We start from the raw sequence: 57,671 nt of genomic DNA, 5'->3' as shown, positions 1-57,671 counted from the left end.
GGCGGCGAGCTCAGGCATTGCGGGATCGGCAATCACGACATCGGGCGCTAGGCTCCGGATCGCTTCGATGCAGCTTGCGGCGTCACTACAAGATGCCACGATGTTGAAATCGGCTGCGGCACCGAGCACGTTACTCAGTCCCTGCAACACGACCGGATGCCGGTCTGCAATGACTACACTGGCACGTCGCATTGGGCGCTCCTCAGCGTATCGCCTCTCTAGACATAAACTCCGCACACCCTCCCGCTATTTCACCTACTCTTGGTAGAGTCATCCGAAATTTCCATTAACGCAAGCGATGTTGATGTCGCAGCGCAATACTAGAGTTAATCGGCACCCTGCTCCGCTCGCTTCCCGACTCTCACCGAGCAATTTGCAATTCGAATGCCCGTAAGAACCCGGTGACCAGACTGCGGCGAGCCACCTCCGTGGCTATCTAGTCCGGACAACGACGCGATTTTCAACGGCGCAGACTTTCGCTTTTTCCTCAACGTTCGATATCTGCTGCGCCGTTAACTCGCTCGCAGACTGCGTTCGCGCAGACATAGCATCGACGAAAAAACGCAATCGAAAAGTTCTTCAATGTTGAATTAACATCGTCATCTAATTCACGCAGAGGCTGCGTCAGAAAGCTTTTTTTCACACCGTAGACACACGGGTATACGCAGCCCCACATCTATAACCAACGATATATAGGGCGATCTTAAATTCACATCTAACATTCATAAAAGCTTAAGCAAGATGGATTGCTCGAAATCCACAACGCAGACCAGGCGAACCAAAAAGGAGGAGCACGATCGAGGTAACTCGATATTTCTGACAACCAGAAGCAGAGGAGGAACGACCAAATTAACGAGGCTTCGTTCGTCCGCCAAAAAAACGAAATTGGATTGAGTTCAACCGCCCATCGCTGTTGTGTCACTGCGTAGTAGGCTGGAGGGTAAAATGAGGAGGCGGCAGTCTTGCGAGACCGTTCTTATTGGAAAGAACGTTTTGATTAGAGAAGGCATTGCTAGAATCCTGCACGCGGCAAATTTTCACATCCCGGTCTCGGCATCGAGCCCCGAGGAATTGCCGAGTTCACTTCAAGCAGAGAAGCTGATGTTCCTGATCGTCCATACGGGCGACGGCTTCAATCTCGCGATAGCACAAATTGGATTTGTGAAGGATCGCTATCCAGACGCGCGCATCGCGATCGTGTCGGACAATTATCGGCCAGTCGACCTCGCCTCCGCATTTCGTGCAGGCGCCAACGGTTACTTTGTCAACGTCAATTCTTGCGACGCTTTCATCAAATCGGTCGAGCTCGTAACGATGGGCGAGACCGTTTTCCCGCCTGCATTCCTGTCATTCGCCCTCGATGCCAATCGCGAACGCGAAACGGCGGAGCCCGGCGAATGCGAACAAGCCATCCTCGCCGCTGCAGACGACGACATCCTGCCGCAGCTCTCCCCGCGCGAAAAGGCAATTCTATCCTGCCTTATCGAAGGCGATTCCAACAAGTGTGTTGCCAGAAAGATCAATATCGCCGAGGCCACCGTGAAGGTTCACGTCAAGGCGATCCTGCGCAAGATCCGGGTCCAGAACCGGACACAGGCGGCGATCTGGGGAATGAACCATGGGTCGCTGGTACGAGCGGCAAACGGTCGCTCCCCGTCAGCCGTCGATGCGGCCAGAGCGATCGCGAAGCCTATCGAGGTGATCTCCGACATGGAGCAGCTCAACGAGCCGGCTCCATTGGTTCCCCACGCTCACGTCGTGGTACCCTCTATCGACGGCCTACTCCGCAAGGGCGCGGCCACAGGGACTCGCGCCGCGGTACGACTCTACAAGTAGCTGCTCTTGGTAGCTGCTCTTGCACGAATAGCACTCGATATCGCGAGGACACACTCTCCTCGGTTCGACGACGCGGATGCAGCGGCTGCGGGAGCCGCTCTTTATCGCTCCCGCAGCGCCTCCTGCTTGTATCTCGCCAGCGGCGAGAGAAGGTAGCTGATGATTCTGCGCGCACCGGTCTTGACCTCGACCGTCACCGCCATGCCGGGGCCGAGCTTGACGAGCTTGTCCTCCACCTGCATGTGCGTGCGGTCAAGTGAAATGCGCGCCGCATATTCCAGCTCCTGGCCTTTCGGCTCGCTACTGCCTTGCGCCGCACCCGACGCGCGGTCGATCGATCCCGCCTGCCTGTCGCGCGTGATGGCGTCGGTCGACACGCTGAGCACGTCCCCATGCAGGAGCCCATAGCGGGTGAAGTTGAACGTATCGATCTTGATCTCCGCCTTCTGTCCGGGATGAACGAAGCCGATGTCGCGGTTGGAGAGCATGGCCTCGATCTCGAGCTGACTCTCGCTCGGAACCACGATGGCCAGCGCCTGCGCCGGCGTCACGACGCCTCCAACCGTGTGAACGGCGAGCTGTTGCACGACGCCGTCGACCGGCGCGGTCAGATGCTGAAGCTTCGTGCGCCGCTCCGCCTTAACCACTTCCTGCGCAGCGCTCGCCGCCTTCTGCTCGGCTTTCGCAAGCGCATCATAGGTCGTGCGCCGATACTCCGCGGCCGTTCTTTCTTTCGTCTCCTTCAGCAAAGCGATGGCGGCGTCCGCTTCGCGGAGCCGGCTCTGCTGGAGCACCAGATCCTGCTGAAGACTGACCAGCTCCTGATACTCCGAGAGATAGACAACCTTCGAAGCCAAGGCCTTGTCGACGAGATTCTTGCGAATGTCGACCCGCTCCTGGAGCACCGGTATCGTCGCCTGGAGCTTCGCCACGCTCGCCGAGGTGGTCGCCCGCTCCGCTTCCTTCTGACCTTGCTGACGTTCGATCTCGGCGAGCTTGGCGCTCTGCTCGGCCCGCTGGCTGATCAGAAACTGGCGATGCATCTCGATCTCCGCGGCAGTTGCACCCTGCGGTGATCGGAAGGCTGCAAGCGGATCGTCGGCGAGCGCCGCGCGCAACCGCGCGACGTCGAGTTCTGCCGCGACGAGGTCGCTTCTCTGGCGCTCCTGATCGGCCTCCGTCATCGTCGGATCGAGCTCGATCAGAACGTCGCCCGCCTTGACGGTCTGGCCGTCGCGTACGTGAATGGCGCGGACAACGCCCGTCTCGAACGGCTGGATCAGCTTGGTACGCCCGCCAGGCACGATCTTGCCCGTCGCGGTGGCGACGATATCGACGCTGCCGAATGATGCCCACAACAGCGCGACGCAAAAGACCGCGATGATGCTCGCTCCGATCGCGCGACCGATCGGCGACGGCGGCGATTCGGTGATCTCCAGCGCCGCGGGCAAGAACGCAATCTCGCTCTCACGCCGTCGGACCTCGGCTCTCGGAAACGTAACGATATTACGGCTAGCGGACGTCATGGATACCGGCCTGCAGGAAGTGGAGGTTTGCGTAGCGCCCATTCGAGCGGATCAGCTCATCATGGCTGCCGTCCTCGACTATGCGGCCATGCTCGAGAGTGATGATCCGGTTCGCATTGCGCACGGTCGACAGCCGATGAGCAATGACGAATACAGTCCGGCCGGCGGCAATTCGTTTCATGTTCTGCTGGATGGCGCGCTCGCTTTCGTAATCGAGCGCGCTGGTAGCCTCGTCGAGGATAAGGATACGGGGGTTGGTAATGAGTGCGCGAGCGATCGCGACACGCTGGCGCTGCCCGCCGGATAAGCTGCTGCCGCGTTCGCCCACGATGGTGTCATAGCCCTCTGGCAGCTCCAGGATGAAGTCGTGAGCACCGGCGAGTGACGCCGCCTCGATGACGCGCTCCATGGGCATGGCGGGGTCGGCGAGCGCAATGTTCTCGCGAATCGAGCGATTGAAGAGCACGTTCTCCTGCAAGACCACGCCGATCTGGCGCCGAAGCCAGGTCAGATCAACCGTCGCGAGGTCGACGCCGTCAACCATCACGCGCCCGCTCTCCGGTACGTAGAGACGCTGGATCAGCTTGCCGATGGTGCTCTTGCCCGAGCCCGATGATCCCACGATGCCGACGACCTGGCCGGGCTCGACGCCGAAGGACACGTCGTGCAGCACTTCGGGGCCGTCAGCACGGTAGCGGAAGGTTACGTGCTCGAATGCGACCTTGCCGCGGATCGGCGGCAGCGCAGCGCGAGCCGAACTGAAGCTTGGCTCGGGAATAGTGTTGAGAATGTCGCCGAGACGATCGACCGACAGACGGGCCTGATGGAAATCCTGCCATATCTGCGCGAGCCGGAGCACCGGCATGCTCACCCGGCCCGCCAGCATGTTGAACGCGACCAGCTCGCCGACGGTCAGGTCGCCGCCGATCACAAGCCTGGCGCCGAAGTAGAGCGTTGCGGCGGTGACCAGCTTGTTGATCATCTGGACCACTTGGCTCGCCGTATTGTTCAGGCTGAGCACACGGAAGCTCGCACCCACATAGCCGGCGAGTTGCTCCTCCCAGCGGCGTTGCATCTGCGGTTCGACCGCCATCGCCTTCAGCGTCTCGACCCCCGTGACGCTCTCGACCAGGAAGGCCTGATTCTCCGCGCCGCGATTGAACTTCTCATCGAGGCGCCGGCGAAACAGCGGTGCGGCGGCGACGGAAATTCCGATGTAGAACGGGAATGATGCCAGAACGATCAGCGTCAACGGCGTCGAATAGTAGAACATGACCGCAAGGAAGACGGCAGTGAACAAGAGATCGACGACGAGCGTTAGCGCCGAGCTCGTCAGGAACTGACGGACGTTCTCGAGCTCGCGTACGCGTGCGACCGAATCGCCGACGCGGCGTGTCTGGAAATATGCGATCGGTAGCGCCATCAGGTGGCGAAACAGCCGAGCACCGAGCTCGACGTCGATGCGGTTCGTCGTGTGCGCGAACAGATGAACGCGCAACGTGCTGAGAACGGTCTCGAACACGGTCAAGGCGACGAGGCCCGCGACCAGGACGTCGAGCGTGCTGATGCTTCGATGCACGAGCACCTTGTCGATGACGACCTGGAAGAACAGCGGGGCGACGAGGGCAAAGACCTGTAGGAAGAACGACGCGATCAGCACTTCGCCGAGAAGGCGGCGATACTTATGGACCGCACCGAGAAACCAGCTGATATCGAAGCGCCGAGAGAGATCCGTCAGGGCGGCACGCCGGGTCATCAGGATGATGTCGCCGTCCCAGATGGCCTCGAGTTCAGCCTGGGTCATGGACTCGGGCCGGGGAGACAGCGGATGCTGAACAAGAAGCTTGTCGTCGATGACCTTGCCCAGGATCAGGAAGCGGCCGTCGCGCAGCACGGCAATGGCCGGCAGCGGCGTAACGCCAAGCCTGTTCCAGCTCGATCGCTGTGCCCGGGCCTTGAGGCCGAACTCCCTGGTACAGCGCAGGATTTCGGTCACACCAACCCGCGCCGTCCCCATGCGATGCCGAATTTGCTCCGGATCGGCCGCAATGCCGTGGCAACGCAGCAATATCGCCATCGCGATGAGCCCCGACTCATCGCCACTCGCGGACTCAGGACCCACCTCCGGGACGGGCATATCGCGACGTTCGGCGGAACGTGCAGACGCCAGAGCATCGCCGGCGAGCGCAACCAGATCACGCCCGCGCGCAATCAGACCGGCAAAGGCATGATGCGCCCGACCGGCGAGGCTTTGAGATCCGGTCAGGATCAAACGGCCGTCCCAGATTTCTTCAAATTCCGCACGCGGCATCAACTTCGGATGTGAGGAGGTCGGATACAACACCAGCGCCGCATCGTCCTCGACCTTCCCGAGCAGCAGAAATCCGCCGTCACGCAGCGCTGCGATTCCGGGCAGGTGGGTGCCCGCGAGCTGTTTCCAATGTGTCGTGCGCGAACGGACCTTCAGTCCGAAATCGCGGGCGCAGCGAAGCATCACATGGATGCCGATTGCGCTCTCCCCGCAACGGTCGCGGAGCTGGTCGGGCTCGGCGTTCACGCCATGAAGGCGCAGGAACAGAGCCAGGGATCGCAACCCGAGATCTGCGGCATGGGCATTTCCATTCTGGATCGCCATTTTTTACTCAACCCTTCGCGGCTACCGACCGCGTACGAGGTTCCTTCTCATGCATTGACAAACATTGACGGTGCCGCACCCAGGCGTTGAGCCTGGGTGCGGCCGGGCACTAATGTTGCGGTCGGGCCAGCAAGGTGTCCTGCCCGAAGCCGATCGCATGCGACACAGCGGCCACGATCTGACCGGGATCCACCTGGCCGGTGTGAGCGGCCAGATACTGGTTCAGCAGGGCAAAGCTCTGGCTTGCGAGCGACGCCATCGTCGTGCCGGACGCGGCCGAATGATCCGCCACACCGACAGGCTGCGCCGCGGTCGTTGCCAGGGCGCTGGAGGCCGGATCAAAATGCTGCTGGAGCAGCGCAAAGCCCCGGCTTGCCAGCGACCCCGTGCTTGCAGCGGCCGCCTGCGGATGATCCGCCAGGTCGTTCGTCTGCGGTACCGTCGGGGTCACGGCCGTCGTGGTGGCTGCAGGCTGATGATCCGTCGCGGTGTGGTGGTGGTGATGCGACGACGTTGTGGTCGTGACGGTCGCAGGTCGAGGGTCCGTCACGGTGATGGTCTGCGGCGAAGCCGCCGAGACCGCACCGGTTGACGGATCCTTCGCACTTGCCGTCAGCGTAAGTGTCGCAACCGGATGACCCCCGCCACGATAGTACGAGGTCAGTTCCAGTCCGCTGTCGACCTGCGCAGCCGTCAGCGTGATGTTATTTCCGCGGAACGTCTGGCCGTCGAGCTTATCAGTGATCGATTCATATCTCGGCAACCCCGTGATGTTCACGGTCACGAGATCGTTGGAATCGGTCGTCGTCACCTTGGTCCCGAGATCGACGGTGCCCCCTCTCCCGGCCACCCAGAGCGAGTTATCCGCGATCGTGAGGACCGGCTTGGTCACGGATGGGGTGGGCGGCGTCGGTGTCGTCGGTGTCGCCGGCGTCGCGTCGACCTGCAGACCGGAGAACGACTTCACGGCACCAGCAAGATTGGCAGCGACACCGCTCGCGTCCTTGATGGCCGCACCGCTCGGGAGATTGACCCCGGTGATGCCGAGCGCCGAGGTGCTCGTGTTGGTCGAGGCGACCGTGGTCTTGAAGGTGAGCGTGCCCGTGCCCGAACCACCGGCATAAGTGGCCGTGCCGCCGTTATTGAGCGTCAGCGTGGGCGTGCCCGTCACCGTCACGGCTTCGTTGAAGCCGAGTGTCAGCGCGATCGTGTCCCCGACGTGCTCGGTGCCCGTTCCCGGAGCAGCCGTGGCCTGCATCACCGCCGGCGAGATTGGATCGATCTGGAGACCGGCGAACGTCTTCACCGCACCCGACAGGTTCGCCGCGACACCGGAGGCGTCCTTGATGGCCGCACCGCTCGGAAGATTGACGCCAGTGATGGCGAGCGCCGAGGTATTGGTGTCGGTCGCCGCAACCGTGGTGCGGAAGGTGAGCGTGCCCGTGCCCGAACCACCGACATAGGTGGCCGTGCCGCCGTCATTGAGCGACAGCGTGGGCGTGCCCGTCACCGTTACGGCCTCGTTGAAGGCGAGCGACAGGGTGACGATATCGCCGGCATGCTCGATGCCCGTTCCCGGAGAAGCCGTGGCCTGCGTCACCGCCGGTGTCACTGTGGGAGTTGTAGGCGTCGTCGGCGTCGATCCCGGAGTGACGTTCGCACCCGTGACGGTCTCGCCGCTGCCGGCCTTCTGATAGAGCTGGATCGAGTCGACCTGCATCTGCATCGACGAGGGAGTCGAGCTGTCGAGAGCCGTGTGCCAACCGGACGAGGCGGAATTGCCGACCTGGTTGGTCATCATCAATTCCATCGGTTCGTTCGGAATCGTGGTCTGCGCGCTGGTCACTTGCCCCACCTGTTTCCCGTCGAGATACCAGGTGATGGATTTACCGGGCTGCCAGTCGATTGCGTAGGTGTGATAGCCGGCCGTGAGGTCGACGCCGGTGTCCACGACGCCGCCGAACGTGCCTGAGGACGTGTGAAGGTGAAAAGCGAAGTTCTGGTTTGCCGGCCCCGGGCCGTACATTCCGCCTTCCTGGATGTCGATTTCGAAGTTATCGCCGCTGCTACCCGCGCCCTTCCCCGGCATCAGCCAAAGGGCTGGCCATGCACCGTCGCCGGTCGGGGCCTTCATGCTGATCTGAAGGTAACCGCCGTTGAATTCGAAGTTGCCATAGCTGGAGGCGCCGCCGGACGTGACGGGGAATGTATAGGGCGATCCCTGGGCCACGCCATTGACCGGCTGTTTGATCGCGGTGAGATTCAACGATCCATTGCTCACCGTAACCTGGCTCGGCATGTCATATTCGGCATTGAACTGATTGCCCATCCCGCTGCCACCGGACGAATTGGCGTTCCAGGGATAGCCGCCAGCGGCATTGCTCGTGATGTAGTTGTGCCAGTAACTGTCGAGCGTCGTTCCGGAGAAGTCTTCCTGGAAGATGAGATCGCTCGAGGCATAGCCCGCAGGTGCGGAAAGAGTCATTCCGATATCCTCTTGACGTTGACAACAGGGAATTCCACTGCCGCAGCGCGAATACGCACACGACATACCGCATGCTCACAAGCTCCGCTTGATGAGCAGATTTCAAAAGCAGTGGGTTTTTGGATGCGCCCCCCGACTGCTGGGAGGGTAGGTATTAATCAAACGTGGCGAAAAAAGTTTCGAAATGTGATTTCTACACACGGATACGGGCATACATTGGTATGTCGTGCAGGCCGCCTCATATTACCGGCGTCCGCTTTCTGCGCCGGTTCTCCAAGCGCAAGACGTTGTTTCCGGACCCGATGATGTAGCGGTCGACGCGCACACAAACTGTCAACGACGCGCGAGCCGCGCACGAGACGAAGCGAGTAACCGTCAATTGATCTCAGTGCATTGGTGCTCGGACACTCCGCCGCCGCTTGGATCGGTGCTGCGGGTCGTCAAATTTGAGCTCGGCAACCAGTCGCCAAAGCTGAACCTCGTGACCGTCCGCTAATCGCCCGGCCCGCTTGGTCGCGGACGCGTCGTCTGGGCATTGAAGGTTGACCACGCCCCCCAGTTGGCCGTGTTCGTCCAGGACGTATGCACGATAGTGTGGCATCGCAAATCCCCATGCGCGAAAGCATCTTACCTGCAGGCTTTCTCCGCGGCGTGGAGATTTCGGGTCATTACGAGCTACCTCTGAGGTATGCTTGCTGCCGAGGGTCGCTCCCGAACTCCGCTCATGCGGTCCTGCTCTCCGGCGCCCGTCCAACACCTCGAGCGCGTGCTCAGCCATGACGGCGGAGATGCCTGGACCGCTCCCGAACCGTCGGGAGCTTGCTACCATGATAGCCGTTGGGGTTCTGCAATTGCCAACGCCAGTGGTCTTCACACATTTGCTGCAACGACCGCGTCGACGTCCAGCCCAGCGCATCCTTCGCAAAGGTCGGATCGGCATAGCAGACGGCGACGTCACCGGCCCGGCGCTCTCCGATTTCATAGGGGATTGATCGCCCGCTCGCCGCTTCAAATGTGCGAACGACGTCCAAAACGCTGTAGCCGTTGCCCGTTCCGAGGTTGACCGTGAGCAGACCTGGCTGTCTGAGCTGGCGCAAGGCACTCAAATGCCCAGACGCGAGATCGATCACATGAATGAAGTCGCGGATACCGGTGCCATCAGGCGTGTCATAGTCGTTTCCCCAAATCCGCAGCTTCTCCCGCCGTCCAATCGCCACCTGCGCGACAAAGGGTAACAGGTTGCTGGGAACGCCCAGCGGGTCTTCTCCGACGAGCCCGCTTTCGTGCGCGCCAACCGGATTGAAGTAGCGCAGATTGCAGATCCTCCAACCATCGTTGGACCTGCAGAGGTCCTTCAGCATCTCTTCGATAACGAGCTTTGTGCGACCGTACGGATTGGTCGGGTCGAGGGGATGCTTTTCGTCGAGCGGCAAGTATCTAGGTATCCCGTAGACGGTCGCCGACGAGCTGAAGACGAGCGTCTTTACATTTGCCCTCTTCATGGCCGACACGAGCCGCATTGTTCCCAGGACGTTGTTCTCGTAGTACGTCATGGGCCTTACGTTGGAATCGCCCACCGCCTTCAGCCCTGCGAGATGAATGACCGCAGTCACTCCGAAGGCACGAAGTATTTCGCAGATCGTCTCTTCATCCCGGATATCGGCGAGCCGAAAGACAAGCGAACGCCCGCAGATGGATTGCACCCGATCGAGCGAAGCCTTGTTGCTGTTGGAAAGATTATCGACGGCGACGACGTCGAGCCCGGCGTCCAGCAACGCGATGCAGACGTGGGACCCAATGTAGCCGGCACCTCCGGTCACCAAGATCATCTCGGACGTCTTCCGCGTTCGCACAACCAGCCTCCGTGCAATGCGCCACCACACTACTTGCAAGTCGCGCCCATGAGGCGTGGAGATTTTGGGCTTTAAGAGCTACCTCTGATGGACTGCATCGCGGATGACGCGACCCGCCGGGGGCGGGCCATCAAGCGACGCTCACGATTCTCGCATCATCCATTTCCACGCGTCGCGGATCTGAACCTCCAGGCCAGATCGCTCCGGCTTCCAGCCGAGCAGCGTTCGTGCCTTTTCCAGAGCGCCGATCAGAACTGCGGGATCGCCAGGCCGTCTCGGCATAAGCTCGATGCGGATTGACTTGCCCGTAACGCGTTCAGCTGTCGCCACGACTTCCAGTACCGAGTAGCCTCGCTCATTGGCCAGGTTGACGGCACACGTGGTTCCGCCGTCGATGAGATACTTGAGCGCCCTCACATGCGCGTCGGCGATATCAAGCACATGGACGTAATCGCGGATGCAGGTTCCGTCAGCCGTGTCGTAGTCGTTTCCGAACACCTTGATCGCCGTGGCGTCACGGGCGGCGGCGAGGACCAACGGGATCAAATGGGTTTCCGGTTCATGGGCTTCACCGATCTCTGCCTCGGGGTCAGCGCCCGCCGCGTTGAAGTAACGGAGCGAGACCGAGCGAAGGCCGTGAGCCACATCGATATCTCGGAGCATCCGCTCGACAACAAGCTTCGAGTAGCCGTAAGGATTGATCGGTTGTTGTGGATGATCTTCCGAGATCGGAAGCTGACTGGGCACGCCATAGGTCGCGCAGCTTGACGAGAACACCACCGGCGTCGGTTCGGAATCGATCAAGGTCTGAAGCAGCGAGGCCGTTTCGCCGATGTTGTTGCGATAATAGAGCAGAGGGCTCGCAACAGACTCCCCGACATACGCATAAGCGGCGAAATGTATCAGCGCTGACGGACGGTATTTTTCGAGCACTGAACGCACGCGGGCTGCGTCACCGATGTCGCCCAATTCGAACATGCCGAATCTCGCGGCCCAACGGTTGCCACGCGACAAGTTGTCGTAGACAACCGGCTCAAACCCATGGCGCGCCAGTACTTTACAGGTGTGGCTTCCAATATAGCCAGCGCCACCCGTTACCAGGATCTTCACCACGCTCTACATCGCCTCGAGTTCAAGGCCGCGCGAGAAAGTCGGCCTTCGGTGAAATGGATCAGTTGTCTCCGACGGCAACAAGATACGGCTCGTCCTGCCTGCGCCGTCGAGGCGCCTGGTCGCCGCGAAAAAATGCAATGGTCGGCTTCAGTCCGTCCTGCAGTCGTATCCTCGGCTGCCAGCCCAGCTCGGCCTTCGCGAGCGAGATGTTGGGACGACGCTGCCTCGGATCGTCGCGGGGGAGCGGTAAATGCACGAGCTCGGACGACGAGCCGGTTTCAGCGAGCACGAGCTCGGCAAGCTCGCGGATGGTGAATTCTCCATCATTCCCCAAATTGACGGGGCCGGTGAATGAAGCTCGGCTCTCCATGAGGCGTACGAGACCATCGACCAGGTCGTCGACGTAGCAGAATGAGCGCGTCTGGCTGCCGTCGCCGTAGAGCGTAATCGGCTCGCCGCTGAGCGCCTGAATGATGAAATTGGAGACGACTCGACCGTCGGCCCGATGCATCCGGGGGCCGTATGTATTGAAGATACGAGCGACCTTGATTTCAAGGCCGCACTGTCGGTGATAGTCGAAGAACAGGGTTTCGGCGCAACGCTTTCCCTCATCATAGCAGGACCGGGGGCCGATGGGGTTCACGTTGCCCCAATACTGCTCGGTCTGGGGATGAATTGCGGGATCGCCATAAACCTCGCTTGTCGAAGCCTGCAGAATCCGACAGTTCAGCCGCTTGGCGAGGCCCAACATGTTTATCGCGCCGTGCACCGACGTTTTCGTGGTCTGCACCGGATCGTGCTGGTATTGAACGGGCGATGCGGGGCAAGCCAAGTTGTAGATTTCGTCGACTTCGACATACAAGGGAAAGGTGATGTCGTGACGCAGAAATTCGAAGCGTGGGTTTGCGTGCAAATGTTCGATGTTGCGCTTGGTCCCGGTAAAGAGATTGTCCGCGCAGACAACTTCGTGGCCGTCGGAGAGCAGTCGATCGATTAGATGGGAGCCCAGGAACCCGCCGCCCCCGGTGACCAAAACGCGTTTGCAACTGTCGTAACTGCGTCGCATGTCAATCTCCTTTTGAAATGAATAGACCGCCGCTGCATTGTGCCAGCAGCGTCGTCCGTCACGTTCCAGAAGTAGCGCGCTTCCGTTCCGAGGCGATTTCTAGGGCGGCGCGTGCCCGTGCTCGCGCATAGGCAATTAGCGTCGTAGCGAATCCAGCGCAGATGGCGAACGCCTGACCGATTTTGCCAGTCGCTGCATATTCCAGGACGGAGCGCGCCAGCGTAAGAACGTAGAGCCGCTCGGAAGCCAGCCCATCCCTGGCCCCCGCCAAGCCTGCAAGCACCGCTTTGGAGGTACCCTCCATACGGGAGCGATGCAGGAAATACTTCCAGGTTGTGCGTTCCGCCGTAACCACGTGACGAACGCTGGCTTCGGGTTTGTGTATCCAGACGCCTCCGAATTTTTTTGCAGCGCGGATACAAAATTCGGTGTCATCGCATGTATTGGCTGAGCCCTTACCGCCGCCGATGCGTCCCATTTGACCAGCAAAGCCGCCGCAACCATGCAGCACATCGGCACGCACCGACATGTTCGCGCCGATCATATTGCGCACCTGACCGCCTTCTCGCACTCGCATTCCGCGATAGGTACAGCCGACGATCCAGTTGAATTCAGGCGGGAACCACCAGGGCCGAGGTTTGCGCCATAGAGGCTCGATTCGTCCGCCGACACCAAGCACGCGCGGATCGGCGTAGGGCACCAGCAGTTCTTCCAGCCAACGCTCATCGGCCATCGCATCGTCATCGAGAAACGCCACAACCGGCGCAGTTGCCAATCCGGCCCCCGTCATACGACCACCGCACAGTCCGCGCACATTCGTATTGGCTGTGACGATGACACCCTCGATCCCGCGCCCGGCTCGCTCCAGGAGAGCGACGTTGTTGTCGACGACGAGGATGATCTCCCGGGCGGGGCGCGTCTGGTTACGTACCGACGCGATGGCCGCATTCAGATCGTCCCAACGATCGAGCGTGAAGGCGCAAATGACCACTGACGCATCGATCATGGCTGCCGCTGCCTTTCGGTCGCCTTTTGAGTTGCGGCTTTGACGACGTTCCAGAGCTCGCCTCCGTCATTGTGGACATCGAACTGGTCATAATCGTCGACGGGATACCGTCCGCTGTCCTGCCGCGACACCAGCCGCCACACGACCCAGCCGGCGCAATTGCGATCGCGCGTAAGCGTGTCGAGCCACATGGCGTAGGCCTCGACCGACTTCTTATTGGAGCGGGCGTAGCCGAACTCCTCCAGAAGCACCGGCTTCCCGTGGCGAACAGCCAGCCGGCAGAACTCCGGGATCAGGTCGTCGAATTGCCGAACGGTGAGCTTGTAGTAGAGGGGGTAGCCATGCCATGTGCCGAAATCGAGCGTCGGGATCGTCAGATCGGATAGCTTCTCGGAAACGTTGGCATGCCCTGAGCTGACGAGGTGATTGGGATCGAGCGACTTCACGTATGCCGACATTTCGGCAGTCCAAGCCAACCTTAATGCCTCTGGCTCAGCATTGCCCTCGTTCATCAGCTCCCAAGCCATGATCGTGGGATCATCTCGGTAGGCGATCCCGGTGAGCGGGTTGACCCGCTGCACGGCGTAGCTGATCCAGGTCTTGTAGTCCCGCTTCGTGCGCGGGTCGGAGAAGAAAAAGCCGGACTTGTCCTCGCTCCCATACCAGCTCCTCATCTGTTGGGCGCCGCCCGTGTAGGCCCAGAAGTCCAGGAAGGCGACGATGAGCCTGAGGTTCCGCTTGCCGGCTTCGGCGATAAGGAAGTCAATCTTCTGCACGCCGTTCGCGCCGTCATTGACCGCCATCTTGTTCTCGCGCGGATCCCAGTAGAGCACGTATGCGCCTTTGGTCCCGAGATCGCTCGCATCGGCCTCGAGCCGCCAGTTCCAGATTGTCGGAATGCTTCCGTCGAGCGACCCGATCACCGGCTGGAGGTAGGTGCGTATCACGTTGGCCCCGGCGGCCGTCGCGTCATCGAGAACGCCGAGAACCTCCTTCTTCGATGCGTAAGTGAGATAGTGATTGTTGACGCCGGTCACGAAGAACGGTCTGTCGTCCAACGTGAACTGCGTTCCGGAAGTCTTGACGAAAGACGTCGCCGATCGATTGTCCGCGGCGTTCACGGCGCCTGGAGCAGACAGCAACGCAACCACCAGCATTCGCAGTCCGGTGTTGCGTAGCGCATTTCTCGCCCATTGGTAGTCGACAATCATCCCTCCACGTGACCTTCGCCCGAGGCCGAACGCAACCGCCCCGAAGGATTACCTCCACTGGCGTCGCACGATCCGTCGCCGATCAGGCATAGTGGTGCTGTGCTGGTCCGGTCGTTTCGGTAGGGCCCTGTGTCGTCAGCAACCAACCAAGTGTCCGGCTCGTCGGAGCGGCGCGTCCCCGCGGTCGTGATCGGTGGCGAGCTGAACGGCCTCGGAGTGTGTCGCAGCCTCGCCATGGGCCGGATGCCCATCTGGGTGGTCGACTGCAAGCGCTCGAACCCGGCGTTGTGGTCGCGCTACGTCCATCGGGTCTTCACGGACGCCCTTCATGGTCCAGGCTTCATCGACTTTCTACGTGATTTGCAACGCCGGCTCGGCGAGCCGCCTTTCCTGGTCGTTACGGACGAGTTGGCACTGCTTACGATCTCGGAGCACCGTAAACAGCTCGAGAGACTCTATCGCTTCCGCTTGCCGGCTCATGAGACGGTTCTCATGCTGCACGACAAGGCCAGGTTTCACGAGCATGCCGGCTTGCACGGCTGGCCGGTGCCGAACGGCGCGGTCGTGCGGGCTCTCGCGGATACCCCGAGGATCGCATCGCTCCGCCCGCCGATGATCCTGAAACCCGCGGACAAACGCCACTTCCACGAGGGACACGCCCCCCGCCTGATCACGGCAGAGAACTGCGCCGACGCAATCGCGACCGCCGAGAGATTGCTGGCCCAGGCCGGCGAGGTTCTGGTGCAGGAAACCATCGAGGGATCGGACGACAACATTTACTTCTGCCTGTTCTACCGGGGCCGCGACCGCGAGACGCTCGCCCTATTCACCGGACAAAAGCTCGCCAGCACACCGCCGGGTATCGGCAGCACGGCCTTCTGTACGGCTGCGGCCAACGAGGAGCTGGAGCGCACGACGAAAGGCATTCTCGATCAGGTGAACTACGTCGGATTTGGCGGCATCGAATACAAGCGCGATGCCAGGAGCGGGCGCTTCCTGATCATCGAGCCGACGGTCGGGCGCACCGACTGGCAGGAGGAGGTGGCGACGCTCGCCGGGGTCAACATCCCGCTGATAGCTTATCGGCACGAGCTCGGCCTGCGGCCCCTTTCTGAAGGCCCGATCGACGGCCGAATGGTCTGGCAGAGTTCCTGGATCGAGCGGATCCGGCTGGGTGCGACACCGATCCCGCCTCGGTCCGTTGTGGTGGATGGCTACTGGCGCCGCGACGATCCGCTGCCGGCACTCGCGCACTATCCGCACCACGCGGCGCACGGCGTGGCCTTGCATCTGCAACCGTGGTTTGCGGAGTTGCAGCGGAAACTTGGCGCAGCCGTGTGCCGGCGTCCTTCGGAGGCGTGAGAGTAACAATGCGCATCTGCCTGTATCTCGATCCGTCTCGACTGCTTCGCTGGCATCAGTGGCTGGCGGAGGCGCTTGCTGAAACACCCGGCAACGAGGTCTCCTGCGCGTTCGCAGCTGCCCGACGCCCGCTCCCGTCGATGTGCCGTCTCCTGATCGACCTCGAACGGCTGGTCTATGGGTTTGGTGCGAACGGCGCCACCGATCCCGTCGAAACGGTGGTGCGGTCCCTGCCGGCGCGTCCGGCTGGGGATGTCGATGTGGTGATCAATTTCAGCGGAGAGGAGCCGCTCTCGGCGGGAGGACGCGTGCTGACGCCACTCTTCAACGGCGTACCCGGCGAGATCGGCGTCATGACCGCGCTCGTCAATCACCAGGACCTTCTCGTCGACCTGCACGACACGGCTTTCCCCACGGGCTCATGGATGGCCCGACCGGCCCGTTTGGACCGCGACGTGTTCGCAGCAGGCCTCGACAGCGCCCTCTCCTGCGCTGTGGCGCTGATCCTCAAGGCCTTGCGCAGGGAAGCCGGTGCGACAGCGTCCGACGCCCGCGCGGCCCAGACAACTGCCCCGTGCCTTGGCGCGCTTTCGGCCCTCGCATTTGCCACCAGCACCGTGGCATCGAAGGCAATCAGGTTCCTGGACGTCCTGGCGCGGGGCGGCAAGACGTGGGGCATCGGCTGGCGCTTCGACGAAAGCGCCAGCCTGCTCGACAAGGGTAATGCAGCCTTCCGTGTCCTAACTTCGCCCGCCAATGGTTATCTTGCCGACCCGTTCTCGTTTCGACATCAGGGGCGGGATTTCATTTTTGTCGAACAGTATCTCAACACTAAGGGCCGGGGATGCATTGCGGTCGTGACAGCGGACCGGAACGGAACCACCACCCCACCACAGATCGTCGTCGAGGAGCCGCATCACCTGTCCTACCCGTTCGTGTTCGAGCAGGACGGTCAGATCTGGATGATCCCGGAATCAGGAGCGGCCAGAAGTGTCAGCCTCTACAGGGCCGTGGAATTCCCGCATCGATGGACGCGCGAAGCCTGCCTCGTCGAAGGCATCGAATGTTACGACACCACGCCGCTGCAGCATGCGGGCGCCTTCTGGTTCTTCGTCAGCCCGCGGCCGTGGGGATCGACGTCCTGGGATGTCCTCAGCATCTACCGTGCCGAGAGCCTGACGGGGGAATGGGCGCCACATGCAGAAAACCCGGTGCTGCTCGATGCGAAACTCAGCCGTCCCGCAGGCGCCTTCATCCGGCAAGGCGGGCGCACGCTACGCCCGGTCCAGGATTGCTCGCGACGCTATGGCGGAGCGGTGACGTTTTGCCAGATCGAAGCGCTCGACCGATCGACGTTTGTGCAGACCCCGGTCGGCCGCATCAGGTCCGGGACACTGGGGTGCCACACGTACAACCGTCACTCCGGCCTGGAGGTTGTCGACCTGTTCGGTCACGTCAGCGGCTTGCGAGAAGTTGCGCTCACCTATGGTCCGCTCGCAACCCGCCCATCGGTTGCCTGCGACCAGGCTCCTGCCGCGGCCGATTCGGATTTTGCGACGGAAGCTGACAGTGGTACGGCCAAAACCGCCCTGAAGGCATAACCACAAAGAGCTAACCATCTATCGTGCTTCCATTGCGCGATCGCATCAGGGATGCTCCGGACAAATCAGGTCGGGAAAGGCCCCAGAACCTTCCTCCCAATCTTCCTTCATCTCATTTTCATTGCACCCTGTGCGGGAGTCTGCATATGGCTAGGTCAAGCACGTCCGTAGATGTGGCGGTCATTGGAGCTGGCCCCTACGGATTGTCGCTGGCTGCGCACCTGCGGGCGCGCGGCGTGGAGCACCGGATTTTCGGAGAGCCCATGGGGCCCTGGAAAACCAACATGCCCCTCGGCATGCTGCTCAAATCCTATCCCTGGGCGACGAGCCTCTCAGACCCCGAGTCGGAATTCGACCTGAAGAGCTTCTGCACCGAACGTGCCCTGCCCTATCATGACGAGCTGATGCCGCTGCCGCTCAGCCGGTTCATCGACTACGGCGAAACTTTCCAGGCGCGTTACGTACCCGCCGTGGAGCGCAAGACTCTGATTGCGCTGGAGCCCGGCTCGGGCGTTCTTCGTGCCACTTTCGACGATGGCGAAACGGTCCATGCACGCCGCGTCGTGGTGTCGATCGGCCTGCATCCCTTCAAGCGCCTGCCGCAGGAGGCTGCGCATCTGCCGACCGAGCTGTGCTCGCACAGCGGCGAGTACGGCTCGCTGGAGACCCTCGACGGCAGCGAGGTCATCGTGGTCGGATCCGGATCATCGGCGACTGATCTGGCGGCGCTGATCCATGAGAAAGGGATCGCGGTTTCGCTTATTGCGCGCCGGCCAAAGCTGCATTTCGCCGACGGCCCCCGGCACCGGTCCTTGTTCGCGCGCGCCGCGGCTCCAATGAGTGGTATCGGCCATGGCTGGACGTTGGCGACCTGCGCCAAATATCCGCAACTGATCCGACATTTTTCGAAGGACTTGCGAGTCCGGCTCGCCAATCACAAGGCGCTGGGCCCGCTGGGCGGCGCTTTCGTGAAGGACCGCGTTGTCGGACAAGTGCCGGTGCGGCTCAGTCAGGCCATTCGTGGCGTCGAGACGCGTAATGGCAAGGTCGTGCTCGATCTCGTCGACTCCGCCGGCGCGCGGCGCTCGATGCGAGCCGACCACGTCATCTTCGCAACCGGCTACAAGGTCGACGTGAGCCGGCTGGGCTTCCTGAGCCAAACGCTGTTGCACCGAATGCAGCTGGTCGATGGGGCGCCGCAACTTTCGGCGCATTACGAGACGACCGTCCCGGGCTTGCATTTCATCGGTCCGGCCGCGGCAAACAGTTTTGGTCCGGTGTGCCGCTTCGTCTACGGCACAGATCATCCAGCCCGGCATCTGGCCCGCCACTTGTCGACTGTCCTGGCGCGCGTCCGCCCCGCGCTCCAGCTTCGGCCGCTCGACCGCACGGTGTCACCATGAACGCCCCCGTCCTCAGTATCCTCGCCCACGTCGGGGTCACACCGGCGCCTGACCCGATCAATATCGCGCTGGCGCGATCGCTTACCCTGCCGCGCGTGAGCTTCGTCGTCCCGACACTGAACGAAGCCAAGAACCTCCCCTGGCTTCTGCCGCGCATCCCGAACTGGGCGCATGAGGTCATTATCGTGGACGGTCGTTCGACCGACGACACGGTCGCGGTGGCGCGCCGCCTGCGCGACGTGAAGGTTGTCATGGAACCCCGACGAGGCAAGGGCGCGGCTCTGCGCGCGGGATTCCGGGCCGCCACCGGCGACATCATCGTCATGATCGACGCCGACGGCTCCATGATCCCGGAGGAGTCCGTCGTCTTCGTGAGTGCGTTGATGGCCGGCGCGGATCTGGTCAAGGGCTCGCGTTTCCTCCAGGGAGCTGGCACCGACGACATGTCGCTGTTCCGCATGCTCGGCAACTGGGGGCTGACCCAGACCGTGCGGCTGCTCTATGGCGGCGTGTTCTCCGATCTCTGCTACGGATACATGGCGTTCTGGACCAAGCACGTCGCCACGCTCGACTGCGATTGCGACGGATTCGAGATCGAGACCCTCATCAACGTGCGGGCCTTGAAGAACCATCTCAACATCGTCGAGGTCGCGAGTTTCGAGGCTCCGCGCATCAGTGGTGAGAGCAATCTGCGCGCGATCCCGGACGGCTGGCGCGTCCTCAAGACGATCCTGCGCGAACGGGTGCTTTCGCCGGTTTCGCTGGTTTCCTATGGGTACCCATGAGAAGGGCTGGGACGATCGAGAAATCGTCCGGTGAAGGGATAGCCCGATGCACATCCTGATGGTTGCCGCTCGCTGCTACCCCTTCACAGGAGGCATCGAAACTCACATCCATGAGGTCGGCCCCCGCCTCGTGGAGCGTGGCCACGTGGTCGATGTGCTCACCACCGACCCCTCGGGAGAACTGCCTGTTGAGGAGTATCTGCGCGGCATACGCGTGCAGCGCGTGCCGGCCTGGCCAAGGGAACGGGACCTTTATGTGTCCCCTGGCATCTACACCGCGATCCGGCGCGGGGTCTGGGATCTGATCCATTTCCAAGGCTACAACACCTTCGTGGCGCCGATCGGACTGCTCGCGGCCATTCGCGGCGACCTGCCGTTCGTGCTGACCTTCCACAGTGGCGGACATTCCTCGCCGCTGCGCAATGCAGTGCGCGGGACCCAGCACGCGCTGCTCCGGCCGCTCGTGGCCCGAGCCGCACGGCTGATCGGCGTCTCCGAATTCGAAGCCAGCTTCTTCAGCGCTAGGATGGGCGTGCCGCGCGAACGCTTCGTCGTCATTCCAAACGGCGCGGCGATGCCGGCTGCGAGCGCCGGCGTCAGGGTCGATCCCCATCTGATTATCTCCAGCGGCAGGCTCGAGCGCTACAAGGGCCACCACCGGGCGATTGCAGCCATGCCCGAGTTGATTCACCGGGTACCGGACGCCCGATTGCATGTCGTCGGATCGGGCCCGTATGAGGGAGAATTGCGGCGGCTCGTCGCGACGCTTGGTCTTGAAGAGCGGGTTACCATCGCAACCATTCCCGGGTCCGAACGACAGAAAATGGCCGACCTCCTGGCGAGCGCCGGGCTGTTCGTATTGTTCAGCGAGTACGAAGCCCATCCCGTCGCCGTCATGGAAGCTTTGTCGCTGCGGCGCCCGGTCCTCGTGAACGACACGTCCGGGCTTGGAGAGTTGGCGTCCAAAGGTCTGTGCCGGGCGATTGCGCGCGACGCAAACCCGAGAGTGCTGGCCGCCGCTATGGCCGAGGAACTGGAGGCCCAGCGGGTGGTCCCGGATTGGGCGTTGCCGGACTGGGATGACTGCGCACAAGCGCTGAGCGAAGTTTACGACGATGTTTACAACGATATTCTAACTAGCCGATCGAGGGAGCGCGTTCCGCTCGGTGGCATCCTGTCGTGGCCTCCTGAGACGAAGGCACGACGCCGATGATGCCGGCTCATTTGACCGCAGCAACCGGGACAAACCCGCTCCAGACCGGAGTCCAATTCGCCTCGGCGGTCATCGGCCCCGATCTTCACGGCGGTAGCTCCGACGCCCCGGCACGGCCGGTGAGTTGCGAATGGATCGCGGCCTTGTGCCTGACGGCGGCCGTGGCATTGTTGCTGGTGGTGGCGGGGCACGTTGCCGGGCGGCGAGCCTACGACGTGGCGCCACTGCTTTTCTGGTCCGGCGTGGTCCTGCTGGTCGTTCCAATCAGCCTTCGCGTCGGCTGGCCCAGGGTTGTTCGAGGTGAACGTCTCTTCCTGCTACTCCTGCTTGCCGAAGCTCTGTTCTATTACAAATCTGTCTACTCCCCGACCAGCTTCATCGGTCACGACGAATTCCTGCACTGGGTCGCTGCCGACGATCTCTTGACGGCACGCCGGCTGTTCCTGTCGAACCCGCTTCTGCCGATCGGCCCGGCGTATCCCGCTCTGGAAATTCTGACGACTGCAATCGTCAATCTCACCGGACTGCCATTGTTTGCGGCGGGGACGCTGCTGTTGATCATCCTGAAGGGCACCTTCGTCGTCGGCCTGTTCCTGTTCTACGAAAATCTCTCCGGATCGCCGCGCACCTCGGCCATCGCCTGTCTCGTCTATATGGGCTGCACGACCTTCGCCGTGTTCGAGGCAATGTTCTCCTACGAGAGCCTCGGCGTGGTGCTGTGCGTGCTGACCATCGCGGTCGAAGCAGCGACGAGGAATCTCGACGGGCGACCGCGGCTGCGAGCGCTTGGTTTGATTGCCTTGCTGTTGGGGGCCCTTGCGGTCACGCATCACCTCTCGGCCGCCTTCGCTGCCATCTATTTTGGAGCACTGGCCGGCTTCGAGGCCTTGCGGAAAGGCCCCATGCGGATCGAGGCAAGATTCGCCATGGGCGCCACGGCGATCCTCGCCATCGCCCTGCCACTGCTATGGATGGAGGCCCGTGGTAACCTTCTCAGGGGCTATCTCGGCCCGGTGATCGAAAGCGGCTTCAGGACCTTGCTCGCAAAGATCATGGGCGCGCCCACCCTACGGTCGGAGCATCTCGGCCATCCGGCGCAGCCCTTCGGCATGCGGCTGACCACCATGGTGGCGATCCTGCTGTTGGCGCTGGGACTGGCGACAGGATTCTTCAGATCGTTGGCGCTGACAGCACCGAGCAGCGCGCGCACGGGCTGGCGTCGAATGCAGGACATTTTGGGACGTCGCTGGCGCGACGGCCGCATCGTGGTCCTCACCCTATTCGCCTTCGGATTCCCGATCTCGGTGGCGTTCCGGCTGACCAGCGCGGGATGGGAAATCGGCAACCGCATGGGGACGTTCGTGTTCATCGCGGTCGGGCTGGTGGTCGCGGTGAGCATCGTGCATTTCTGGCAGGGCCGCGAGCCTCGCGGATGGCGCCTCATTGGGCCGGCAATGGCTCTCTCCATTATCGTCATGGGGGGCGTCACGAGTTCTGCGCTCTACCCGATCCGCGGACCCTACAGGGTGGCAGCCGACCAGCAATCCGTCGAGCCCATGGGGATCGAAACGGCTCTCTGGACCAAGCGGTGGCTCGCGGCCGGCAATCGCTTCACCTCCGACCGCGTCAATCGCCTGCTGCTTGCGAGCTACGGGCGTCAGGACGTCCGGGTCAAGATCGACGAAGGCGTTAATACCGCGCGCTTGTACGAAACCGAGACATTAGGGCCCGATGACTTCTGGGCGCTGGCGAGGAGCGACATCGATTTCCTGCTGGTGGATCTGCGTTTGTGCACGGCCCCTCCGGTGCTCGGCTTCTATTTCGAGCCGTGGCAGGCGCAGCAGGGAAAGCCACTTTCAAGCGACGAGCTGCTCAAGTTCAACGACATCAAGGGCATCACGCGCATTTACGACAACGGCTGGATCGTGATCTACGACGTGAGAGGATTGCATGGGAATTCCTAGCAACCGGGACCTTCGGGTCGCCTTCCTTTGGGCAGTAGCCACACTGTTAGCGGTTGCCATCAGCGATAGTCTGCTCCTGCGTACCATCCTGGGCGCGCCCATGATGTTCCTCGTCTCCGGCCATGCTGTGCTGCGGGCGATCGGCATCAGGACCACCTCCGTATCCGAGCATCTCGCCTACGCGGTCGGCGCGAGCCTCGCCGTCGGCATTGCCGGCGGCTTTGCCCTGAACGCCGCAGGTTTCCTCAGGCCGCTCGGATGGGCGATCTGGTTCTGCGCCATAACCATCGGCGCGACGCTCGTGGCCGACAGCCGCAGCGATGCTCCCGATCTGCCATCCTGGCCAAGTCCGGTGCGGGTCCGCTTCTGGCAGGGCGCCACGATCGCGCTCGCGGTGCTCCTGGCGACCGGCGCTTATGCGCTGGCCGTCCGCGACGAAGCGACTTACCGACAATTCAGCTACACGGAGTTCTGGCTGTTGCCATCGACCGGCGACGGCCCGGGTCGGCTCACCGTCGGCGTCCGCAACGCCGAGACCCAAACTCAGCGTTTCGACGTGGAAATTACCGTCGACGGGCGACCCTTCGCCGTTTTCCGTTCGCTGACCATCGCGCCAGGCGAGACCTGGGCGCGACAGATCCCGGTCTCCATCTCGGCCACCTCGCAGAAGGCCGAAGCCCGGCTCTACAGGCCGGACGACAATCGACTCTATCGCAGCGTTTCGACGCTGGTGCCGCGCATCTGAAACGAGGCCGACTATGCGTATCCTGCTGCTGTCGCAATTCTATCCTCCGGTGATCGGGGGCGAGGAGCGGCACGTCCGTAACCTCGGCAGGGCATTGGCGCAGCGCGGCCACACCGTGAACGTCGGGACTTTCATGCATCCCGGATCGCCGGACACCGAGCTGGACGGTGCGGTCCGCGTGCATCGCCTGCGCGGCACGCTCCAGCGTCTTTCAAACCTTCACACCGATTCCGAGCGCCGCCACGCCCCACCCTTCCCGGATCCCGAGCTGCTGTTGGCGCTGAAGCGACTGATCGCGAAGGAGCGGCCGGACATTGTCCACGCCCATAACTGGATCTACGCTTCGTTCCTGCCTCTCAGGGTTCTCGGTGGCGCGCGCCTCGTGGTGACGCTCCATGATTACGGCCTCGTGTGCGCCAAGAAGAACTTCATGCATCTGGGTACGCATTTGTGCGATGGCCCGCGGCTCGCGAAGTGCCTGCCCTGCGCCGCCGCCCATTACGGAGCCGTGAAAGCCACCGCGACGACGCTTGGCAACTGGGCGTCAAGTTTCGTCGCGCGGCGCGTGGTGGACCGCTTCATTGCGGTGAGCCACGCGGTGGCGCGTCATACCGGCCTCACGCGAGGTCGCGCTCCCTACGATGTCATCCCAAACTTCGTGCCTGATGATGTCGGCGTACTTGGCTCGGAAGATTCCCGCCTGCAGGAGCTGCCGAAAAATGGATTTATCCTGTTCGTCGGTGACATGATGCGGCTCAAGGGCATTGACGTGCTCCTGAAGGCCTATGCCCAACTCGAGCAGGCACCGCCGCTGGTCCTGATCGGACGCCGGGTCGCCGATACGCCGACCGAGTTTCCGCCGAACGTTCACGTTTTCAGCAACTGGCCGCATTCCGCCATCATGCATGCATGGCACCGATCGCTGTTCGGCGTGCTGCCATCGGTCGGGCCGGAGGCCTGCGCGACCGTCATCATGGAAGCAATGGCGTCGGGCAAAGCCGTTGTCGCAACCGACGTCGGCGGCATGCCGGACCTCGTCGATCACGGTGAGACAGGGCTCCTCGTGCCGCCCAGCGACGCGGAAGCTTTGGCCCGCGCGATGCAAACACTGCTGGAGGATCACGCCATGCTGGCCCGCCTCGAGGCGACAAGTCTCGCCCGGGTGGAGCGTCTCAAGGCCGGGGCGGTCGTGACCCGGATCGAGCAAGTCTACCGCGATGTCTCGCGCCCATTCGCCAGCAGGGTCGCAATTCCGGCGCAGCAGCGTTCGGGAGAGCCGTCATGTTAGCGCTCGCCCGGACGGCCATCATGCGCGCGTCGAGGATTCTGCGAAAGAGCGCCGTCCTCATTACGAATTCGGGCGCTCTGGCGATCGGAACGGTGGCGACGGCGGGTCTTGGATTTGTCTATTGGTGGCTTGCCGCGCGAATGTTCCCGCCGGAGGTGATCGGCAACGCCTTCGCACTTCTGTCGGTGATCGGTTTGGTCGCTCTCCTGGGCGAGGCCGGAGTCGGGACCTTGCTGATAGGCGAAATCGTCCGGCATCCCGGCCAGGAGGCCGGCCTTGCGGGCGCGGCGGCGTGTATCGCAGCGACGCTGGCGGTCGGCTTGGCCTTGGTGTTTGTCTTCGCCGAAGCACAACTCAGCTCGGCCAGCCCAATCGACAGCTGGTTCGAGGCCGGCCTGTTCGTCCTTGGCTGCAGCCTGACCGCATTCAGCTTCGTGCTCGAGCAGGCGTTGGTTGGCAGCCTGCGCGGCAGCGCCAGGATGGTCCGGCAGATACTGTTCTCGACGCTCAAGTTGATGCTGATCGTCGCCGCCGCCACCGCCGGCTTTGTCTCCGATGCCGCGATTCTTTTCACCTGGGTGGCCGGCTTGCTCGCGTCCTGGATTGGTCTCGATCTCTTGACGGGGGGTGGTGCGCGTCGCCTCGTTGGCGCGCCTGATTTCAGCCTGCTCTATACGCTTCGGGACAAGGTGCTCGGCCATTACGCGCTTGATGTCTCCGTGCAGGCTCCCACCATCATCATGCCCTATCTTGTGCTGGTCCTCCTGTCCCCGACCATCAACGCGGCTTTTGCGTCGTTGTGGATGCTGGTCTCGATGGCCGCGCTGATTCCCGCAGCCTTGGCCACAGTCCTGTTCCCCGCGGTCAGAGCAAACTCCAAACAATTCGGGCACGACATGCTGGTGTCGCTGTCCGCGTCATTGCTCTTCTCATTGGTCTGCGCCGCCCTGGTCCTCGCCTTTTCGCGGCAACTACTAGCGCTCTTCAATCCGGCCTATCCGGAGATCGCCGGTTCGAGCCTGCGCTTGCTCGGCTTCAGCCTGCTCGGATTAACCTTTAAGTTTCATGCCTGCGCGCTGGCGCGGCTCGGTGACAAGATGCGCAAGGCATCGTACTGGTTCGCGTTGGGAGGATTGCTGGAGTTCGGCTTTGCGATTGCAGGGGCGAAGCTCAATGGACTAGAGGGGCTGGTGGTGGGCTGGACATTCGCCGTCAGCGTCGAAGGAGCGTGTTCGGCCCTCGTTTTGGCTTTCGTAAGGACCCTGGTATCTGACGCCGGCCCGGCGGGCGGAGGCTTGGCCCCGTTCCAGGAAACCTCCGATCATCGTACCGAGGCATCAGCCGCAAATTTGATCGCCGGCGCACCGTCGCAGTCGGCCCCAGCGGCGGGCTAGCACTACTTTGGCAGATTGTTGATTTTGCCGCGTTTTATAGGATTCCCGAATCAATTTTTCAATGATTCATGGGTGGTCGGCTCTTGGAGGGCTGACCATGCCGGGATGGGAAGACGAACTCGAACGTTGGCTGATGCCGTTCTTGGACCGGCTGGGTCATAAGACCCGGCAGCGGATGTGTCCTCTGTATGTTGCGGGATTGATCGGTCCTGGCGATCGCAAGAGCGTTCAGCCGATGGCGGAGCGCCTTGCCACGAGCAACTACGACCAGTTGCACCATTTCATTGCGGACGGTGTCTGGAACGCGACGCCGCTGGAGACAGAGCTGCTCAACCAGGCGGACCGACTTGTCGGCGGCAGGGATGCGGTGCTGGTTATTGATGACACCTCACTGCCGAAGAAGGGTGAGCGATCGGTCGGTGTTGCGGCTCAATACGCGTCGGCTCTCGGTAAAACTGCAAATTGCCAAACACTGGTGTCTTTAACGCTTGCGCGCGGCGAAGTGCCCGTGATGGTCGCGTTACGTCTCTTTCTGCCTGATAGCTGGACAAGCGACATGCCTCGTTTGAAGCGAGCTCGCGTGCCAATCGAACACCGAACGCCACGGTCCAAGCCGGAGATCGCTTTGGCCGAGATTGACCGCGCGATGGCAGCCAACATGCGCTTTGGATTTGTGCTGGCGGATGCAGGATACGGCCTCAGTGCACCGTTTCGACAAGGGCTAACAGAGCGCGGGCTGGCCTGGGCGGTCGGTATCCCTCGGCACCAGAAAGTGTATCCGGTCGATGTGAAGCTCATTTGGCCGATCACCAAAGTCCGTGGCAAACCACGAAAGCACCACGTGCCGGATATCTTATCGATTGCGGCAGAACAAATGCTGGCCAGCGCCAAATGGAAAACCGTGAGTTGGCGTAGCGGGACGAAAGGTCGGCTCAAAGCCCGATTTGCTGCTCTCCGTGTCCGCACCGCCGACGGCCCTCCGCAGCGGATATGGGATAAAGGTCAGCAGCATCTCCCAGGCGACGAAGCCTGGCTCATTGGCGAGCAACGTGCCTCCGGGGAGAGGAAATACTATCTCGCCAATCTTCCGGCGACGACGGATCTGCGCACGCTGGCTGCCACCATCAAGGCACGGTGGATTTGTGAGCAGGCGCATCAGCAGTTGAAGGAGGAGCTTGGACTTGATCACTTCGAAGGGCGATCATGGCAAGGTCTTCATCGCCACGCCCTTATGACAATGATTGCCTACGCCTTCCTGCAACATCGTCGCCTCGCATACGCGGGGCGGAAAAAAGAATCAACGGGCCTCCGCCTCAACCAACCATGCCCGCCGTACGCCACGCCATCGTCGATCTCATCCTTCGGCCGCCGCCTCGGCAGTGCCCATATTGCCGAAAGCAAATCCTTGAAAAACAGCGGCCAAAACACATTCTGCCAAAGTACTGCTAGTTCCGAGCCCGCGCGGCTATTTGGTTGCAATTGCCGTAATGCCCATCAGGACGCCGGCCATATCATTGCGCCGCAAACGAGCCGGGAGTAGTTGCAGAGCCCATTCGATGCCACGCATCAGCGGATAGGGTGGCGTGACCAGCCGATATCCGGCGATCACCAGGGGGAACTCGACTCGGCGGAAGCCTGCCCTCAGCATTAGCGCGCGCAGTGACCGGAAGTCGTATTCGCGCATGTGCATGCCCGTCGCCACGTCGTCGACGACCGCCGAGATGTCGTGCGGCCCAGTAACGATGCTCGGCGTCGTACACACATAGTGCCCGCCACTCCTGAGCACCCGGTGGATCTGCCGGAGCTGGTCCTTGGCGTCATCGACGTGCAGATGCTCCATGAGCTGATCTGAATTCGCCAGGTCGACGGAGTTGTCCGCGAGCGGAATATTGACCCCATCGGTCTTCACGAATCGGAAATTCGCCGGAGCGGCGGTGAGGTCCACAAGAGCATCCGTGACATCAAGGCCGAGCACCTCTCGGGCGATGCCGGACAGCGCGTAGGGCAGCATGGCGTCACCGGCGCCGATCTCCAAATACACGCCGCCGCGCTCCATCAGTGGCTGAAGGAGCCTGACTTGTCTCGCAACCCGGTCCGGCCGTGAGCTGCCGGCCATCTTTTGGGGATGGTCCGGCAGGCTGTTGAACAATTCCGAATAGACCTCGGCATAGAGCAGGGAGCGCTCCTGGCGGGAGGCCGCCCGCAGACGATCCGCGAGCCGGCGCTCGAGTTCGTAGTGCGCGATCAGGCGCTCGGGCGATCGTGTGTCCTTCCAGCGCAGCTGGATCGCCCGATAGTCAGGCTTCAGCTTCGTCGACACAGGCGCTCCCGATCTGATTTGGGTGCTTGCGGGCCAATCACCTTTGCGGATTAATCTTGCAAGCGCCATCACTTCGGACCGGTCCTCTTGTCCGCGACAGCGCGACCAGTCGTCTCCGAGCGATCGGCGGCGCGCCCCGCCGGTGGCCTGTCGCCCATCGGCGCGATCGGAAGCGATGCGCCGGCCTGCGCCTTCTCGTTTTCGCCCGTGATGACGTTGACGAGGTCGCCAGGCAGCAAAACGCTCATCCCGGTGGAGGCGATGGCGACCGGTCCGGCCGCAGTCTGCCGCACGACCTCGTACGTCACCCGGTTCGCCTCTTTCGCGAACTGGGCGCGGGTCGCCGGCAACGTGCTAAGGACACCTTCGCTGATGTTGAACTCGCGCTCATTGTCTGCGATCTGGCGCTCGATCATCTCGATCTCGACCTCCAGATCGTTCTTGACATCAGCCTGAACCTTCATCGCCTCTGCCTCCATGGAAGCAAGGCGCTGCTTGGCCATCCCGTACTGATTGAGGGCATCCCGCCGGCGTTGCTCGGCGTCGGTCAACTCACTCTGGACCTGATTCAGCACTGTCATGCTGAGGACGTTGCGGTCGACGAGGGACCGCATGCTGTTGACGCGATCCTGGCGCAGCTTGACGAGTTCGTCGAGCGCCTCCGTGCGCCCGTACACCGCAACATCCTGCTTGGCCGAATCCAATGCAGTCAGGATGGCATGCTCGCGGTTCTTGCGGGCCGTGGCGACCGCTTTGCGCCTGTCGCTCTGCTCGTTGACGAAATTGGCGGCCTCGGTCGAGCCGACCAGTTCCAGCAGCCGGGGTGGGATCTTAGGGTCGGCCCCGTCGCGCTCTGCCTTCAGCACCGCCGCACGCGCCAACAGCTTCAGCATGGCGTCGACGGCCCCGCTGCGCTTCTGGATTTCCCGCACGGCTTCGATCTTCTGCCACGGCTCATTGGTGCCCCGATCGAGCCCCCCGGCCAGCGCGATGGCATGCAGGACCGTCATGCCGGGCACGTATTTGAACGAGCCCGGGTTCTTGGCCGGTCCCATCACATAAATGGGTGAGCGCTCCACCGACAGAATGTTGACCGTTCCCTTGCGGCCGAGCAGTTGATTGAAGCTCTCCAGCAGACCGTGTTGCACCTGCTGCGCTGACCGGTTGACGACCGGAATGGAGCCCAGCAAGGGCACGGAAATCGTGCCATCCTCCTGGACGGCGTATTCCCCGCTCAGTTCCGGACGCTGGAGGATGCCGCGCAGAGCCGATGCGGACGATGAGCGCCCCCACTTGTCCTCCTCGACGTCCACGCGCTCGTAGAACGCAAGCTTGAGCCGATCGCCGACCACGAACAGACCTGGCACCGGCGCGTCCAGCGGCATTCCCACCGTTCTCGGCCGCTCGGTGACGGCAGGGGCGGCAAGGATGGCGCTCCGTTCGGTCAACGTTGCGACTGGCGCCTGGGGTTCGGGTACGCCGGTGGATTCAGCCGTGGCCCGAGCCAACTGTTGTTGCTGCGTACCGATCGCAGCAGATACCGTCTGCACGACGGCTCCGGAGGCAACCTCGACCGCCTCCCAATTGCTGGCCGCGCCAACCCCCAGCAGAGCGAGCCCGGAGGCCGCCCCCAGGAACAACAGCAACGGTTTCTTTCCTCCGCGGAAGGCTACGTTGGGCAGTCGCATGATGGGCTCGGGATTTCTTCTGACGTCCATGGCGAATGGCTCTCGATTTCGATGGCGGCCATCCCGTTCCTGCATGCGTCGTGGAGTGCAAGCGTGGACAACCAGAACGATAACGCAGCCCATCGTGGCCCCTGGAGATCACAGGCACAACGACCCTTTGTGGGCATCCCCGGAGGTACCTCTTCTGAGCAGGAAAAGGGGTAAGCGAGGGTCCTCCATGCGAGTTATAGGAATCGCGGATCGGCGGCGCGCATAATGATGCATCTGTAACGAACTGCGCCATTATATACGGCGGATCACTGCAATGGGTCGCACGCTTATTCTCGATTTGAACACCACCTGCGACGTCGTAGGCGCCTCGCGCCGCGCTTCCGACGAGACGCCGTACGCGCCGGACACGGCAAGACACCTGTCCAGGCTCGGATGGCCCACGCCTCCATGGCTGGCGGCGGCTGTGCTCGTGATCTCGTCCATGTCGGACGCGCAGGCGTCCACCGATTACACACGATACCTGTTGGATGCGCGACAAGCGAGTGTTCCCGACCATCGCGTTTCACATGGGATGGCTGGTCGCAACGAGCTCGCGATGTCGTCGCGCCGCGTGGGCGATGACAAGCCAATCCGGCTCGTGCAAGCGGTCACAACCGATAGAGGAGAGCCGCAGCAGTCTCCGGAACTGGAACCGCGCGGGCCCGAGGCACTGTCATGCGAACTCAGCAATGCAAAACACGATATCGCGCTCCTGCAAGGTCTCGCGCAGGAGCACGATCGGGCCGAACAGTTGGAGCAGGCATTGGCGGCGGCACGACGTGACGTCGACGCTCAGACAGCGCTTGCGGCAAAGGCGAGCGACGAGATCGCCGGGCTGAAGCAGGCAGCTGAACGTGGCCGCGTGGAATCACAGGACTCCCTGCAACAGCAGCGGGACCGCGCCGCCCGGCTGGAGCAGGCGCTTGCGGTCGCGCATCGGGACGTCGAGATTCAGACGACACTCGCGGCAAGGGCGAGCGATGAGGTCGCCCAGCTCAAGCAGGCCGCGGAAAGCGGCCTCGTGGAGTTGCAGAAATCCCTGCAAGAGGAGCGGGATCGAACCAGTCAGCTCGAGCAGGCGCTTGCGGCCGCGCGACGAGATATCGATGCGCAGACGGCGCTAGCCGCGACGGCGAGCGACGACGTCGCCAGGCTGACGCAAGCAGAAAAAGCTGGCGCCACGGAGCAGAGACAATCGGTGCAGAAGGAGCGCGAGAGAGCCGATGCACTGGCGCAGGACCTCTCGATGGCGCGAAGCAAAATCTACGCATACGAAGCTCAAGCGGCCAAAGCCAGCGAGGAAGCGGCACAACTCAAGCAGGCAGAGGCGAGCAATACCGCCTCGTTGGGGCAATCGCAGCAACGGGAACGCGAGCGGGCTGAGCAGCTTGCTCGGGACCTTGCGAAAGCAAGCCGCGAGCTCGACGCGCAAACCGAGCGGGCGTCCAAGGCGAGCGAGGAAGTCGTATGGGTCAAGCAGGCCAGAGAGCGTGACGCGGCCGAGTTGCGTGGCCTGGTGCAGCGCGAGCGCGAACGGGCCGAGGGCCTGGAAAGAAATCTCGCATTGGCCCTTCACGACAACGGCGCGCTGGCGGGGAAGAACAATCCCGCCGCGGCGTCTCAGCTCGCGACCACCGGCCGGGCCGTGCGCGAGGAGCCGCTCGCAGCGCCACGGACAATCCAGGACCAGCCTGTCCACGACAGGTCGGTCCAAGATAAATCGGTTCAAGATAACGACCCGGCCATAGCGGCGCGCAGCCCGGGCGATGTGCAGGTCAATCCTGACGAAGGGGTGCAAGTCGCGAGGCTGATGGCACGCGCGAGCCTGCTGCTTGAACAGGGAGACATCGGTGCGGCGCGGATCGTGCTGGAGCACGTCGCCGGGACAGGAAATGCGCGGGCAATCTTCGCGCTAGCGGAAACCTACGATCCGCTGACCCTTCCCAACTTTGGAACATATGGAACTCGCGGCGATGCGACCAAAGCGCGTGATCTTTATGCGCGGGCCCAAGCTGGAGGAATCAAGGAAGCGAAGGCGCGATTCGACGCTTTGGGTCGATAGCACGGTCTCGCGCCGCAATTTCGAACCAATCAATCATCGAAAACGTCACCACGGGTGCAGCATGCGTAGAGGAGTTGGTCGATGAAAGGGCTTATAGGATTGCGTCGACTGCTCTTGCTCGCGGCGCTCGCACCATTGCTCCTGATCATTCAACCCTGGGCAGATGCGCGGTCGCAAGATATTCGACCTCACAAGGTTCGCCTGGCACGGCCCGAGCCGCCGCAGCCTAGGCCTCAGGTGATCTCCATGAACGCCTGGACGATCGGCCTGGCCGGAGGTCTCCTCGAGGGCGCGCCGATCCGCCTGGCAGCGGAGATCGCCCGTGTGGTCGACGATGGGGATAACCTGCATGTTCTGCCTGTCGTCACTCGCGGCGCCGCGGAGAACCTCAATTCCCTGCTCTACTTGCGCGGCATCGATGCGGCAATCATCAATTCCGACGCGCTCGAGGAATACAAGAGCCAGGTGCCGGACATCCAGCGACGAATTGCGTATGTTCTGAATCTGTTCCCGTCCGAGCTGCACATCTTCGTTCGACCAGAGATCCGGAGCTTGAGCGATCTCGCCGGCAAGAAAGTCAATTTCAATACGCAAGGCACCGCTGCGGCCTATTCGGGACCACTGATCTTCAGCCGCCTCAATCTCGAGGTCGAGAAGACGTTCATCCCGCACCAGGTCGCGCTCGAGCAGATGCGCAAAGGCGAGATGTCAGCCGTCGTCTTCATTACATCGAAGCCGGTGGATGCTTTCGTGCGGGGCCGCTGGGAGCCGGGCTTCAAGTTCCTGCCCCTCCCGTACGAGAGCAAGTTCGAGGACTACTATCTTCCCGCCGCGCTCGAAGGGACCGACTATCCCAATCTGATCAAGCCGGGCGAACGGGTTTCGACGATCGCCGTGCCGACCGCACTGGTCGCTTTCAATTGGCCGGCCAAGTCGAATCGCTCCGAGCGCGTCGCACGCTTCATCGACCACCTATTCTCCCGGATCGACAGATTGCAGGCGCCCGGCTTCGACCCGAAATGGAAATCCATCAACCTAGCTGCGACGATCCCGGGTCTCACGCGCGTCCCCGCGGCGCAGGCGTGGCTGGATCGTCAGCCCCGCGCAACACAAGCATCGCAATGAAACGCGCCGCGATCCTTGTTCTTGTTGCACTCGGGGGTGCAGGCGGCATTGCGTTGGCTCAGGATCCCATGACGCAGCTCCGTTCCTGCCTTCAGAAGGAACACGCGGAGCGCCTGGGGTGTCTGAATAAATTGACACGTACCATCGCGCCTCAGCATCGCCCGACGTCCGAAGACGACTGGATCGTCAGCCAGACGACCTCCCCCATAGACTACTCACCGATTGCGACCGCTACGACGTCGTCACGCAGCGGGACCGGCGAGTCCGTGATGCAATTATCGATCCGCTGTCGCAACGGCCGGACGGAGCTGTCGCTCGTGGGACCGGGCATCTCCCGCGGAGGCGGTGATGATGCAATTTCCTATCGCGTCAATGATAATCCGGCGGTGCAGGTCGCCGCAGCCGTGCCGGCATTCGGTCCTGGCGTCGCGTTTGCCGGGGATGTTGTTCGCTTGGTGCAGTCGCTTCCGGACAGCGGGGACCTTATCGTCGTCCTCTCACCCCGGGGCGGGGCTGCTCATGACGGAACGTTCTCCCTCGCCGGGCTGGACGCGGCGCGCGCAAAGATGGCTGCGGCGTGCAAATGGCCGCGCGCGATCGCGACACCGAATCACTGACGGCACGCAAATGATCTTCATCGACGGAGGCGCATAATGACCAAGTTTCATCACCTTGCCAAAGCAGTCGCGATGGGAGCGATCGCCGTTCTGGTTTCCACATCATTTGCGGCAGCGGAACAGGGCGGAAAGTACTGGACGCCGGCAGACGGGCAGCCGGTCCCGCATAAGGCGAGCCATGCGAGGCAACACATGGCGAAGCAAACGACGGCGACGCGAAAACAGTCGGCGTTTGCCCGTATGGACGATCCGGCCGCCACGAAGAAGAGAGAACATCACCTGATCCTGCAGGTGAACACCAACGACCCCGCGGCGATGAATCTCGCGCTCAACAACGCAACCAACGTGGTGCAATACTACAAGGACGCTGGCGAAAAAGTGAAAATCGAGGTCGTCACGTTTGGGCCCGGCCTGAACATGCTGCGTGAAGACACATCACCGGTGAAGCCGCGCATCGAAGAGATGGCCCTGAGCACGCCCGAGGTTTCGTTCAAGGCCTGCGGCAACACCCAGGAGAAAATGCAGAAGGCCGAGAACAAGGACATACCGATTGTTCGGCAAGCGCAGGTCGTGAAGTCGGGTGTCGTGCGCGTGATGGAATTGCAGGAGATGGGCTGGACCTACGTCAAGCCGTAAGCCGGACGGACCGGCCATCCACCGACGATCTGACGGCCGACCGCGTCCATGACGACAGATCGAGCGAGCGCTCGACACCACCAGTTCAACCACTTGGCGCTTCTATGCTTGGATTGTTAGCTGATCTCCCCCCGAACCTTGGCCGCCGCATCACTCATCGCCTTCAGCTTTCCGAACGCGGTCGCACGCGGCATATATTTCATGCCGCAATCGGGCGCCGGGATCAGACGATCCGGCGAGACATATTTAAGGCCGTTGCGGATTCGATCCGCGACGGTGTCGACGCTCTCGATCGCGGGATCCGCAAGATCGAGCACGCCGAGCATGATCTTCTTCGAGGAGAGGTCCTTGAGCACGCCGAGGTCGAGCTTCGGCTGCGCCGCCTCGATCGAGATCTGGTCGGCAACGGTGTCGTCGAGCTCGGCGAGAAAGGAATAGCCGGCCGGCTTGTTCGAGCCTGGTACGACCGCGGCATAACCGAAGCAGAGATGCACGACGGTCGGCACGGTGATGCCCTTCAGCGCGCGGTTGATCGCCTTGACGGCATAGCGCTTGGCGAGATCCGGATTGTTGCGCACCCATGGCTCGTCGAGCTGAATCACGTCGGCACCCGCCTTTTGCAGATCGAGTGCCTCGGCATTGACGGCCTCGGCCAAGGCCATCGCGAGCTCTTCCTCGTCTTTATAAAACTCGTTCTTGGCCTGCTGGCTCATGGTGAACGGGCCCGGCAGGGTGATCTTGGCGGCACGGTCGGTGTTCTTGCGTAGGAACTGCATGTCGTGCAGCTCCACCGGGCCCTTGCGCTTCACGGGGCCGATGACGCGCGGCACGGGGGTCTGGGTGTTGCCGGTGCGCGCAACGATCATCGCGGGATTGTCGCCGTCGATGCCGTCGAGCGCGGTGGCGAAGCGATTGGAATAGCTCTCGCGGCGGATCTCGCCATCGGTCACGATGTCGATTCCGGCGCGTTCCATGTCGCGGATCGCGACGATGGTGGCATCGTCCTGCGCCTCCTCCAGATGCTCCGCGGGCAGCCGCCACATGTCGTGCAGGCGGGTGCGCGGCACCACCTTCGATAGCATGGCGCGATTCACCAGCCACTCAGGCTGCGGATAGCTGCCGACCACCGTGGTCGGGAGAATGTGCGTTGGCATGGGCATGGGGCTCTCCTTCTTGTTATTGAGCACGGTTGTCAGGCCGCGCGCGTCGCCGCGGCCGATCCTTCGTCCTTGACAGGATTGCTGAGGATGCCGATGCCGGAAATCTCGATCTCGACGACGTCGCCGCCCTTCATCCACAGCGGCGGCGTGCGATAGGCGCCGACGCCGCCGGTCGTGCCTGTCACGATGACGTCTCCAGGCGCGAGCTCGGTAAAGGTCGAGCAGTAGGCGATCAAGGCCTGAACGTCGAAGACGAGATCGGAGATCGGCGCCTTCTGCACCACGACGCCGTTGAGCCGCGTGATCAGCGTCTGCTTGGTGACATCGGTCAATTCGTCAGTCGTGACCATCCAGGGTCCGAAGCCACCGGTGCCGACAAAATTCTTGCCTGGCGCGAACTGCGACGTGTGACGTTGCCAGTCGCGGATGCTGCCGTCATTGTAGCAGGCATAGCCGGCGACATGGCTGAGTGCGGCTTCGCGCGAAACGCGGCGGCCGGCCTTGCCGATGATGACCGCCATCTCGCCTTCGTAGTCGAAACGCTCGGATTCCAGCGGCCGGATCATCGGCTGGCCATGGCCGACCTGGCTGTTGGCGAACCGGGTGAAGATCATCGGATGCGCCGGGGTCGGATGGCCGCTCTCGGCCAGATGCGTGGCATAGTTGACGCCGATGCAGAAGATCTTGTCGGGATCCGGCACCGTCGGCAGCAGCGCGACATCCTGCAGCGCGTGGTCGGGCTTCTCGCCGGAAAACCTCTTCAATTCGTCGAGCGATCCCTTCGCCAGCAGCGCCTTCAGCGTCGGATAGGCTTTCAATCGCTTGCCGGCATCGATGACGCCCTTGTCGGTGACGATGCCATAGCTCGCAGTGCCTGATATCGTGAAGCTTGCGACTTTCATTGGTCAAACACTCTCTTCGATGGAGGAAACATAGTCGTTGATCGGAAGTGCGATCTCGCCGTTGCGGATTGGAACGCATTGCGGCGGAAAATCCTGCCGGAAGCGGGCACCGGCCGCCTCGGCGCGATCGAGAAACCGCTCCAGATGATCCATCGCCCCGGTCGGGAGATCATGCAGCACCATCAGCGTCCAGGGCTGCCGGCTGCATTGCTCAAGCGCGCGCTCGGTCCAGCCATCGGGGTCGTCCCAGTCACGCGGAATCGCATTCCAGAGCACACAGCTGTGCTTGTTGCGGGTGAGGTAATCGACGACCGATGGCTTCAGCAGTCGCGTATCCAGATTGCCGCCACCGCCGAACGGCCGAAACCAGCGCTGCGGATGCGCGAGATCGCCGATCGCAGACTGCGTGCGGCCGATTTCGTTCTCTGCAGTATCGCGATCGGCCTGCTCACCGAGCGGAATGCTGTGCGTAAACGTGTGATTGCCGATCCAATGCCCCTCCCCGCGCGCACGCACCGCAAGGCCTCGCCGCTCGGGGGCAGCGAGCTTCTCGCCGATGACGAAGAAGGTGGTCTTGATGCCGCGCTCGGCGAGAATGTCGAGCACGCGCGGCGTCACATCCGGATCGGGGCCGTTGTCGAATGTCAGGGTCAAATCGTACACGCTGGTACCTCAGGTCGCCGGCTGCATGGCGCTCGACGCGATCTCGTCGTTGGCCTGGCCGGCGCGCGTGCCGGTCTGCCAGATCGCCGCCTTGCGTTCGATCCAGCGGATCGCGGCGTTGAAGGCGATGGCGAGGAACAGCACGAGCAGCACGCCCGCGAACACGTGCGGGCTATCGAGGATCGTGCGGTAGCGCGAGATCAGGTAGCCGATGCCGGCCGAGGAGATCAGCATCTCCGAAACAACGACGCCGACGATGACCAGCGCACCGCCGACACGCAGCCCCGACAGCACCGTCGGGATCGCAGCGGGAATGATGACGTGAACCAGCCGCTGGCTCAGCGTCGCGCCCATGCTGCGCGCCGCAAGCAGGAGCTGCGGATCGATGGTCTGGATGCCGGCGGCTGTGGCGAGCATCGTCGGCAAGAAGCCGTAGATCGAGGCAAACGCAATCTTGGACTCCGAGCCGATGCCGAGCCACACTGTGAAGACGGGATAGAGGATCACGAGCGGCACAGCGTAGAGGCTGGACACCATCGGCATGATCAGGACGCGCGGGCGAGGCAGGCTGCCGACGATGGCACCGAGCAAAATGCCACCGCCGCAGGCGAACGCCATGGAGACCACGACCTCGTAGAGCGTCACCGCGAGCGCATGACCGTATTCCGCGGCATCTGTCCATCCGGCGACCAGCGTCGATGACAGTGACGGCAGGAACAGCTCGGGAATGAGACCGGTGCGCGGCAGCAGCTCCCACAGCGCAATCAGCCCGATCACGATCAGGTATCGCAGCGTCGTCGCACTTATTCTGGCGCTCATATCAGCCTCACGCCGACTTGCGGATGTGCCGCCAGATGCGGTCGCGCAAGCTCCCGAAGGCGTCGCCGCTCAGCATCTCGTAGGTGCGGGGCCGCGGCAGCTGGACCTGGAGATGATCGACGATGCGGCCCGGCCGCGCCGACATTACGATCACCTCGTCAGCGAGATAGACTGCTTCGGTGAGGCTGTGTGTGACGAAGACGACGGTCTTGCCGGTCGCAGCCCAGATCCGCAGCAGTTCGTCGCCCATGGTCATGCGGGTCTGCTCGTCGAGCGCTGCGAACGGCTCGTCCATCAGCAACACCGGCGGGTCCTGCACCAGCCCCCGCGCAATCGAGACGCGCTGCTTCATGCCGCCCGACAGCTCATGCGGATGGCGTTTGCCGAAACCGTCAAGGCCGACCAGCTTGAGCGCATCCTGCGCCTTGGCGCGGCGCTCCGCTTTGGGCACCCCGCGCAGCGCCAGCGGAAACTCGACATTGTCCTCGGCCGTCAGCCACGGAAACAGGCTCGCCTCCTGGAACACCACGCCGACCCTGTCGGGGTCGGGCTGCGGAATCGGGGCGCCATTGATGGTGATGGTGCCGGAGGTCTGTTGGCGCAGACCCGCCATCATCATCAGAAGGGTCGACTTGCCGCAGCCGCTCGGGCCGACGAGCACGACGAAACGGCCTGGCTTGATCTCGAGCGAGACGTCCTCCAGCGCGACAACGTCCTGCGACCTGGTCTTGAAGACCTGGCCGACATTGTTCACCTCGATCGCGCCTGCGCGCGCGGGAGGTTTTAGCGGGGTCACGTTCGCCAATGGCTGCATCGCGTTTCCACCCATCTGACAAGTTCGTTGAAGGTCATGGCGATCGCGGCGACCATCACGACGCCGGCGAGGAGCTGCTTCATCTGGAAATTCTCGCCCCAGGTCGCGATCTGGTGACCGATGCCGTCGCGCGAGGCGTACATTTCGGCGAGAATGACGCCGGTGAGGTTGAAGATCATGGAGATCCGCAGCGCTTCCAGCAGCACCGGCAGCATGCTGGGCAGATAGACCCGAAACGCAGTTTGGAGCCGCGTGGCGCCATAGGAGCGCGCCACCGTCAGATGTTCCGTCTTGACGGACTCCACCGCCGTCGTGGTCGACATGATCACGATGAAAATCGTGGAAAAGAAGCCGAAGCCGACCTTCTGGGCAAAGCCGACACCGAATACCAGGATGAACATCGGCAGGAAGATCGACTTTGGGATGCTGAAGGCGAAGAATAGCAGCGGCTTGGCAACATCCGCGAAGTAGCGGTTCTCCGCAACCAGGAAGCCGATCACCGCCCCGAAGGGCACGGCCAGCGCGAACGCGGCCAGCACCTCGGTCGCGGTCACCATCAGATCCTTCCGCACGGCCGCGCGCTGCAGGAGATCACCGAGCGTCGCAAAGGTGTCGGATGCTGACGGCAGCAGGCGCAGATTGACGATGCCGGTGCGCGACAGCACCTCCCACAGCGCCAGGACCGCGATGATGATCGCGATCCGCGCAAGGTTGACGGCGATTGTGCCCGGCATGTTTACGGCTTGGTCGGAACAGGCTTGAACTTGGCCGAGATGACATCCTCGACCGGCACGATGTCCTTGAGACCGCCGAGCTTGGCGAGATCGAGCGACAGCTGCACCGCGGCGTTCGTGTTGGGCGCCCCCATATCGCCGCCGGTCTCGAGCTTCATGATCGTGTTGTCGTATTCCAGGCTCGCGATCTCCGGCGGCATCTCGTAGAGCTCGGCGATCAGCTTGACGGTGACGTCGCGATTGGCGCGCATGAACGCGACCGCGCCGTAGAGGGCGTTCACCGCCTTCTGGACCATCTGGGGCTTTGCGTCAGCGAACTTGTCGAGCACGATCCATCCCGCGGTGAGGTTCGGCGGAACCGCCGTCGCGTAATCGAGGATCGTCTTGGCCTCGCCGGACTTCGAGATCTGGAAGCTCAGCGGCGAATAGACCACGGCCGCCTCGACATTGCCGGCCAGCAGGTTGGGCACGAGGCCACCGCCACCGACGGGAACACGCGTAAAATCGATCTTCTTGTCCTGAATGGTCCACAGCGCGAGCAAATCGGAGCCGGAGCCCGCCGCAGTGATCGCGACCTTCTTGCCGTTGAGATCCTTGACGTCGAGTGTCGATTTGGTCGGCACCATCAGCTGCCAGCCGAAATTGCCCATCGCGGCATTGGCGACAATCCGCGACATCACGCCCTTCTTGCGTCCGGCGGAGACCAGCGAGGGCGGATCGAGAATGATGTCGGCCGCGCCCGCAGCCATGCCTTCGAACGTCTCGGCGCCGCTGCGGTAGACGGTCAGCTCGGCCTGGATGCCTTCCTTCTCGAACAGTTTTTGGCGCACGGCCGTCTCGGCGATGGTCGTCGGCCAATAGGTTTTCGTGGGCAGGCCGACGCGGATGGTGTCGGCGGCGCTCGCAGGGCCGGCAAGGATTGCGGCGGCAATGAGCGACATGAACGCGTGACGGCGATTGATTGTCATTATTGATTTCCTCCCGGTGTCTGTTTTTGTGCGCCGGATTTTTCCGGATCGTCAAATCGTGCGGCTGACCTCCGCAATGCGCGAAGCGGCGAGCTCGACGAATTCTTTGGTGATGCCGAAGTGCTTTGACAAGGCACGAACTGCCGCATCCGCGTCGCGCTTCACCACGGCTGCGACGATCGCCTTGTGTTCGGCTTCGACGTTGCGCGGCTTGCCTCCGACCTCGCGGCGGATCGAGAGCCGGCGATAGCGCTCGCTCTGCTCGTGCAGCACGTCGCGGAAGCCGAGCAGCCATGGCGAGCCGCAGGCATTGACCAGCGCGCGATGGAAGATGCGGTGACGGACCACCCACTCCTCATAGTGCACGGTCGGATCGTCGGGATAGCGATGGGGAACGGCCTTCAAGTCCGCCCAGGCCGATTTCACCGACCCGAGCCAGGCGTCATCGCCCCGCTCGATCGAGCGCCGCAGTGCAAGCCCCTCGATGTCGATCCGGGTCTGCGTCAAGTCGGCGAGATCGGCGAGCGACACCGGGCTCACGCGGAAGCCGCGCTGGTCAGACGCCTGCACGAGCCCGTCCGCAACCAAGCGTGAAAGCGCCTCGCGCACGGCGGCAAGGCTTACGGAGAATTGTTTGGCAATCCCTGCGATATGAAGCTTCTGCCCCGGCAGCAGCCGCGCCGCCAGAATGTCGGCGCGCAAACGTTCATGCAGCGCCGACGTCAGGCTGCGCGGACCATCCCCGGGGCTTCCGGACAACTGGAACTGAAGCGGACCCATGGTCGGATGATCGCAAGGCGCGGCGCAGAGGTCAACAGAAAATCGAAAATCGATTTTTTCTGGTCCAGGTCTCGCGAGCGCGCCGAGTGATCGTTCCGGGCGCTGCGTCCGAGACACGACAGCAGCGCAATGAGGGACGAGGCAGCCGCATCGCTCTTCCAATGCGCGCATTGAATTGCCGTCTCGCAGCACGCGTAGAGCGAAGCGAAATCCTTCATGTCTCATCCCCGCGCATGATGGGTTTCGCAAGTGCTCTACCCATCCCACGGCCTAACAGGCACACCTTCGCGTCCTCGCGGCTTGTTACGCCCGAGCTTTGCTTCGTCGCTCCCCCCTCTTGAGCCTCGAGGGCGCAGGGAAGGCCGGGTGCCGGCTGGCACCCGCGGTCCGCTGCGCGAAAAGCACACGCAGAAAAACCGCACAGCAGCATACAGGTGTAGCCAATCACTCGGCCTTCCCTGCGCAGTGGTTGGACGGCTTATGCCGTGCTCTCCCGGGAGCCGAGTTCCCTCTGGCCTCCCTCGCCTCGCGGAATTCACCGGCACCGCGCCGGTTGACGCGACTGCCGCATTCGCAAAGGCTTGACCGTAGCAACGACGGCCAGGACCACACGGTTTTGCCGTACGCACGGCCCGCCATTTCGCCGCAGTATTCCCAGGCCCCGTCGACGGAGCCGGAAACTTACAGACGAGACGAACCTAGCCGCGCCGCTCGTCGGCACGAAGCCTCGGGCTCACGGAGACCAATCCGCCCTGCCCACGCCTCTCGCACCCGACGCTGCCGCGTCCACCGCAAGCCCGGCTCGCGAAAATGACGACCACATGATCGCCCCTCAAGGATGAGCCGGGATGGGCAACACATACGACAAATCCGAATTTCGGTAAAGTGGAATATTTTTGCGGGATGGGGTTGACTGACCCGCGAAACAGGGCGGCGCTGCCCTCACGCCTGCGACGGGGCCACGTCGAGACGGACCGCAACACCATTCAGGTCCGGGCTCGGCGCCGGATACCGCTTCATGACGAGCGGATCGTGGCCGGGAACGATGTGGTCCGCATCCGGCGCTGCGGCCCGCAACTTGTCGAAGCCCACCAGCATATCGCCGACATGAAACGCCGTCGTGAACGGACGCTCGCTCGTCATGTTCTCGTAGAAATGGCTGACGTCGGAGGCGAGCACGACGGGGCCGCGTCGCGTGTTGACGCGGACGAACTGAAGCCCGGCGGAATGCCCGCCCGCCGCATGGACCGTCAGTCCGGGCGCGATCTCGGCGTCGCCGTCGTAGAACAGCACCCGGCGCGCATAGTTCAGCCGCACGATACCGCAGACATCCTCGACCTCGAAGGAATGCGACAGCCTGGGATATTGCATGTAGCGCCCGGTGGCGTAGGCGAGCTCGCGCTCCTGGAGATGAAACCGCGCATTCGGAAACCGGTCGAAATTGCCGGCGTGGTCGTAGTGCAGATGCGTGAGGATCACATCCCTGACGCCGGCCACGTCGATATCGAACGCGGCAAGCGTCTCCACCGGGCAGCGCAAGAATGTTCGCTTGCGCTGCTTTGCGATTTCGGCGTTGAACCCGGTGTCGATGACGAAGGTGCGGCCGCCTCCCCTCGCCAGCCACATGAAATAGTCCATCGGCATCGGTCCGTCATGCGGATCGCCGCCGATGAAGTGCTCGCTCCGCTGCGCTTCCCGCGTTGCATAGCGGATGGCGAAGAGCTCGTATTCCGGGTCAGCCATTTCCGAGTCAGCCATGAGGGATTCCAATCAAGCGGGCTCAGGATCCCGCGTCGACCTCATTGAAAGCCTCGCGCGCGTTGCGGAAGGCGTCGATGCCGGCGGGAACGCCACAATAGACCGCGACCTGGAGCAGGATCTCCTTGATCTCCTCCTTGGTCAGCCCGTTCTTCAGGGCGCCCTTCACGTGCAGCTTCAGCTCGTGCGGGCGATTCAGCGCACCGAGCATGGCAAGGTTGACGATCGAGCGCGTGCGACGATCGACGCCGGGTCGCGTCCACAGCGCACCCCAGCAGAATTCGGTCGACCATTCCGCCATCGTGCGCGTGAACTCGTCGGCGCCGGCGATCGACTTGTTGACGTAGTCCTCGCCGAGCACCTCCTTGCGAACCTTGAGGCCCTTTTCGAACAGTTCGGTCTTGCTCATGATCGTCCCTTTCAGGTCTTGAGAGAGTCTAGTTGGAAGTTGTCTGGCGCCTGGCCGGTGGCGGCCGCAGCGATTGCAGGAGCTTGCCGACGTCATCCGCGGCGTCGAGGCGCCAGATTGCGTCGATGACGCGCGCCGCGTCCCAATCGCTTCGGCCGGTGCGCACGCCTTCACGGAGCTTTTCTTCGAGGTCGCTGTCCGCGAGCGGCTTTGCCTGGCTGCCGCGCGGCGAAGTCACGGTTTCGGTGAGGTTCTCGCCGGACGACAGACGCAGGGTGACGCGCGCCGCGCCATCGGGCATCTCGCCGTCGAGCTCCGCCCTCACCTTCTGCCGCAACTGCGCGATATCGGGCCGGACCACGGTCTCCTGCGCGAATTCGGCGACGCCGGCCGCGCCGAGCAGCAGTCCGCAGGCCACGCAATGATGGATGCTGACACGCGCATCGCGTTCGTTGTTGACGGGGCGGTCGCCGCGGGCAAGCAGCAGCGCCGATCCGTGCACCGTCACCGACTCGATCTGGCCGACCCGCCGGCCGATCCGTTCGCGCAACAGCAGGCAGGCATCGATGACCGAATGGAAGACAATGCCCGCGGGATAGGGCTTGTAGGTGTTTTTTGCGATCTCCCAGGTCTTGCCGAGTCCATCAAGCAGGCGAGGAAGATCGGGCTCGTCGCCCATGGTGCGGGCCCAGCCGAGAGGACCTTCAATGGCGCGGGGCGCGGCCTCATAACCCTGCTGCGCAAGTAGCGCTGCGAACAACCCGTTACGCGCCGCGTTACCCACGCTCACATTCTTGGCGGCGCTCGGGAGGTTCTCGACATTGCCGGCCGACTGGCTCGCCGCAAGTCCGATGGCGTTCGCAATCCCTTGCGCCGGCAACCCCAACAGCTTCGCACACGCCGCCGCCGCGCCAAAGATTCCGCAGGTCGAGGTGATGTGCCAGCCGCGCGCGTAATGGCGCGGCGAAACCGAGTTTCCGATGCGGCACTCGACATCCACCCCGAGGATGAAGGCCGTCAGAACCTCGTGTCCTGACAGTTTTCGCGTTTCCGCGAGTGCGAACAGGGCGGCGGCGACCGGTGCAGCCGGATGAATGATCGTCTCGGGATGCGTGTCGTCGAAATCGAGCAGATTCGCCGAGATGGCATTGAGGAACGACGCGCATAATGCGTCCATCGGGTGCGAGTGACCGATCACCGTCGATGTCGCGGCGCCGCTGAACGGCGACAGCGTACGCATTGCTGCGACGACAACGGGATCGCGCGCCGAGCCGAGCGCGGTCGCAAAGAAATTGAGGATCGATCGCCGCGCCTCATGGCTCTGCACCTCGACGTCGGCCCATGACGAGGACGCGACGACATCGGCGAGCGTCTTGCTCACACTCGGAGTTGGGACTTGCGGCACGCGGGGCGTCTTCCTCGTTTTCCCGGACCTTATGCCGATCCGCGGCAAACTGTCGACCCCAAATGTTATGCTTGACAGCTTGTCTGGCAATCATAACAATCCGGCCCGTTGGCGCGGGATCCCCGCCGCCACGACGACGGCGGCCGACGAGGCCGGCCGGCGAACAGGTTTGACAAGATCAAGAAGGCGCGCCCGTCACGGGATCGCGCGACAGGGAGTAGACGATGGCGGGAGAGATTCTCGGCGTAATCGGCACGGGCCGCATGGGCGGCCCCATGGCGGGGCGATTGATCGACGCGGGCTATTCGCTCGTGATCTATGACACGCAGACTGAGGCCACCCAGCCGCTGGTCAAGCGCGGCGCGCAACTTGCAAAGTCGCCGGCCGACGTCGCCTCGCGCTCCGACATCGTGCTCGCCAGCCTGCCGACACCCGACATCGTCAAGGCCGTCACGCTTGGCCAAGACGGCATCAGCAGCGGCAACCGTGCCAAGATCGTCATTGATCTGTCGACCTCGGGTCCCGGCGCGGCAAAGCTCGTTGCGGAAGGCCTGAAGGCCAAAGGCATGACGCTGGTCGATGCACCCGTGAGCGGCGGCATCAAGGGCGCCATCAATGGCACGCTGGCCGTGATGGTCTCCTGCCCGCGGGCGACTTACGACACCGTGCAGCCGATCCTGAAGAACTTCGGCAAACTGTTCTACACCGGCGACAAGCCCGGCGTGGCACAGACGGCCAAGCTCGCCAATAATCTGATGGCGGCGGCAGCGCTCGTGATCACCTCCGAAGCGGTCGCGATGGGCGTCAAGGGTGGTGTCAACGCAAAAGTGCTGATCGACATCATCAACGCCAGCAGCGGCCGCAACAGCGCATCCGAAGACAAATTCCCTCGTGCGGTGCTGCCCGGCACGTTCGATTTCGGATTCACGACCGGCCTTTCCTACAAGGACGTGCGGCTGTGCGTGGACGAGGCCGAGGCGATGGGCGTGCCGATGGTTTGCGGCGCGGTGGTGCGGCAGATGCTCGCGATCACCAACGCCAAATACGGCGCGGCGTCGGACTTCACCTCGATCGCAAAGGTGCTCGAGGAGTGGGCCGGGGTGGAGATGCGCGGCTGATCGCGCGAAAACCTTGGGAGAGCGATTGCAATGACGATCGGCCCGACCGGATCAGGCAAGGTGCCGCTCGCGCGCCAGATGGCGCGGAGCGTGCTTGCGCTTGATCTCGATGATTTCGGGCCGGAGGTCATTGCCAAGGCAAAGCTCTGCCTACTCGACTTCTTGTCCTGCGCTTTCGAGGCCGGCCAGCATCCCTGGAGCCGTCAGGCGGTTGCGATCGCACAGGCCGGCGGTAATGCGACCATCATCGGCACGTCGCAACTCTCCTCACCGGCCGACGCTGCATTTGCCAACGCCGTGATGGGGCACGGCCTCGTGCGGGAAGACATGCACGCGGCCAGCATCGCGCACCACGGCGTCGTGATCTGGCCGACATTGCTCGCGCTATCGGAACAGTCGCCGCTGCATGGGGCGAAGCTGCTCACCGCGGCCATCATCGGCTATGAAGCCGGCGCGCGGATCGGCCGCGCGCTGCTGACGTCCGATCTCGCGCGCCTCTATCGTCCGACGGGCCTCGTAGCGCCTCCTGGCGCGGCGCTCGCAGGGAGCTTCGCTCTCGGCCTGTCCGAGGACGCCGCGACCAGCGCCATCGCGATTGCGGCCAACACATCCAGCGGGCTGAACGAGTGGCCGCATGCCGGCGGCTCCGACATGTATTTTCATCCGGGTTTTGCAGCCGGCAACGCGATCAGGGCCATCGGCCTTGCCGCAGCCGGGGCCTTCGGCTCGGAGACGATTTTGGAGGGCGAAGCCGGCCTGTTCGCCGCCTATCGGCGCCAGGCCGCGCCCGACGCCATCGCGCTCTTCCCGGATGGCGGGAGCGAGATCATGGCCGTCTACAACAAGCCGGTCCCGGCCTGCAATTTCGCGCAGACCGCCGCTCAAGCGGCACTCCGCGTCTCGCACGAGCTTGCGGACGCCGAGGAAATCGACCACGTCGTCATTCGCGCGCCCGACGCCGCCGTTCGCTATCCCGGTTGCGACTCCATGGGCCCCTATCGCAACGCGCTCCAGGCCAAGATGAGCATTCCCTTCAGCGTCGCGGCGACGCTGGCGCGGGGCGAAATCGAGGAGGAGAACTATTCCGAACTCGATGATGCCGACATCATCCGACTGGTTTCGGTGACAGAGCTCGAGGCAGATCTCGGCTTCACCGCCGCATTCCCCGGCAAGCAGGGCGCGGAGGTAACCGTGCATCTGCGCGGCGGCCGGACCATCCGGCACGCTTTGCCCGATGTCATAGCCGCAACGCCTTCAGATATTCGCGCGCGCTTTCGCGCCGCCGCAGCCAGCATCCTCGGCCAGGACCGCGCGCACCGGCTCGAACACCTCATCGACGACTGCGAGCAGCTCGGCAATGCCGGCGACATCGCCGCGCAGTGTCGTCTGGATGCGCCGGAACGGGTTTTACGATCGGCATCATAAGAAATGCCGGGAAATACGGGGGAAACATGGTCGACGTGAAGACCAGCTTGATATCGTCGGCAGCAAGCGCGGCCCTCGCGCGGAGGCGCGGCTGATGGAAGGATTCTTTCAAGCGCTCGCTGCGGGCCTTCTGATCGGGGCCGTCTACGGCCTGATGTGTGTCGGGCTCGGCCTGATCTTCGGCGTCATGCGTGTCATCAACTTCGCTCATGGCGATTTCATGATGCTCGGCATGTACGCCGCCTTCTATCTCTTTACCGCCGTCGGGGTCCAGGCGCTGTTCGGCAATACGGTCGGGCCGTTCGTCGCGATCCTGCTGGCCGGACCGGTACTTGCCGTATTCGGCTATTTCGTCCATCTGGCGCTGATCTCGCGCGTTTCGGGCACGCGCACCGCCTCGCTCGAAGGCGAAGGCCACTACGCCCAGCTCATCCTCACGCTCGGCGTCGCGCTGATACTGCAGAACGGCGGCCTGATCGTCTTCGGTTCGGTGCTGGCCTCGATCCGCACGCCATTGTCGAGCTCGGCCTGGGAGCTCGGCCCCTTCTTCGAGATGAGCATCTTCCTCAACATGGCGCGCAGCATCGACATGATCGTTTCGCTGGCGATCATGATCCTGCTTTCGCTGCTGATCACGCGCACACGGATCGGCAAGTCGCTCCGCGCTGCCGCTGACAACCCGACCGCCGCGACCTATATGGGCATCGACGTCGATCGCGCCCACCGCACCGCCTTCGCGCTCGGCTGCGGCATTACGGCGATTGCCGGCGGCCTGCTCGCGACCAACTATCCGTTCCATCCCTTCGTTGGCCTGGAATACGTGATCGTCATGTATGCCGGCGTCGTGCTCGGCGGCATGGGCAGCATCATCGGCGCCTTCTGGGGCGGTATGACGATCGGCCTCGTGCAGCAGATGTCGACGCTGATCCTGCCGACGCAACTGCAAAACGCCGCGATCTTCGCCGTCTTCCTCCTCATCATCTTCTTCCGCCCGCGAGGCTTCTTCGGGCGCATGGTCGAGAGGACGTGACCATGCTCCCGATGCGCTCACTGCTGCCTCCTCTGCTCTTCACGCTCGCATATGCCGGGATCTCACTGGGCGTCACCAACTCCTATTACCAGCTGATCCTGACGCTGGTGCCGGTGTGGGCGGTGTTCGGCCTGTCCTGGAATCTGCTCAGCGGCTACACCGGGCTGATCTCGTTCGGCCACGCCGCCTTCTTCGGGATCGGCGCCTACGCGACCGCGCTCGGGCAGATCTATTTCAACATCTCGCCGTGGCTGCTGATCCCGATCGCCGCCATGCTCGGCGGCATCGCCGGGCTGCTGATCGGCTTCCCCACATTCCGCCTGCAGGGCCACTACTTTGCGCTGGCGATGCTCGCCTACCCGCTCGCCATTCTCTACGTGTTCGAATGGCTCGGCTTCCAGGAAGTGACGCTTCCGATCAAGCGCGACGCACCGATCGCCTACATGCAGTTCGCCGATCCTCACATCTATACGCTGCTTGGGCTCGCACTCATGCTGGCCACCATCGTGCTGACGCAGGTGATCGAGCGATCCCGCTTCGGCATGGCGCTGCTCGCGATCAAGCAGAACGAGGCCGCGGCTGAGGCGGCAGGAATCAACACGCTGGCCTGGAAGCTGCGCGCGATCACGCTGAGCGGCGCAATTGCCGCTGCCATCGGCGGGTTCTACGCACAGGTGCTGCTGGTCGTGACGCCGGCATCGGTATTCGGCATGCTGGTGTCGGCTCAGGCGCTGACGGTCGCGATGTTCGGCGGCGTCGGCACGGTGTGGGGCCCGGTCATCGGCTCGGTGATCCTGATCCCGCTCGCCGAGATCCTGCACGCGGAAGCGGGCGCGCGCATCCCCGGCATTCAGGGCGTCATCTTCGGCCTTGCCATCGTCTGCGTCATCCTGTTGGCGCCGGAAGGCCTGTTCTGGAAGCTGCGCGATCTCTGGCGCAAACGGACTGCATCCAAGACCGACGTCAGCGACAGGCCGGAAGCAGCGGCCACCAATGTCACAACACTGAAGCCCGCCTCGCAACAGCGCACAGCCACCGGCGAAGTCGTGCTCGAGGTTCGCAGCCTCTCGCGCTCCTTCGGCGGGCTCAAGGCGGTGCAGGACGTCAGCTTCCAGCTGCACAAGAACGAGATCCTCGGCATCATCGGCCCCAACGGGGCGGGCAAGACCACGCTGTTCAACCTCCTCAATGGCTTCCTGAAGCCGAGCCAGGGCGAGGTCTTGATCGACGGCCGCAACATGTCCGGCCAGCGGCCGCACGTGATCTGCGAGGCCGGCATCGGCCGCACCTTCCAGGTGATGCGGCCGTTCCTGCGCATGTCGATCCTCGACAATGTCGTGGTCGGCGCCTACGTGCGCGCCCGCACCGAGGACCAGGCGCGCCAGTTCGCTGCCGACGCAGTTGCCCGCGTCGGTCTTTCCGCCGTCGCCCATCGTGTCGCCGGCGAGCTCTCGACCAAGGAACTGCGGCTGATGGAGCTTGCCCGCGCCGTCGCCGGCCAGCCCCGCATCCTGCTGCTCGACGAGACGCTCGCAGGTCTCGGCCATGGCGAGGCGGACGAGGTCGTCGCCGTGATCCAGCAACTCGCGCGTGACGGCATGACCATCGCCATCATCGAGCACACCATGCAGGCGATGGTCCGGCTGGTCGACCGCTTCCTCGTGCTCGACCATGGCGCCGTCATCACCGAAGGCCTGCCGGAAGTGGTGACGCGCGACAACCGCGTGATCGAGGCCTATCTCGGCAAGAAATGGGCAGGCCATGCTGCGAATTGAGGGATTGAGCGCGGGCTATTCGGCAAAACCCGTCCTGAACGACGTCTCCATCAATGTCGGCGCGGGTCAGTTCGTTGCGATCGTTGGACCCAACGGCGCCGGCAAGACCACGCTGTTCAAGACGATTTCCGGCATCGTGAAGCCGAGCGGCGGAGCCATCATGTTCGACGGCGTCGATCTCCTCGCGGTCCCGCCGCCGCAGCGCGCCCATCTCGGCATCGCTCACGTCCCCGAGGGCCGTCAGGTGTTCCCGTCATTGACCGTGATGGAGAATTTGGAAATGGGCGCGATGACCGAGAGCGGCCGGCGCGACTGGCAATCCAATATCGAGCGCATCTTCGAATGGCTGCCGGTGCTGAAGGAGCGCCGCGATCAGTTCGCCGGCACGATGTCCGGCGGCCAGCAGCAGATGCTCGCGATCGGCCGCGGCCTCGCCTCCTCGCCAAAGCTGCTGATGCTGGACGAGCCATCGATGGGGCTCGCGCCGTCGACCGCGGACTTCATCTTCGAGCGGCTGATCGATATCCGGCGCCAGTCCGGGCTGACCATGTTGCTGGTCGAGCAGCGTGTGGCGGAAGCACTGGAATCCGCCGACCACGGCTACGTTCTCGAAGCCGGCCACGTTGTGCTCGAAGGCAACAACGACACGCTGCGCGCCGACGACCGCGTACGCAAAGCCTATCTGGGCATGTAACGAACAAAAAACAAAGACCAGGGAGAGAACGTAATGAGCAAGACATCGAAGGGCAAGGCGCCGACAGGACTGACGCGCCGGACCGTGCTGTCCGGTGCCGCAGCCGTCGGCCTTGCCGGCGTTGCACGCGCGCAGACACCAGCCGAGATCAAGGTCGGACTGATCGTGCCGCTATCGGGCATCTACACCCGCCCCGGCCAGGTGATGAAAATGGGCGCCGAGATGGGGATCGAGCACATCAACGCGCAAGGCGGCATCAAGGCACTTGGCGGCGCCAAATTGAAGCTGGTCGTGATCGACTGCGGCGACACCACCGAGAAGGCCAAGAACGCGGCGCAGCGCATGGTCGCGCAGGAGCCCGATCTCGTCGCCGCCACCGGCTCCTATCTCTCGTCCTTCACGCTCGCAGTCACTGAGGTCACCGAGCGCGCCGAGCTGCCCGTGCTGACGCTGTCCTATTCGGACCTCCTGACCGACCGCGGCTTCAAATACATCTTCCAGACCGCCGCGACCGCGAGCCGTCAGTCCGAGCTTGGCCTACCGACGCTGATGAAGCTCGCCGAGAATGCATCCGGCAAACGGCCGAAGACCGTTGCGATGCTGATGGACAACACCGCGACGTCGGTTGCCACAGCCAAAGCGCTGAAGGAAAAGCTGTTCGCGCAGGAAGGCCTCCAGCTCGTCGTCGAGGAAGTCTGGACCCCGCCACTGTCGGATGCCACACCGCTGATCCAGAAGGTTCGCTCGGCCAAACCCGACCTGCTGCTGTTCATGCCAAACGCGGTTTCGGACGCGAAGCTCGGGCTGGAGAAGATCAGCGAGTTCGGCCTCGGCCAAGGCAAGATCCCGACCGTGTCCTTCAGCATCACCATCGCCGAACCCGACATGCTCCAGAGCGTGAGCCCGGAGACCGTGCAGGGCATCATGACCATCGTCGCCAACTGGGGCTCGAAGGGCCACGAGGCGCTGATCGCCGAGCTCAAGGCCAAGTACAAGGAGCCCTGGATGACCCAGAACGTCATCTCGACCTATGGCGACATGTGGCTGATGAAGGAGGCGCTGGAAAAAGCCGGCAAGGCCGACCGCAATTCGGTCGCGCAGGCCCTCCGCACCATGGATGCCGGCCCCTCGAAATACTATCCCGGCGGCCAGCTCAAATTCGACGAGAAGGGCCGCCGCGTCGGCGCCGGCGTCGTCATCGTGCAATGGCAATCGGGCGTGCCTGTCACCGTCTATCCGCCCGATCTCGCGCAGGCAGAGCCGTTCTGGCCGAAGAAATCATAAGCGTCGCGCGACTTTTCAGGGAGGAGAATTGTCATGACTGCAAAGAGCAAGATCACGATCTCAAGGCGGACGCTACTGGCCGGCGCGGCCGGCGCGCTGATCGCATCCCGCGCCTGGGCGCAGCAACCCGCCGAAGTGAAGGTCGGCCTGCTGGTGCCGATCTCCGGGCTCTATGCCCGTCCTGGAACGGTGATGCGCGAAGGCGCCGAGATGGCGGTCGATCACATCAACGCGCAGGGCGGCATCAAGGCGCTCGCCGGTGCCAAGCTGAAGCTGGTGGTGCTGGATTCCGGCGACACCACGGAGAAGGCCAAGAACGCCGCCCAGCGCATGGTCGCGCAGGAGACCGATCTGGTCGCGGCCAGCGGCGCCTATCTGTCCTCTTTCACGCTCGCGGTGACGGAAGTCACCGAGCGCGCCAATCTGCCCGTCCTCACCCTCTCCTACTCCGACCTGATCACGGATCGCGGTTTCAAATACGTGTTCCAGACCGCGGCCACGGCAGGTTCGCAGGCCCGGCAGGCTTTACCACAGATCATCAAGCTGGCGGAGACAGCGTCCGGCAAGCGGCCGAAGACGGTCGCGATCCTGACCGACAACACGGGGGCCTCGATCGCCTCCGCAAAGGCGATGCGCGAAGGCCTGCTGGCGGAGAACCAGTTGCAGCTGATCGTCGACGAGACGTTCACGCCACCGCTGGCGGATGCGACATCGCTGGTGCAGAAGATCCGCTCGGCAAAACCCGACCTGCTGTTCTTCCTGCCGACAGTGATCTCGGACGCAAAGCTGCTGCTCGAGAAAATGAACGAGTTCGGCCTCGGCCAGGGCAAGATTCCGACCATCTCGTTCGGCATCGCGATCGCCGAGCCGGACATGCTGCAAACCGTCAGCCCCGAACTGCTCCAGGGCGTGCTGACCTGCGTCGCAAGCTGGGGCGCCAAGGGCCACGAAGCGCTGATCGCCGAATTGAAGACCCGCTACAAGGAGCCGTGGATGACGCAGAACGCGATCTCCACCTATGGCGACATGTGGGTGATCAAGGACGCGCTCGAGAAGGCCGGCAAGGCCGACCGCGTCGCCGTCGGCGAAGCGCTGCGCACCATGGATGCCGGCCCCTCGAAATATTACCCGCTGGGCGAAATCAAGTTCGACGAGAAGGGCCGCCGCGTCGGTGCCGGCATGACCATCGTGCAGTGGCAGGCCGGCGTGCCGGTGACGGTATTTCCGCCGCAGCTGGCGCTGGCGCAGCCGTTCTGGCCGAAGAACTGACAACGCCTGAACAAAAACGGAGAAGAACATGGACAAGGCGACTTACGACCGCGGCCTCGAAATCCGCAAGAGCGTGCTCGGCAACGAGTTCGTCGACAAGGCGATCGCATCCGCGGACGAGTTCAATCGTCCGATGCAGGACCTCACCACCGAATATTGCTGGGGCTACGTCTGGGGGCGCGAGGGCCTGACGCGCAAGACCCGCAGCTTCCTCAATCTGGCGATGCTCTGCGCACTCAATCGCTCGCACGAGCTGAAGACCCACGTCCGGGGCGCGCTCGCCAACGGCGCCACCCGCGAGGAGATCCGCGAAGTCTTCATGCAGGTCGCGATCTACTGCGGCGTACCGGCCGGCGTGGATGCGTTCCGCAACGCGAAGGAAGTCTTCGCCGAGCTCGACAAGAAATAACGGAGCGTGGCGGCGATGAAGGGCAAATGGGCACTCGTGACCGGCGCAACCGCGGGCCTTGGCCTCGCCGTGGCGGAAGGTCTTGCCGGTGCGGGCGCCAACATTGTCCTTCACGATCTCGTCGCGCCGAAGCAGCCAGCGGATGATCTCCGCGCCCGCTTCGGCGTGGAGGTCATCGCGGCCGGCGTCGATCTGTCCCAACGGGAGGCGATCGAGGCCACGATGGCCGACCTGCTCGACCGCTGCGGCGCCATCGAGATTCTGGTCAACAACGCTGTGGTCCGGCATTTCTCCGCGATCGAGCAGTTTCCCCTTGAGAAATGGGACCAGGCGCTGGCCGTCAACCTTACAGCGCCGTTCCATCTGATCCGCCTGGCCCTGCCGGGCATGAAGCAGCGAAGCTGGGGGCGGATCATCAACATGGGCTCGATCTATTCGAGCCGCGCGGTCGAGGACCGCATCGACTACGTCACCACCAAGACGGCTATCCTGGGCATGACCCGCAGCGTGGCCATCGAGATGGCGCGCAGCGGCATCACCTGCAACACGCTCTGCCCCGGTACGTTGCCGACGCCCGCCATCCTGAACAAGATCGCTGCCATAGCGGGGAATAGCGGCCATTCGATCGATCACGTGACCCGCGAATATCTCGGCGAGCGCCAGCCGACGCAGCGTTTCGTCGAAATGAACGCCGTCGCCGCCATGGTCGTCTTTCTCTGTGGTCCAGCCGCAAACGACATCACCGGAGCAAGCCTGCCGATCGATGGCGGCTGGTCGGTCGCATGAGAATATTGGAATGGGAGTGCTGCGATGACTGAACAATCGGGCCAGACCGTCGTGCTGACGGGTGCCGCGGGCGGCATGGGACGCGCCATCACCAAGGCGTTGCTGGAGAGCGGCCGCCGCGTCGTGCTGGTCGATCGCGATGCCAAGGCGCTTCAGGAACTGGCTGCGACAGCGGGCGACGCGGTGCTTCCGATCCAGCTCGACATCAGCGACGCAAAGGCCGTGGATGGCCTGCCTGACGCCATTCCCGGTCATTTCAAGCCGGTCGAGATCCTCATCAACAACGCCGGCCACGATATCGGCGGACGGACCCGCTTCGACATTGGTTCAGCGGACGATTGGTCCAACATCATCCAGACCAACCTGATCGGCCTGATGCGTGTCACTCGCGCGATCCTCCCCGGCATGATCCAGCGCAACGCAGGCCATGTCGTCAACATCAGCTCGATCAACGCGGTCCGGATCGTGCCTGACATGGCCGCCTACAGCACCAGCAAGGCGGGCGTGCACATGTTCACCGAGACTCTCCGGGGCGAGCTGGCCGAAACCGCGATCCGGGTCACCGAACTCCAGCCCGGCCTGACCCGGACCAATATCATCCTGACTCGCTACCGCGGCGATACGCGCAAGGAAAAGGACTATTTCGACCAGTTCAGGATGGCGCTCGAGCCGGCCGATATCGCCCGTTCCATCATCTTCGCCCTCGACCAGCCCCCGCACGTTCAAATTGCCGAAATGATGATTCTGCCTGTAAACCGGTACTGACTTTTCCCGAACAGGACCCGGACATGGAAAGACGTAGCGAATTGCAGTCGACACTCCGCATCGAGGACGTCCCGACCGTCCGGGCGATGGTCGCGCAAAAGCTGCGCGAGGCGATCATGTCCGGAACGCTGAAGCCGGGCCAACGCCTGGTCGAACGCGAGCTCTGCGAGATGATGGGCGTCAGCCGCCCGTCGATCCGCGAAGCGCTGCGCGCGCTCGAGGCCGATGGGCTGATCAACATCGTCCCGCATCGCGGCCCCGTGGTGTCGACGATCAGCCTGGAGGAGGCCCGGCAGCTCTACGCGGCACGCGCGGTGCTCGAAGGTTACGCCGGCCGGGAATGCGCCCGGCTTCACGACCCCGAGGTGGCGCGCCGGATCGGGGACGCGCTGACGCGGCTGAAGGCTGCCGCGGCCAAGCAGGACCTCGTCGGCAGCCTCGTAGCCAAGACTGACTTCTACGCCGCGCTGATCGGCGGCTGCCGCAATGCCTTCATCGAACGCATGCTTAAGCCGCTGCACGACCGCATCCAGTTGTTGCGCATCACATCGATGTCGCAACCGAAGCGGATCAACAAGAGCCTGCGCGAGGTCACCGCGATCTGGCGCGCGATCCAGAACGGCGATCCCGACCTCGCCGAGCGCTGCTGCGTCGACCACATCAACGCCGCCGCTGTCGCCGCACTCGACATGATTGAACGAAACGCCGCCAAGGAGGCGACGCCCTCCGAAGACTAAAAACAACAATTCAGGGAGTGTTCGATGTTGTTTCTGGTACGATCGCTGATCCTGTGTCTCCTGCTCGCCCCCTGTGGTGCGGCTCTCGCGGAGGACTACCCCACCCGCCCGGTCACGATGATCGTGCCGTTCTCCGCCGGAGGTCCCGGCGACGTCATCGCGCGGATCCTCGGCAACGCCATGAGCGCGACGCTGAAGCAATCCATGGTCATCGAGAATGTCGTCGGCGCCGGCGGCACGCTCGGCACTAACCGCGTCGCCAAGGCTGCCCCTGACGGCTACACGCTGCTGCTGATGCATGTCGGCCAGGCCACTGCGCCCGCGCTCTACGCCAAGTTGCCGTTCGATCCGGTCGGCGATTTCGCCATGATCGGGCTCGTCACCGACGTGCCGATGATCCTCGTGGCACGGCCGAATTTTCCGGCCAAGGATCTGGGCGAGATGATCGCGCGCATCCGCAGCGAGGGCGACAAGATGACCTTCGGCAATGTCGGTCTTGGCTCGGCCTCGCAGCTCTGCGGGCTGATGTTCATGAGCACCACCGACACAAAACTCACGCCGATCTACTACAAGGGTGGTGGCCCGGCGCTGAACGACGTCATCGCCGGCCATATCGACGTCTATTGCGATCCCGCGACCGGACCGACGCCCTATATCCAATCGAACACGATCAAGGGCTACGCGATCACCAGCAAGAAACGCGTGGCAACGCTGCCGGATGTGCCGACCTCGGCCGAAGCCGGTGTTCCGGAATTCAACGTCACGACCTGGTACGGCCTCTACGCCCCGCGCGGCACGCCGAAGCCGGTGGTCGACCATCTCGTCGGCGCACTACAAACAGCACTCAAGGACCCTGCCCTGATCAGCCGTTTTGCCGAGCTCAGCATGGCGCCGGTCGAACCCGAACGCGCGACGCCAGAAGCGCTTGAAGCTTTCTTGAAGTCCGAGATTGGCAAGTGGGGCAGGATTATCAAAGCTGCCGGAATCGAGCCGCAATAGATAC

General features: G+C 63.0%; 48 protein-coding genes and 1 pseudogene (1 of these 49 running past the window's edge). 27 read left to right on the top strand and 22 right to left on the bottom strand.

Annotation, left to right across the window (positions count from 1 at the left end):
* A protein-coding gene (locus B5V03_RS00910) for a LuxR C-terminal-related transcriptional regulator (RefSeq protein WP_129267402.1) crosses the window boundary here: on the bottom strand, positions 1-192 show its start. Its footprint begins 498 nt before the window's first position; the window shows 192 of its 690 coding nt (coding positions 1-192); its start codon is at positions 190-192; the stop codon falls past the left edge of the window.
* A gap of 909 nt (positions 193-1,101) precedes the next feature.
* Here B5V03_RS00910 and B5V03_RS00905 point away from each other — a divergent pair.
* Positions 1,102-1,836 (top strand): LuxR C-terminal-related transcriptional regulator, encoded by a 735-nt coding sequence (locus tag B5V03_RS00905; protein ID WP_245502125.1) that lies wholly within the window; start codon positions 1,102-1,104, stop codon positions 1,834-1,836.
* 101 nt (positions 1,837-1,937) lie between these two features.
* Here the strand turns inward: B5V03_RS00905 and B5V03_RS00900 are convergent, their stop codons facing one another.
* From B5V03_RS00900 to B5V03_RS00865, 8 genes are all read right to left on the bottom strand, one after another.
* Positions 1,938-3,362: an HlyD family type I secretion periplasmic adaptor subunit gene (locus B5V03_RS00900; protein ID WP_129267400.1), complete on the bottom strand. Its 1,425-nt coding sequence runs from the start codon at positions 3,360-3,362 to the stop codon at positions 1,938-1,940.
* Complete coding sequence (locus B5V03_RS00895; RefSeq protein WP_129267399.1) at positions 3,349-5,997, bottom strand: type I secretion system permease/ATPase; 2,649 nt, start codon at positions 5,995-5,997, stop codon at positions 3,349-3,351. The genes B5V03_RS00900 and B5V03_RS00895 overlap by 14 nt, the downstream gene beginning before the upstream one ends.
* Before the next feature lie 109 nt (positions 5,998-6,106).
* Positions 6,107-8,482 carry a family 16 glycosylhydrolase gene (locus B5V03_RS00890; RefSeq protein WP_164987706.1) on the bottom strand — a complete coding sequence of 792 codons (2,376 nt, stop codon included), beginning with the start codon at positions 8,480-8,482 and terminating at the stop codon, positions 6,107-6,109.
* Between the two features lie 770 nt (positions 8,483-9,252).
* Entirely contained in the window at positions 9,253-10,311 is a 1,059-nt protein-coding gene (galE, locus tag B5V03_RS00885) for a UDP-glucose 4-epimerase GalE (RefSeq protein ID WP_129267397.1), read from the bottom strand.
* Between the two features lie 165 nt (positions 10,312-10,476).
* Positions 10,477-11,448, bottom strand: coding sequence for a UDP-glucose 4-epimerase GalE (gene galE / locus B5V03_RS00880; protein ID WP_206736103.1), 972 nt, complete (start codon positions 11,446-11,448; stop codon positions 10,477-10,479).
* A gap of 58 nt (positions 11,449-11,506) precedes the next feature.
* Positions 11,507-12,514 (bottom strand): UDP-glucuronic acid decarboxylase family protein, encoded by a 1,008-nt coding sequence (locus B5V03_RS00875; RefSeq protein ID WP_129267396.1) that lies wholly within the window; start codon positions 12,512-12,514, stop codon positions 11,507-11,509.
* A gap of 58 nt (positions 12,515-12,572) precedes the next feature.
* On the bottom strand, positions 12,573-13,520 hold the full coding sequence (locus B5V03_RS00870) for a glycosyltransferase family 2 protein (protein ID WP_129267395.1): 948 nt from the start codon (positions 13,518-13,520) through the stop codon (positions 12,573-12,575).
* Positions 13,517-14,731, bottom strand: a complete 1,215-nt coding sequence (locus B5V03_RS00865) for a glycoside hydrolase 5 family protein (protein WP_245502124.1) — start codon at positions 14,729-14,731, stop codon at positions 13,517-13,519. The genes B5V03_RS00870 and B5V03_RS00865 overlap by 4 nt, the downstream gene beginning before the upstream one ends.
* A gap of 129 nt (positions 14,732-14,860) precedes the next feature.
* Here B5V03_RS00865 and B5V03_RS00860 point away from each other — a divergent pair, with 129 nt between their 5' ends.
* The 10 genes and pseudogenes from B5V03_RS00860 to B5V03_RS00815 all read left to right on the top strand — a co-directional run bounded on the left by B5V03_RS00860 (position 14,861) and on the right by B5V03_RS00815 (position 27,895).
* Positions 14,861-16,093, top strand: a complete 1,233-nt coding sequence (locus tag B5V03_RS00860; protein WP_129267394.1) for a carboxylate--amine ligase — start codon at positions 14,861-14,863, stop codon at positions 16,091-16,093.
* Positions 16,094-16,101: 8 nt separating this feature from the next.
* Positions 16,102-17,694, top strand: coding sequence for a glucosamine inositolphosphorylceramide transferase family protein (locus tag B5V03_RS00855; protein ID WP_129267393.1), 1,593 nt, complete (start codon positions 16,102-16,104; stop codon positions 17,692-17,694).
* 32 nt (positions 17,695-17,726) lie between these two features.
* Positions 17,727-19,097 (top strand): SidA/IucD/PvdA family monooxygenase, encoded by a 1,371-nt coding sequence (locus B5V03_RS00850; protein ID WP_129267392.1) that lies wholly within the window; start codon positions 17,727-17,729, stop codon positions 19,095-19,097.
* Positions 19,094-19,882 (top strand): glycosyltransferase family 2 protein, encoded by a 789-nt coding sequence (locus B5V03_RS00845; RefSeq protein WP_129267391.1) that lies wholly within the window; start codon positions 19,094-19,096, stop codon positions 19,880-19,882. Before B5V03_RS00850 ends, B5V03_RS00845 begins: the two co-directional genes overlap by 4 nt.
* Before the next feature lie 46 nt (positions 19,883-19,928).
* Positions 19,929-21,095: a glycosyltransferase family 4 protein gene (locus B5V03_RS00840; protein WP_129267390.1), complete on the top strand. Its 1,167-nt coding sequence runs from the start codon at positions 19,929-19,931 to the stop codon at positions 21,093-21,095.
* Complete coding sequence (locus tag B5V03_RS00835) at positions 21,095-23,059, top strand: hypothetical protein (RefSeq protein WP_129267389.1); 1,965 nt, start codon at positions 21,095-21,097, stop codon at positions 23,057-23,059. Before B5V03_RS00840 ends, B5V03_RS00835 begins: the two co-directional genes overlap by 1 nt.
* 100 nt (positions 23,060-23,159) lie before the next feature.
* Positions 23,160-23,804, top strand: a complete 645-nt coding sequence (locus B5V03_RS00830) for a hypothetical protein (protein WP_129267388.1) — start codon at positions 23,160-23,162, stop codon at positions 23,802-23,804.
* A gap of 13 nt (positions 23,805-23,817) precedes the next feature.
* Positions 23,818-25,092 carry a glycosyltransferase family 4 protein gene (locus B5V03_RS00825; protein WP_129267387.1) on the top strand — a complete coding sequence of 425 codons (1,275 nt, stop codon included), beginning with the start codon at positions 23,818-23,820 and terminating at the stop codon, positions 25,090-25,092.
* Positions 25,086-26,486 (top strand): lipopolysaccharide biosynthesis protein, encoded by a 1,401-nt coding sequence (locus B5V03_RS00820; RefSeq protein WP_129267386.1) that lies wholly within the window; start codon positions 25,086-25,088, stop codon positions 26,484-26,486. Before B5V03_RS00825 ends, B5V03_RS00820 begins: the two co-directional genes overlap by 7 nt.
* Before the next feature lie 61 nt (positions 26,487-26,547).
* Positions 26,548-27,895, top strand: a pseudogene (locus B5V03_RS00815) (IS701 family transposase).
* A 56-nt stretch (positions 27,896-27,951) separates the two neighbouring features.
* Here B5V03_RS00815 and B5V03_RS00810 read toward each other — a convergent pair.
* Complete coding sequence (locus B5V03_RS00810; protein ID WP_245502123.1) at positions 27,952-28,806, bottom strand: class I SAM-dependent methyltransferase; 855 nt, start codon at positions 28,804-28,806, stop codon at positions 27,952-27,954.
* A gap of 68 nt (positions 28,807-28,874) precedes the next feature.
* On the bottom strand, positions 28,875-30,494 hold the full coding sequence (locus tag B5V03_RS00805; protein WP_164987705.1) for a polysaccharide biosynthesis/export family protein: 1,620 nt from the start codon (positions 30,492-30,494) through the stop codon (positions 28,875-28,877).
* Positions 30,495-30,798: 304 nt separating this feature from the next.
* Here B5V03_RS00805 and B5V03_RS00800 point away from each other — a divergent pair, with 304 nt between their 5' ends.
* The 4 genes from B5V03_RS00800 (at position 30,799) to B5V03_RS00785 (ending at position 34,964) form a co-directional block, all read left to right on the top strand.
* Entirely contained in the window at positions 30,799-32,586 is a 1,788-nt protein-coding gene (locus B5V03_RS00800; RefSeq protein WP_206736102.1) for a hypothetical protein, read from the top strand.
* Between the two features lie 81 nt (positions 32,587-32,667).
* Complete coding sequence (locus tag B5V03_RS00795; protein ID WP_129267384.1) at positions 32,668-33,711, top strand: TAXI family TRAP transporter solute-binding subunit; 1,044 nt, start codon at positions 32,668-32,670, stop codon at positions 33,709-33,711.
* Entirely contained in the window at positions 33,708-34,328 is a 621-nt protein-coding gene (locus tag B5V03_RS00790; RefSeq protein WP_164987703.1) for a hypothetical protein, read from the top strand. Before B5V03_RS00795 ends, B5V03_RS00790 begins: the two co-directional genes overlap by 4 nt.
* A 36-nt stretch (positions 34,329-34,364) precedes the next feature.
* Positions 34,365-34,964: a DsrE family protein gene (locus B5V03_RS00785; protein WP_129267382.1), complete on the top strand. Its 600-nt coding sequence runs from the start codon at positions 34,365-34,367 to the stop codon at positions 34,962-34,964.
* Between the two features lie 116 nt (positions 34,965-35,080).
* Here the strand turns inward: B5V03_RS00785 and B5V03_RS00780 are convergent, their stop codons facing one another.
* The 11 genes from B5V03_RS00780 to B5V03_RS00725 all read right to left on the bottom strand — a co-directional run bounded on the left by B5V03_RS00780 (position 35,081) and on the right by B5V03_RS00725 (position 45,352).
* Positions 35,081-36,124 (bottom strand): uroporphyrinogen decarboxylase family protein, encoded by a 1,044-nt coding sequence (locus B5V03_RS00780; protein WP_206736101.1) that lies wholly within the window; start codon positions 36,122-36,124, stop codon positions 35,081-35,083.
* A 32-nt stretch (positions 36,125-36,156) separates the two neighbouring features.
* The gene (locus tag B5V03_RS00775; protein WP_129267381.1) at positions 36,157-37,026 is read right to left on the bottom strand and encodes a fumarylacetoacetate hydrolase family protein; all 870 of its coding nucleotides are present in this window, start codon (positions 37,024-37,026) and stop codon (positions 36,157-36,159) included.
* Positions 37,027-37,029: 3 nt separating this feature from the next.
* Complete coding sequence (locus B5V03_RS00770; protein WP_129267380.1) at positions 37,030-37,689, bottom strand: polysaccharide deacetylase family protein; 660 nt, start codon at positions 37,687-37,689, stop codon at positions 37,030-37,032.
* A 9-nt stretch (positions 37,690-37,698) separates the two neighbouring features.
* A complete protein-coding gene (locus B5V03_RS00765) occupies positions 37,699-38,508 on the bottom strand; it encodes an ABC transporter permease (protein ID WP_129267379.1) in 810 nt (269 codons plus the stop codon).
* Positions 38,509-38,515: 7 nt separating this feature from the next.
* Complete coding sequence (locus B5V03_RS00760; RefSeq protein WP_245502122.1) at positions 38,516-39,322, bottom strand: ABC transporter ATP-binding protein; 807 nt, start codon at positions 39,320-39,322, stop codon at positions 38,516-38,518.
* Positions 39,301-40,056 carry an ABC transporter permease gene (locus B5V03_RS00755; protein WP_129267377.1) on the bottom strand — a complete coding sequence of 252 codons (756 nt, stop codon included), beginning with the start codon at positions 40,054-40,056 and terminating at the stop codon, positions 39,301-39,303. The genes B5V03_RS00760 and B5V03_RS00755 overlap by 22 nt, the downstream gene beginning before the upstream one ends.
* A 2-nt stretch (positions 40,057-40,058) precedes the next feature.
* Complete coding sequence (locus B5V03_RS00750; protein WP_129267376.1) at positions 40,059-41,024, bottom strand: ABC transporter substrate-binding protein; 966 nt, start codon at positions 41,022-41,024, stop codon at positions 40,059-40,061.
* A 51-nt stretch (positions 41,025-41,075) separates the two neighbouring features.
* Entirely contained in the window at positions 41,076-41,804 is a 729-nt protein-coding gene (locus B5V03_RS00745) for a GntR family transcriptional regulator (RefSeq protein WP_129267375.1), read from the bottom strand.
* Between the two features lie 942 nt (positions 41,805-42,746).
* On the bottom strand, positions 42,747-43,547 hold the full coding sequence (locus tag B5V03_RS00735; protein ID WP_129267659.1) for an N-acyl homoserine lactonase family protein: 801 nt from the start codon (positions 43,545-43,547) through the stop codon (positions 42,747-42,749).
* 37 nt (positions 43,548-43,584) lie between these two features.
* Positions 43,585-43,971 (bottom strand): carboxymuconolactone decarboxylase family protein, encoded by a 387-nt coding sequence (locus B5V03_RS00730; protein WP_027575101.1) that lies wholly within the window; start codon positions 43,969-43,971, stop codon positions 43,585-43,587.
* Positions 43,972-43,999: 28 nt separating this feature from the next.
* Entirely contained in the window at positions 44,000-45,352 is a 1,353-nt protein-coding gene (locus B5V03_RS00725; RefSeq protein WP_245502120.1) for an MmgE/PrpD family protein, read from the bottom strand.
* Between the two features lie 248 nt (positions 45,353-45,600).
* On the opposite strand from B5V03_RS00725, the gene B5V03_RS00720 reads away from it, so the two are divergent.
* From B5V03_RS00720 to B5V03_RS00665, 12 genes are all read left to right on the top strand, one after another.
* Positions 45,601-46,494 carry an NAD(P)-dependent oxidoreductase gene (locus B5V03_RS00720; protein WP_129267373.1) on the top strand — a complete coding sequence of 298 codons (894 nt, stop codon included), beginning with the start codon at positions 45,601-45,603 and terminating at the stop codon, positions 46,492-46,494.
* A 30-nt stretch (positions 46,495-46,524) separates the two neighbouring features.
* On the top strand, positions 46,525-47,919 hold the full coding sequence (locus tag B5V03_RS00715; protein WP_129267372.1) for an MmgE/PrpD family protein: 1,395 nt from the start codon (positions 46,525-46,527) through the stop codon (positions 47,917-47,919).
* Between the two features lie 94 nt (positions 47,920-48,013).
* Positions 48,014-48,949: a branched-chain amino acid ABC transporter permease gene (locus tag B5V03_RS00710; protein ID WP_129267371.1), complete on the top strand. Its 936-nt coding sequence runs from the start codon at positions 48,014-48,016 to the stop codon at positions 48,947-48,949.
* Positions 48,950-48,951: 2 nt separating this feature from the next.
* A complete protein-coding gene (locus B5V03_RS00705; protein ID WP_206736112.1) occupies positions 48,952-50,724 on the top strand; it encodes a branched-chain amino acid ABC transporter ATP-binding protein/permease in 1,773 nt (590 codons plus the stop codon).
* A complete protein-coding gene (locus tag B5V03_RS00700) occupies positions 50,711-51,418 on the top strand; it encodes an ABC transporter ATP-binding protein (RefSeq protein ID WP_129267369.1) in 708 nt (235 codons plus the stop codon). Before B5V03_RS00705 ends, B5V03_RS00700 begins: the two co-directional genes overlap by 14 nt.
* 33 nt (positions 51,419-51,451) lie before the next feature.
* Complete coding sequence (locus B5V03_RS00695) at positions 51,452-52,702, top strand: ABC transporter substrate-binding protein (protein ID WP_129267368.1); 1,251 nt, start codon at positions 51,452-51,454, stop codon at positions 52,700-52,702.
* A gap of 33 nt (positions 52,703-52,735) precedes the next feature.
* The gene (locus B5V03_RS00690) at positions 52,736-53,971 is read left to right on the top strand and encodes an ABC transporter substrate-binding protein (RefSeq protein WP_129267367.1); all 1,236 of its coding nucleotides are present in this window, start codon (positions 52,736-52,738) and stop codon (positions 53,969-53,971) included.
* 28 nt (positions 53,972-53,999) lie between these two features.
* Positions 54,000-54,380, top strand: coding sequence for a carboxymuconolactone decarboxylase family protein (locus B5V03_RS00685; protein WP_129267366.1), 381 nt, complete (start codon positions 54,000-54,002; stop codon positions 54,378-54,380).
* 15 nt (positions 54,381-54,395) lie between these two features.
* Positions 54,396-55,166, top strand: coding sequence for an SDR family oxidoreductase (locus tag B5V03_RS00680; protein WP_129267365.1), 771 nt, complete (start codon positions 54,396-54,398; stop codon positions 55,164-55,166).
* A 24-nt stretch (positions 55,167-55,190) separates the two neighbouring features.
* Positions 55,191-55,931 carry an SDR family oxidoreductase gene (locus B5V03_RS00675; RefSeq protein ID WP_129267364.1) on the top strand — a complete coding sequence of 247 codons (741 nt, stop codon included), beginning with the start codon at positions 55,191-55,193 and terminating at the stop codon, positions 55,929-55,931.
* 23 nt (positions 55,932-55,954) lie between these two features.
* Entirely contained in the window at positions 55,955-56,668 is a 714-nt protein-coding gene (locus B5V03_RS00670) for a GntR family transcriptional regulator (protein ID WP_129267363.1), read from the top strand.
* 24 nt (positions 56,669-56,692) lie between these two features.
* On the top strand, positions 56,693-57,667 hold the full coding sequence (locus B5V03_RS00665; protein ID WP_129267362.1) for a tripartite tricarboxylate transporter substrate-binding protein: 975 nt from the start codon (positions 56,693-56,695) through the stop codon (positions 57,665-57,667).
* The last annotated feature ends 4 nt before the right edge of the window (positions 57,668-57,671 follow it).

Origin of the sequence: Bradyrhizobium betae (genome assembly GCF_004123905.1) — a bacterium.
GTDB classification, from domain to species: domain Bacteria; phylum Pseudomonadota; class Alphaproteobacteria; order Rhizobiales; family Xanthobacteraceae; genus Bradyrhizobium; species Bradyrhizobium betae_A.
The sequence above is the reverse complement of the archived record's forward strand: the minus strand, read 5'-3'. Positions and strand labels throughout refer to the sequence as shown.

Coding starts and splice junctions, on each gene's coding strand:
- B5V03_RS00735 (WP_129267659.1), bottom strand. CDS start 43,547: ATGGCTGACCCGGAATACGAGCTCTTCGCCATCCGCTATGCAACGCGG.
- B5V03_RS00870 (WP_129267395.1), bottom strand. CDS start 13,520: ATGATCGATGCGTCAGTGGTCATTTGCGCCTTCACGCTCGATCGTTGG.
- B5V03_RS00720 (WP_129267373.1), top strand. CDS start 45,601: ATGGCGGGAGAGATTCTCGGCGTAATCGGCACGGGCCGCATGGGCGGC.
- B5V03_RS00895 (WP_129267399.1), bottom strand. CDS start 5,997: ATGGCGATCCAGAATGGAAATGCCCATGCCGCAGATCTCGGGTTGCGA.
- B5V03_RS00805 (WP_164987705.1), bottom strand. CDS start 30,494: ATGCGACTGCCCAACGTAGCCTTCCGCGGAGGAAAGAAACCGTTGCTG.
- B5V03_RS00780 (WP_206736101.1), bottom strand. CDS start 36,124: ATGCCCATGCCAACGCACATTCTCCCGACCACGGTGGTCGGCAGCTAT.
- B5V03_RS00800 (WP_206736102.1), top strand. CDS start 30,799: ATGGGTCGCACGCTTATTCTCGATTTGAACACCACCTGCGACGTCGTA.
- B5V03_RS00715 (WP_129267372.1), top strand. CDS start 46,525: ATGACGATCGGCCCGACCGGATCAGGCAAGGTGCCGCTCGCGCGCCAG.
- B5V03_RS00900 (WP_129267400.1), bottom strand. CDS start 3,362: ATGACGTCCGCTAGCCGTAATATCGTTACGTTTCCGAGAGCCGAGGTC.
- B5V03_RS00680 (WP_129267365.1), top strand. CDS start 54,396: ATGAAGGGCAAATGGGCACTCGTGACCGGCGCAACCGCGGGCCTTGGC.
- B5V03_RS00710 (WP_129267371.1), top strand. CDS start 48,014: ATGGAAGGATTCTTTCAAGCGCTCGCTGCGGGCCTTCTGATCGGGGCC.
- B5V03_RS00845 (WP_129267391.1), top strand. CDS start 19,094: ATGAACGCCCCCGTCCTCAGTATCCTCGCCCACGTCGGGGTCACACCG.
- B5V03_RS00705 (WP_206736112.1), top strand. CDS start 48,952: ATGCTCCCGATGCGCTCACTGCTGCCTCCTCTGCTCTTCACGCTCGCA.
- B5V03_RS00875 (WP_129267396.1), bottom strand. CDS start 12,514: ATGCGACGCAGTTACGACAGTTGCAAACGCGTTTTGGTCACCGGGGGC.
- B5V03_RS00905 (WP_245502125.1), top strand. CDS start 1,102: ATGTTCCTGATCGTCCATACGGGCGACGGCTTCAATCTCGCGATAGCA.
- B5V03_RS00670 (WP_129267363.1), top strand. CDS start 55,955: ATGGAAAGACGTAGCGAATTGCAGTCGACACTCCGCATCGAGGACGTC.
- B5V03_RS00750 (WP_129267376.1), bottom strand. CDS start 41,024: ATGACAATCAATCGCCGTCACGCGTTCATGTCGCTCATTGCCGCCGCA.
- B5V03_RS00795 (WP_129267384.1), top strand. CDS start 32,668: ATGAAAGGGCTTATAGGATTGCGTCGACTGCTCTTGCTCGCGGCGCTC.
- B5V03_RS00790 (WP_164987703.1), top strand. CDS start 33,708: ATGAAACGCGCCGCGATCCTTGTTCTTGTTGCACTCGGGGGTGCAGGC.
- galE (WP_129267397.1), bottom strand. CDS start 10,311: ATGATCTTGGTGACCGGAGGTGCCGGCTACATTGGGTCCCACGTCTGC.
- B5V03_RS00760 (WP_245502122.1), bottom strand. CDS start 39,322: ATGCAGCCATTGGCGAACGTGACCCCGCTAAAACCTCCCGCGCGCGCA.
- B5V03_RS00745 (WP_129267375.1), bottom strand. CDS start 41,804: ATGGGTCCGCTTCAGTTCCAGTTGTCCGGAAGCCCCGGGGATGGTCCG.
- B5V03_RS00700 (WP_129267369.1), top strand. CDS start 50,711: ATGCTGCGAATTGAGGGATTGAGCGCGGGCTATTCGGCAAAACCCGTC.
- B5V03_RS00785 (WP_129267382.1), top strand. CDS start 34,365: ATGACCAAGTTTCATCACCTTGCCAAAGCAGTCGCGATGGGAGCGATC.
- B5V03_RS00825 (WP_129267387.1), top strand. CDS start 23,818: ATGCGTATCCTGCTGCTGTCGCAATTCTATCCTCCGGTGATCGGGGGC.
- B5V03_RS00695 (WP_129267368.1), top strand. CDS start 51,452: ATGAGCAAGACATCGAAGGGCAAGGCGCCGACAGGACTGACGCGCCGG.
- B5V03_RS00690 (WP_129267367.1), top strand. CDS start 52,736: ATGACTGCAAAGAGCAAGATCACGATCTCAAGGCGGACGCTACTGGCC.
- B5V03_RS00890 (WP_164987706.1), bottom strand. CDS start 8,482: ATGACTCTTTCCGCACCTGCGGGCTATGCCTCGAGCGATCTCATCTTC.
- B5V03_RS00775 (WP_129267381.1), bottom strand. CDS start 37,026: ATGAAAGTCGCAAGCTTCACGATATCAGGCACTGCGAGCTATGGCATC.
- B5V03_RS00855 (WP_129267393.1), top strand. CDS start 16,102: ATGCGCATCTGCCTGTATCTCGATCCGTCTCGACTGCTTCGCTGGCAT.
- B5V03_RS00865 (WP_245502124.1), bottom strand. CDS start 14,731: ATGATTGTCGACTACCAATGGGCGAGAAATGCGCTACGCAACACCGGA.
- B5V03_RS00685 (WP_129267366.1), top strand. CDS start 54,000: ATGGACAAGGCGACTTACGACCGCGGCCTCGAAATCCGCAAGAGCGTG.
- B5V03_RS00830 (WP_129267388.1), top strand. CDS start 23,160: ATGATGTTCCTCGTCTCCGGCCATGCTGTGCTGCGGGCGATCGGCATC.
- B5V03_RS00765 (WP_129267379.1), bottom strand. CDS start 38,508: ATGAGCGCCAGAATAAGTGCGACGACGCTGCGATACCTGATCGTGATC.
- B5V03_RS00730 (WP_027575101.1), bottom strand. CDS start 43,971: ATGAGCAAGACCGAACTGTTCGAAAAGGGCCTCAAGGTTCGCAAGGAG.
- B5V03_RS00675 (WP_129267364.1), top strand. CDS start 55,191: ATGACTGAACAATCGGGCCAGACCGTCGTGCTGACGGGTGCCGCGGGC.
- B5V03_RS00835 (WP_129267389.1), top strand. CDS start 21,095: ATGCCGGCTCATTTGACCGCAGCAACCGGGACAAACCCGCTCCAGACC.
- B5V03_RS00820 (WP_129267386.1), top strand. CDS start 25,086: ATGTTAGCGCTCGCCCGGACGGCCATCATGCGCGCGTCGAGGATTCTG.
- B5V03_RS00665 (WP_129267362.1), top strand. CDS start 56,693: ATGTTGTTTCTGGTACGATCGCTGATCCTGTGTCTCCTGCTCGCCCCC.
- B5V03_RS00755 (WP_129267377.1), bottom strand. CDS start 40,056: ATGCCGGGCACAATCGCCGTCAACCTTGCGCGGATCGCGATCATCATC.
- B5V03_RS00840 (WP_129267390.1), top strand. CDS start 19,929: ATGCACATCCTGATGGTTGCCGCTCGCTGCTACCCCTTCACAGGAGGC.